The organism is Coprococcus sp. AF16-22 (assembly GCF_003461545.1).
Taxonomy (GTDB): Bacteria; Bacillota; Clostridia; order Lachnospirales; family Lachnospiraceae; genus Coprococcus; species Coprococcus aceti.
Genome location: NZ_QTXH01000010.1, coordinates 295 through 57,965 on the forward strand (window position 1 = coordinate 295; position 57,671 = coordinate 57,965).

General features: G+C 45.2%; 54 protein-coding genes, 2 tRNA genes and 1 other annotated feature (1 of these 57 running past the window's edge). Of the genes, 17 read left to right on the plus strand and 39 right to left on the minus strand.

Translation table 11 applies throughout. The features are described from left to right. Positions 1 to 124: 124 nt before the first annotated feature. From DWW60_RS10605 to DWW60_RS10615, 3 genes are read right to left on the minus strand one after another with little or no spacing between them, the layout of a single operon-like run. Positions 125 to 820 carry a CvpA family protein gene (locus DWW60_RS10605; protein WP_015533408.1) on the minus strand — a complete coding sequence of 232 codons (696 nt, stop codon included), beginning with the start codon at positions 818 to 820 and terminating at the stop codon, positions 125 to 127. A gap of 18 nt (positions 821 to 838) precedes the next feature. Beyond that, positions 839 to 2,128, minus strand: a complete 1,290-nt coding sequence (locus DWW60_RS10610) for a DUF5711 family protein (protein ID WP_055147984.1) — start codon at positions 2,126 to 2,128, stop codon at positions 839 to 841. 57 nt (positions 2,129 to 2,185) lie between these two features. Further along, on the minus strand, positions 2,186 to 3,484 hold the full coding sequence (locus tag DWW60_RS10615) for a LysM peptidoglycan-binding domain-containing protein (RefSeq protein ID WP_117875346.1): 1,299 nt from the start codon (positions 3,482 to 3,484) through the stop codon (positions 2,186 to 2,188). Positions 3,485 to 3,733: 249 nt separating this feature from the next. On the opposite strand from DWW60_RS10615, the gene yyaC reads away from it, so the two are divergent. Next, positions 3,734 to 4,285 carry a spore protease YyaC gene (gene yyaC / locus DWW60_RS10620; protein ID WP_015533411.1) on the plus strand — a complete coding sequence of 184 codons (552 nt, stop codon included), beginning with the start codon at positions 3,734 to 3,736 and terminating at the stop codon, positions 4,283 to 4,285. Here yyaC and DWW60_RS10625 read toward each other — a convergent pair whose 3' ends face one another. Further along, entirely contained in the window at positions 4,286 to 5,398 is a 1,113-nt protein-coding gene (locus DWW60_RS10625) for a hypothetical protein (RefSeq protein WP_117875347.1), read from the minus strand. Between the two features lie 295 nt (positions 5,399 to 5,693). Between DWW60_RS10625 and DWW60_RS10630 the strand changes: the two genes are divergently transcribed. Next, entirely contained in the window at positions 5,694 to 6,107 is a 414-nt protein-coding gene (locus tag DWW60_RS10630; protein WP_117875348.1) for a CBS domain-containing protein, read from the plus strand. A gap of 84 nt (positions 6,108 to 6,191) precedes the next feature. On the opposite strand, the gene DWW60_RS10635 is transcribed toward DWW60_RS10630, so the two are convergent. After that, the gene (locus DWW60_RS10635) at positions 6,192 to 7,856 is read right to left on the minus strand and encodes a 2-isopropylmalate synthase (protein WP_117875349.1); all 1,665 of its coding nucleotides are present in this window, start codon (positions 7,854 to 7,856) and stop codon (positions 6,192 to 6,194) included. A 49-nt stretch (positions 7,857 to 7,905) separates the two neighbouring features. After that, positions 7,906 to 8,176, minus strand: a binding site (T-box leader). 73 nt (positions 8,177 to 8,249) lie between these two features. Beyond that, positions 8,250 to 8,399, minus strand: coding sequence for a hypothetical protein (locus DWW60_RS13530; RefSeq protein WP_015533415.1), 150 nt, complete (start codon positions 8,397 to 8,399; stop codon positions 8,250 to 8,252). A gap of 175 nt (positions 8,400 to 8,574) precedes the next feature. On the opposite strand from DWW60_RS13530, the gene DWW60_RS10640 reads away from it, so the two are divergent. Together DWW60_RS10640 and DWW60_RS10645 are read left to right on the plus strand one after the other, a co-directional pair. Then, the gene (locus tag DWW60_RS10640) at positions 8,575 to 9,249 is read left to right on the plus strand and encodes a uracil-DNA glycosylase (RefSeq protein WP_015533416.1); all 675 of its coding nucleotides are present in this window, start codon (positions 8,575 to 8,577) and stop codon (positions 9,247 to 9,249) included. Between the two features lie 18 nt (positions 9,250 to 9,267). Continuing rightward, positions 9,268 to 9,876, plus strand: a complete 609-nt coding sequence (locus DWW60_RS10645) for a histidine phosphatase family protein (protein WP_022216737.1) — start codon at positions 9,268 to 9,270, stop codon at positions 9,874 to 9,876. Between the two features lie 54 nt (positions 9,877 to 9,930). Here the strand turns inward: DWW60_RS10645 and DWW60_RS10650 are convergent, their stop codons facing one another. Beyond that, a complete protein-coding gene (locus DWW60_RS10650; RefSeq protein ID WP_243002950.1) occupies positions 9,931 to 10,554 on the minus strand; it encodes an HD domain-containing protein in 624 nt (207 codons plus the stop codon). Positions 10,555 to 10,721: 167 nt separating this feature from the next. Here DWW60_RS10650 and DWW60_RS10655 point away from each other — a divergent pair, with 167 nt between their 5' ends. From DWW60_RS10655 to DWW60_RS10675, 5 genes are all read left to right on the plus strand, one after another. After that, positions 10,722 to 12,866, plus strand: a complete 2,145-nt coding sequence (locus DWW60_RS10655) for a Tex family protein (protein ID WP_117875350.1) — start codon at positions 10,722 to 10,724, stop codon at positions 12,864 to 12,866. A 79-nt stretch (positions 12,867 to 12,945) separates the two neighbouring features. Next, positions 12,946 to 13,215, plus strand: a complete 270-nt coding sequence (locus DWW60_RS10660; RefSeq protein WP_022216734.1) for a spore coat associated protein CotJA — start codon at positions 12,946 to 12,948, stop codon at positions 13,213 to 13,215. A gap of 2 nt (positions 13,216 to 13,217) precedes the next feature. After that, positions 13,218 to 13,481, plus strand: coding sequence for a spore coat protein CotJB (locus tag DWW60_RS10665; protein ID WP_022216733.1), 264 nt, complete (start codon positions 13,218 to 13,220; stop codon positions 13,479 to 13,481). Further along, positions 13,481 to 14,104: a manganese catalase family protein gene (locus tag DWW60_RS10670; protein WP_015533421.1), complete on the plus strand. Its 624-nt coding sequence runs from the start codon at positions 13,481 to 13,483 to the stop codon at positions 14,102 to 14,104. The genes DWW60_RS10665 and DWW60_RS10670 overlap by 1 nt, the downstream gene beginning before the upstream one ends. Positions 14,105 to 14,162: 58 nt before the next feature. Then, positions 14,163 to 15,110, plus strand: a complete 948-nt coding sequence (locus tag DWW60_RS10675) for a DMT family transporter (RefSeq protein WP_055224250.1) — start codon at positions 14,163 to 14,165, stop codon at positions 15,108 to 15,110. Here the strand turns inward: DWW60_RS10675 and DWW60_RS10680 are convergent. Then, positions 15,105 to 16,943, minus strand: a complete 1,839-nt coding sequence (locus tag DWW60_RS10680) for a metallophosphoesterase family protein (RefSeq protein ID WP_117875352.1) — start codon at positions 16,941 to 16,943, stop codon at positions 15,105 to 15,107. The two genes, DWW60_RS10675 and DWW60_RS10680, sit on opposite strands and share 6 nt — an antisense overlap. A gap of 353 nt (positions 16,944 to 17,296) precedes the next feature. Between DWW60_RS10680 and DWW60_RS10685 the strand changes: the two genes are divergently transcribed. Beyond that, on the plus strand, positions 17,297 to 18,913 hold the full coding sequence (locus tag DWW60_RS10685) for a CTP synthase (protein WP_015533424.1): 1,617 nt from the start codon (positions 17,297 to 17,299) through the stop codon (positions 18,911 to 18,913). A 92-nt stretch (positions 18,914 to 19,005) separates the two neighbouring features. On the opposite strand, the gene DWW60_RS10690 is transcribed toward DWW60_RS10685, so the two are convergent. Both DWW60_RS10690 and DWW60_RS10695 read right to left on the minus strand, forming a co-directional pair. After that, positions 19,006 to 19,632 carry an HAD family hydrolase gene (locus tag DWW60_RS10690; RefSeq protein WP_055147963.1) on the minus strand — a complete coding sequence of 209 codons (627 nt, stop codon included), beginning with the start codon at positions 19,630 to 19,632 and terminating at the stop codon, positions 19,006 to 19,008. Positions 19,633 to 19,651: 19 nt separating this feature from the next. Then, the gene (locus tag DWW60_RS10695; RefSeq protein WP_022216728.1) at positions 19,652 to 19,972 is read right to left on the minus strand and encodes an ArsR/SmtB family transcription factor; all 321 of its coding nucleotides are present in this window, start codon (positions 19,970 to 19,972) and stop codon (positions 19,652 to 19,654) included. Between the two features lie 191 nt (positions 19,973 to 20,163). Between DWW60_RS10695 and DWW60_RS10700 the strand changes: the two genes are divergently transcribed. Next, complete coding sequence (locus DWW60_RS10700) at positions 20,164 to 20,361, plus strand: DUF378 domain-containing protein (protein WP_015533427.1); 198 nt, start codon at positions 20,164 to 20,166, stop codon at positions 20,359 to 20,361. Positions 20,362 to 20,416: 55 nt separating this feature from the next. Here DWW60_RS10700 and DWW60_RS10705 read toward each other — a convergent pair whose 3' ends face one another. Genes DWW60_RS10705 through DWW60_RS10720 form a run of 4 tightly spaced genes read right to left on the minus strand, consistent with a single transcriptional unit; the run spans position 20,417 to position 23,599 of the window. Further along, positions 20,417 to 21,367 (minus strand): CPBP family intramembrane glutamic endopeptidase, encoded by a 951-nt coding sequence (locus tag DWW60_RS10705; RefSeq protein WP_015533428.1) that lies wholly within the window; start codon positions 21,365 to 21,367, stop codon positions 20,417 to 20,419. Between the two features lie 4 nt (positions 21,368 to 21,371). Further along, entirely contained in the window at positions 21,372 to 21,752 is a 381-nt protein-coding gene (locus DWW60_RS10710) for a RidA family protein (RefSeq protein ID WP_015533429.1), read from the minus strand. Between the two features lie 42 nt (positions 21,753 to 21,794). Then, positions 21,795 to 22,844 carry a CvfB family protein gene (locus tag DWW60_RS10715; RefSeq protein WP_308936789.1) on the minus strand — a complete coding sequence of 350 codons (1,050 nt, stop codon included), beginning with the start codon at positions 22,842 to 22,844 and terminating at the stop codon, positions 21,795 to 21,797. Positions 22,845 to 22,879: 35 nt separating this feature from the next. Next, complete coding sequence (locus DWW60_RS10720; protein ID WP_055280077.1) at positions 22,880 to 23,599, minus strand: acyl-[acyl-carrier-protein] thioesterase; 720 nt, start codon at positions 23,597 to 23,599, stop codon at positions 22,880 to 22,882. Positions 23,600 to 23,744: 145 nt separating this feature from the next. Between DWW60_RS10720 and DWW60_RS10725 the strand changes: the two genes are divergently transcribed. Beyond that, positions 23,745 to 23,817 (plus strand) — tRNA-Gln (locus tag DWW60_RS10725). A gap of 219 nt (positions 23,818 to 24,036) precedes the next feature. On the opposite strand, the gene DWW60_RS10730 is transcribed toward DWW60_RS10725, so the two are convergent. Continuing rightward, positions 24,037 to 24,888 (minus strand): amidohydrolase family protein, encoded by an 852-nt coding sequence (locus DWW60_RS10730; protein WP_015533432.1) that lies wholly within the window; start codon positions 24,886 to 24,888, stop codon positions 24,037 to 24,039. Positions 24,889 to 25,031: 143 nt separating this feature from the next. Here DWW60_RS10730 and DWW60_RS10735 point away from each other — a divergent pair, with 143 nt between their 5' ends. Beyond that, positions 25,032 to 25,772 carry an N-acetylmuramoyl-L-alanine amidase family protein gene (locus DWW60_RS10735; protein WP_117875353.1) on the plus strand — a complete coding sequence of 247 codons (741 nt, stop codon included), beginning with the start codon at positions 25,032 to 25,034 and terminating at the stop codon, positions 25,770 to 25,772. A gap of 74 nt (positions 25,773 to 25,846) precedes the next feature. Here the strand turns inward: DWW60_RS10735 and DWW60_RS10740 are convergent, their stop codons facing one another. From DWW60_RS10740 to DWW60_RS10770, 7 genes are all read right to left on the minus strand, one after another. Further along, positions 25,847 to 26,944 (minus strand): GGDEF domain-containing protein, encoded by a 1,098-nt coding sequence (locus tag DWW60_RS10740; RefSeq protein ID WP_117875354.1) that lies wholly within the window; start codon positions 26,942 to 26,944, stop codon positions 25,847 to 25,849. A 129-nt stretch (positions 26,945 to 27,073) separates the two neighbouring features. Continuing rightward, positions 27,074 to 27,646, minus strand: coding sequence for an indolepyruvate oxidoreductase subunit beta (locus tag DWW60_RS10745; protein ID WP_055274042.1), 573 nt, complete (start codon positions 27,644 to 27,646; stop codon positions 27,074 to 27,076). A gap of 2 nt (positions 27,647 to 27,648) precedes the next feature. Further along, entirely contained in the window at positions 27,649 to 29,391 is a 1,743-nt protein-coding gene (gene iorA / locus DWW60_RS10750; RefSeq protein ID WP_117875355.1) for an indolepyruvate ferredoxin oxidoreductase subunit alpha, read from the minus strand. 175 nt (positions 29,392 to 29,566) lie between these two features. After that, the gene (locus DWW60_RS10755) at positions 29,567 to 31,405 is read right to left on the minus strand and encodes a vWA domain-containing protein (protein WP_117875356.1); all 1,839 of its coding nucleotides are present in this window, start codon (positions 31,403 to 31,405) and stop codon (positions 29,567 to 29,569) included. Positions 31,406 to 31,523: 118 nt separating this feature from the next. Continuing rightward, positions 31,524 to 32,234, minus strand: coding sequence for a hypothetical protein (locus tag DWW60_RS10760; RefSeq protein ID WP_117875357.1), 711 nt, complete (start codon positions 32,232 to 32,234; stop codon positions 31,524 to 31,526). Continuing rightward, positions 32,231 to 32,749, minus strand: coding sequence for an RNA polymerase sigma factor (locus tag DWW60_RS10765; RefSeq protein ID WP_015533439.1), 519 nt, complete (start codon positions 32,747 to 32,749; stop codon positions 32,231 to 32,233). The genes DWW60_RS10760 and DWW60_RS10765 overlap by 4 nt, the downstream gene beginning before the upstream one ends. 89 nt (positions 32,750 to 32,838) lie before the next feature. Further along, on the minus strand, positions 32,839 to 33,780 hold the full coding sequence (locus DWW60_RS10770) for a hypothetical protein (protein WP_117875358.1): 942 nt from the start codon (positions 33,778 to 33,780) through the stop codon (positions 32,839 to 32,841). Positions 33,781 to 33,961: 181 nt separating this feature from the next. Here DWW60_RS10770 and DWW60_RS10775 point away from each other — a divergent pair, with 181 nt between their 5' ends. Beyond that, the gene (locus tag DWW60_RS10775) at positions 33,962 to 34,681 is read left to right on the plus strand and encodes a GTP pyrophosphokinase (protein WP_015533441.1); all 720 of its coding nucleotides are present in this window, start codon (positions 33,962 to 33,964) and stop codon (positions 34,679 to 34,681) included. A 124-nt stretch (positions 34,682 to 34,805) separates the two neighbouring features. Beyond that, positions 34,806 to 34,879 (plus strand) — tRNA-Arg (locus DWW60_RS10780). A gap of 124 nt (positions 34,880 to 35,003) precedes the next feature. On the opposite strand, the gene DWW60_RS10785 is transcribed toward DWW60_RS10780, so the two are convergent. The 3 genes from DWW60_RS10785 to DWW60_RS10795 all read right to left on the minus strand — a co-directional run bounded on the left by DWW60_RS10785 (position 35,004) and on the right by DWW60_RS10795 (position 37,358). Next, positions 35,004 to 35,432 (minus strand): hypothetical protein, encoded by a 429-nt coding sequence (locus tag DWW60_RS10785; RefSeq protein ID WP_004853714.1) that lies wholly within the window; start codon positions 35,430 to 35,432, stop codon positions 35,004 to 35,006. A 71-nt stretch (positions 35,433 to 35,503) separates the two neighbouring features. Then, complete coding sequence (locus tag DWW60_RS10790; protein WP_055147939.1) at positions 35,504 to 36,271, minus strand: hypothetical protein; 768 nt, start codon at positions 36,269 to 36,271, stop codon at positions 35,504 to 35,506. 139 nt (positions 36,272 to 36,410) lie between these two features. Beyond that, entirely contained in the window at positions 36,411 to 37,358 is a 948-nt protein-coding gene (locus DWW60_RS10795) for a hypothetical protein (RefSeq protein WP_243002951.1), read from the minus strand. Positions 37,359 to 37,588: 230 nt separating this feature from the next. On the opposite strand from DWW60_RS10795, the gene DWW60_RS10800 reads away from it, so the two are divergent. Further along, the gene (locus DWW60_RS10800) at positions 37,589 to 37,819 is read left to right on the plus strand and encodes a hypothetical protein (protein WP_117875359.1); all 231 of its coding nucleotides are present in this window, start codon (positions 37,589 to 37,591) and stop codon (positions 37,817 to 37,819) included. A 64-nt stretch (positions 37,820 to 37,883) separates the two neighbouring features. On the opposite strand, the gene sstT is transcribed toward DWW60_RS10800, so the two are convergent. The 13 genes from sstT to DWW60_RS10865 form a co-directional block, all read right to left on the minus strand. After that, complete coding sequence (sstT, locus tag DWW60_RS10805) at positions 37,884 to 39,134, minus strand: serine/threonine transporter SstT (protein ID WP_015533446.1); 1,251 nt, start codon at positions 39,132 to 39,134, stop codon at positions 37,884 to 37,886. A 246-nt stretch (positions 39,135 to 39,380) separates the two neighbouring features. Beyond that, a complete protein-coding gene (locus DWW60_RS10810) occupies positions 39,381 to 40,496 on the minus strand; it encodes a 5-methyltetrahydropteroyltriglutamate--homocysteine S-methyltransferase (RefSeq protein ID WP_117875360.1) in 1,116 nt (371 codons plus the stop codon). Positions 40,497 to 40,627: 131 nt separating this feature from the next. Next, positions 40,628 to 42,472 (minus strand): ABC transporter ATP-binding protein, encoded by a 1,845-nt coding sequence (locus DWW60_RS10815; RefSeq protein ID WP_117875361.1) that lies wholly within the window; start codon positions 42,470 to 42,472, stop codon positions 40,628 to 40,630. 3 nt (positions 42,473 to 42,475) lie between these two features. Next, positions 42,476 to 44,668, minus strand: a complete 2,193-nt coding sequence (locus DWW60_RS10820) for an ABC transporter ATP-binding protein (protein WP_117875362.1) — start codon at positions 44,666 to 44,668, stop codon at positions 42,476 to 42,478. 438 nt (positions 44,669 to 45,106) lie between these two features. Beyond that, entirely contained in the window at positions 45,107 to 45,313 is a 207-nt protein-coding gene (locus DWW60_RS10825) for a FeoA domain-containing protein (RefSeq protein WP_055147308.1), read from the minus strand. A gap of 280 nt (positions 45,314 to 45,593) precedes the next feature. Beyond that, positions 45,594 to 46,619: a branched-chain amino acid aminotransferase gene (locus tag DWW60_RS10830; protein ID WP_004853734.1), complete on the minus strand. Its 1,026-nt coding sequence runs from the start codon at positions 46,617 to 46,619 to the stop codon at positions 45,594 to 45,596. Between the two features lie 185 nt (positions 46,620 to 46,804). Further along, the gene (locus DWW60_RS10835; RefSeq protein ID WP_015533453.1) at positions 46,805 to 47,359 is read right to left on the minus strand and encodes a flavin reductase family protein; all 555 of its coding nucleotides are present in this window, start codon (positions 47,357 to 47,359) and stop codon (positions 46,805 to 46,807) included. A 78-nt stretch (positions 47,360 to 47,437) separates the two neighbouring features. After that, a complete protein-coding gene (locus tag DWW60_RS10840) occupies positions 47,438 to 48,577 on the minus strand; it encodes an SLC13 family permease (RefSeq protein WP_117875363.1) in 1,140 nt (379 codons plus the stop codon). Further along, positions 48,574 to 49,119: a hydrolase gene (locus tag DWW60_RS10845; protein ID WP_117875364.1), complete on the minus strand. Its 546-nt coding sequence runs from the start codon at positions 49,117 to 49,119 to the stop codon at positions 48,574 to 48,576. Before DWW60_RS10845 ends, DWW60_RS10840 begins: the two co-directional genes overlap by 4 nt. Positions 49,120 to 49,235: 116 nt before the next feature. Then, the gene (locus DWW60_RS10850; RefSeq protein WP_147341858.1) at positions 49,236 to 50,573 is read right to left on the minus strand and encodes a glycerate kinase; all 1,338 of its coding nucleotides are present in this window, start codon (positions 50,571 to 50,573) and stop codon (positions 49,236 to 49,238) included. Between the two features lie 178 nt (positions 50,574 to 50,751). Continuing rightward, entirely contained in the window at positions 50,752 to 52,653 is a 1,902-nt protein-coding gene (locus DWW60_RS10855) for a fibronectin type III domain-containing protein (protein ID WP_158565908.1), read from the minus strand. Positions 52,654 to 52,878: 225 nt separating this feature from the next. Continuing rightward, entirely contained in the window at positions 52,879 to 54,363 is a 1,485-nt protein-coding gene (locus DWW60_RS10860; protein ID WP_055224285.1) for a helix-turn-helix domain-containing protein, read from the minus strand. A 166-nt stretch (positions 54,364 to 54,529) separates the two neighbouring features. Further along, the gene (locus DWW60_RS10865; RefSeq protein ID WP_243002952.1) at positions 54,530 to 55,909 is read right to left on the minus strand and encodes an MATE family efflux transporter; all 1,380 of its coding nucleotides are present in this window, start codon (positions 55,907 to 55,909) and stop codon (positions 54,530 to 54,532) included. A gap of 492 nt (positions 55,910 to 56,401) precedes the next feature. Here DWW60_RS10865 and DWW60_RS10870 point away from each other — a divergent pair, with 492 nt between their 5' ends. After that, positions 56,402 to 57,256 carry an ROK family protein gene (locus tag DWW60_RS10870; protein WP_117875367.1) on the plus strand — a complete coding sequence of 285 codons (855 nt, stop codon included), beginning with the start codon at positions 56,402 to 56,404 and terminating at the stop codon, positions 57,254 to 57,256. 63 nt (positions 57,257 to 57,319) lie between these two features. Here DWW60_RS10870 and DWW60_RS10875 read toward each other — a convergent pair whose 3' ends face one another. Beyond that, positions 57,320 to 57,671 carry the 3' portion of a glycosyltransferase family 2 protein gene (locus DWW60_RS10875; protein WP_015533458.1) on the minus strand. Its footprint extends 629 nt past the window's final position, so only the last 352 of its 981 coding nucleotides appear in the window; its start codon lies beyond the right edge, outside the window — the gene reads right to left on this strand; its stop codon occupies positions 57,320 to 57,322.

The window sequence follows — 57,671 nt, forward strand, 5'->3', positions numbered from 1 at the left end:
ATATTACCACACCGAAGTGTGTATGTCAACAACTTTTTTCATTTTCTTTGTCATCATATTCCAGTGACAGAAGAAGAAAATCGATGTTAACTTGTGCCGGTCACAACCAGCAAGTGAAACTATACTAAATATCTCCCAATATGTCAATAACTATTTTCAAAAAAATGTTTTTATCGTACAGATATGTGAGAGCCTTGCTGTCGTGTACCATTTCCAGCATCTGCGAAGCCACTGAGAATGCTGACAAAAACGTTATGAGAACCATTGCGATCCATATACACAACACAGCCTGTGCAACGCCAAAAACAAGTCCTCCTGCTTTGTCCAGTCCACCGACCACGGGGATACCCGACAGAACATGCGATAACGCAAGAGCTATCAACACGAGCAGTAGCACCACAAATATGGTTAACAGATAAGACAGTCCGTTCATGACCATATCCGTGAGATAATCCACAACATATGCCACATAGTCTCCGATCGCCTTTCCATTTATCTTGTCTCCGCCGTTACTGCGTATGTAGTTCTTCACGATCTCCGGCAGTTCTGTATGTTCTAGATAATCTTCTTTCTCATAGACAGATACACTTTCACTGATATCTTCCACTCCTATGCTCTGCTCCACCTTCTGCCTCACGGTGTCTCTGAGTGGTGTATGCTGACAGAGGAACTGGTTTACATACGGATTCAGCACATTTGTCAGGATCACCGCTCCTACTATGCCCACTGCACTTACCGCACTTTTGATGAGACCTCTCCTGTATCCGATAAGGGCGCACAGAAGAATAACCGCCACAGACGCAAGCAACATCAGATTCATATGTGCTTCTCCTTTCTCTTACATGCCCTTGAGGGCAATAGTCTGCGTCTCATTTTCAAATATGACCACATACTCCTCCTCGTTTGAGTCCGGCACAACATTTACAAGATTCTTGGTGAATGAATAATTAAATTTCATACTTCCATTAAACCTGATTATACTGCAGTCCATATCTCCCGTGACTATTATCTCCTCTTCAGTTGCATATATTTTGTCAAATGCATTGTCGTAGTCCACTTCAGCCTTCAGCGCACCCTTGTTGTCATATATATATATTTTGTATTTCGCCTTTGAGGCAGAATCCGAGACAGCAATATAACCCACGCAGGAAGAATTATAGAATACGCCCTGCATCTCCCTGGATCTGAGATCTATAACAGCTCTCTCCTCCGGTTTCTCCGTCATAGTGTATGTTCTTATATCGTTATTACCAAAGCATGCAATATTGTCATTATCTGTAAATTTCACGATAGGATACAGTGCATCATCCACTGTATAGCTTCCCATCATACGATCAGCATTCTCATTCTGTCCAACCGAGCTAAAATTGTACATGGCTATCACAGACTGTACCTTTGTGCCCTGTATCTTCATATAACTTGTGACCAGCTTCTGTCCATCGTTCGATATGTCTATATCCATAGGGTATCCACTTTTATCTATCGTGGTCTTGAGCTCATAGATCGTGTTGCTGTCCTTATCGTATCCATTGATATAATTGCAGTCTTCTCCCACAAGTACAAGGGTGTACACTCCCTGCTCTGCAATATCAACATTTGAGATGTCGTAAGCGAGAGTCTGACGGCTGACTTCGCCATCAACATTAAACACATACACATCTTTACCGTTCATATCCGCAACTATCGCGTAGTTTCCGCACACCTCTGCGTGTGGCATCTTCATCGCATAGCTCACATCCCACTTTGTCACGCCTTTTTCATCTATGTAAGATGCACCGTCCTTGGTCACCTTCAGCACATTTCCCGCAAATACCGTGTAATCTGCTATATTGTCACCTGATGTTTCCGTCGCTGACACCACATCATACTGAGTGTATGTCTTTATCGCATTATATCTCAAAAGTGCAGTGACAAGTCCCAGCACAACCACAATTGCTGCGATAGCGAGGAGCATTTTGCCTTTTTTGCCCATGGTACGTTTTACTTCAATGACATTATCCCTGCCATTTGCAAGGCTTTCCTCGTCCATATCATCTTCTGTCTGATTCTGAACTTCCTGTTTTTCATCGTCTCTGCCCGCAGCAATTTCCTTATCCGCAGTTTTTTTATTTTTTGTTAAAAATTTCATATCCGTATTCCTTCTGTTCTTTATTCACTATAAAAAAACATGGTAATTATAGCATTTTTAATCTGTATAGGGAATAACCAATTTCTGGCCCTCATATATAGGTTCATCTATCTTCAGGCCATTTACCGCCGCTATACTCTCTGCGCCATCCTGCGTTCCGTACATCTTTATCGATATACTCACAAGAGTGTCCCCAGGTTCAACCACATAGATGCTCTCCGTATCCTCCGGCACAGAAGGTATCTCTGATGTTACAGCTTCATCTGAAACACTGTCCGAAGTGTATTCCGAGCCATACGAAGTTCCCTCCACCGAAGCACTTGTATTCTCCGCGCCTTGCGCCGCTGATATATCCTGCGATCCATTTGCTTTCTGTGCCGTCTCTGTATCCTGCACCCCTTCCGCATTCTGAGTTGCCTCCGTGTTCTGTGATCCCGGCGTATTTTTTTGTATATAGGCATCTCCGGATGCAGCTCCTCCCACTGTTTTCTCAGCACCGGCCATGGTGTCTGCACTGTTCATGAACACCTGAACCTCACCGGAGTGTTTTGCCTTTGTCAGCCTGTCCATTATCTGCCCCACTGTATCCGGGGATATGTACCACAATGCACCAAATGACACCGCACATACCGCAACAAAGCACGCCGCGGTTGTACCCCAGCTCCTCTTCTTCCGGTTCTCCGTCTGTTTCCCCCTCTCTCTGAAGTTTTCAACAACCGTCTTATCCTTTATTACCACACTGTCTGTCGCAGATTCCGCAGTCTCACGCTTTCTGCTGATTATGTAGTTCTGCATTTTCTCATTTCTCACATAATATATATAGTATCCCTTTTCCCTCATAAGGGTCCCGTGATCGTAATAATAAAATGCCTCCTCACACTCCAGTGCATCCATAAGGAACAGGATCTTTCCCTCACCCGGGAAATTATCGCGGTGCAGCCTTTTCATCTGATCGTTTATCTCTGCAGAGAAACCCATTCTGGACAGGAACCATCCCACGATCGATAGGTCATCGAAGTATTTGTTTATCTCCGCATATATCCCGCTCCACTCGCTGTCACCAAATTTTATCATGGATATGTCAAATTCAAGATTCTGTGCATCCACTGCGCCGCTGACAAATATCACCTTTGTGCCATTTTCATCATATACTTTTCCGAGAAGTATGGCTCCACGGCAGTTCATATTGCCCGGCGATGCAATTCTCCTCAGATATGTCATGACATAGTCTTCTACATATATCTTGTAATTTCCTGGGGCATTTCCCACCTGTCGTATATTCTTGGGCAGCTCATATTTCACCCTGTCGCTTGACCTCATCATCTCATTTGCTTCATCATATACTATCTCTATCATTCACCCGACCTCCTATACTCTTAAGCATCAGCCCTTACAGCTCCGCCAACGATGCATGAATAATACCATGTTGACAAGACGCTTTTTTAGGAAATCATGTCATTTGATGTGTGTAACTGCGCCCTATATTCCAGCCTATTACGACCTATATCTACAGGATCACGTAAATGAGCGCTTTATGAATCTATTGTGTAAACTTTGATAATCTTGGAAATACTCTATACTATAAAACACAGGCAGGGTATTGATATGATAAAAAAGAAGCAGCGACAAACAGAATATTTTAATCCAAATGACATTCTTGCCTGCCGTGCGCTTTCAACCAGAATATCGGATTTTCTGGCAGACAGTGGGCAGCCTTCTGACAGCACCGTGGTTTTATGCATAGGAACCGACCGCGCTACCGGTGATGCTCTCGGCCCTCTGACAGGCAGCTTTCTGACAGAGCACAACTGTCCTTTCAAAGTGTACGGAACGTTAAAAGCTCCGGTCCACGCCCTCAATCTGCGCGATACCATACACCATATATACGACCATTTTGTCTCCCCCGCCATCATCGCCGTCGACGCATCCCTTGGACGTCCTTCAGATGTAGGTATGATCACGCTCTCTAACGCCCCCCTGTACCCCGGAATCGGTGTAAATAAAAAACTCCCGGCGATAGGAGATATCTCCATCACCGGGATTGTAAATCTGTCTGGAAAGCCAGGTATGAGTCTTCTTCAGAGCACCAGGCTGTATACCGTCAGCAATATGGCACGCTTCATCTCTGACGCCATACTGTCATCATCGACACACTGACTAGCTCTCTCCCTTATAAACCTCTATGGCGCCTGACACTGTGCTTGCCGTGCCCTCCTCCATGATCGATATAAGATCAGAGAGTTTCTCTTCTGTGAGCAGATCTTTGCCAAGGAATGTGACATAGCTGTCAGTCAGATGGCTCTGCATATCAGCAAGCTGTGACTCCATGGCATTGATCTTTTCCTCGAGCTGCTTCAGATCCGCCTTAAGTGCGTCGATCTTCGGCTGCCGTCTTCCTGTTATCTCATCAGTTATAACCTGTTTTGTATCATTCTCAAATACTTTTATCGCCTCAAGCTTGCGATTGCTTATATCCTCGCGCTCCGCCTCAAGCTCGCTGAGCTTTTCATCATATTTGCCAAGATTATATACACTCTCATCCTTGTCTCTTGTTATCGAGTTTCTGATGATCCTTATCTGCTTGTTGTTGGCGCGGACCTTGTTTCTTATCCGCCTGCCCTCATTGACGATTTCAAGATTCTTTACCTTGGCAAGATTGAACACTATGAAATATATGATAAATTCTGCTATGACGATCGCCTGACTGATCACCACATACGTCAAAGTGTGAACTCCAGTCTGGTATATGGTGTATGAAAGCGCCACGCATACAATCGCAGGTATACATCCGCAGAACAGAAGTATAAGCAGTATAAGCTTAAACACGTCGCCTGCTCCGCACGGAGCGAACATACAGTAGAAGAAGCCCGTATTGCAGAAGCCCGATACATTGTTCTGCTTAAACAGCTCCTTTGCCTTGAGTCTGAGCTGTCTGTTGCTCTCGTTGAGGGAAGCCGTCTCGCTCTCTATTCGGTTGCCCATACGCTCCGTCTTCTTCTTATCCTTTTTTGACTGAAGCTGCCTTATCTTGGCTCCGTTCGCCGAAAGCTGCTGGTCGTATCCACCCTCTATCTCATTCTTTCTGTTTTTCAAGGTTGAACTGATCTCATCAGAAAGGCCCTTTTCCTCCTGTGAGATACTCCTGCTGGTCTTTCTCTGTGCCGTTCTCGCCTGTTCAAGGTTGTCCTGCACATCATCGATAGCCACCACCAGCTCCCTTGCCTTTATAAGATATTCCTGATTCTCCTGGAAAACATTCTCCGATCCCATACAGTCCTCCTTATGTCTCTTATAATAGTGCATATCAAGTTTATAATATCAAATCGCCTACTAATTAACAACATAATTTTGCAATTTCTGACATATCTGACACATTTCGGATTATATTCTGAAAATACTTTCTTATCATGCACCCGGTCACTATTATTTCACAGTAATTTAATTGAACTCATACTGATTATATTTTATAATTATTACATATGGGCGATAAGCAATATTCATGGTATTTATCATTTACAGAATGGGGCTGTAAAATTACAAATTATATATGACAAGGAGAAGCGGCATGAACATTTTATTTTTTCTTACACCTAAGAGCGATGTAGCATATATTGAGGACAGTTTTTCACTCAGACAGATACTTGAGAAGATGGAGATACACAGATATTCTGCAATACCGATACTATCCAACACCGGTGAATATGTCGGCACCATAACGGAGGGCGACATTCTCTGGTACTGCAAGCGCAATTCGATGAACGCGCTCAAAACCTCAGAGAGCATCTTCCTCAATGATATTCCAAAGAAATTCGAGTACGCCTCCGTATCCATCAGTTCCAACATGGAGGATCTCATAGCCAGAGCCATGGTCCAGAATTTTGTTCCGGTGGTTGACGATCAGAACAAGTTCATCGGCATAGTTACACGAAAGGATATCATCGGTTACTGCTATAAGAAACTTAAGACCAGCGAATCATAAAAAACACCCGGATATGTAAGCATTTCGCCTGCACATCCGGGTATTTTAATGTAATTCAATATATCTTAATCCCTAATTTAATATCTAATTGAGATCTCCCGTTCTGTTGACGGCGCTCACGAGTGCATGTACAGATGCGTCTATGATATCGTTCTTTATTCCTGCACCCCATGTAACCTTACCATCGACAGTCTCGACTCCGACATAGGCAACTGCCTGTGAGTTTGAGCCAGTCTGGAGTGAATGCTCCTCGTAGCATACGACCTTGAACTGTATGTTAAAGTGCTTCTTTATAGCGTTGCTCACGGCATCCAAACGTCCATTTCCCTTGCCGTGGTAAACCTTCTTCACACCGTTCTTCAGAATAGTTATCTCTGTGGATATTCCATCTCCCTGTACGAAGTGATTCTCAAGCATCTTGATAGGGCCATCTATATTGACATATGTATTCTGGAATATATCCAATACTTCCTTTGGACTGAGCTCCTTGTGCTCCTTATCTGACACATCCTTTACTGTGTAGCCCAGATCCTCTCTGAACTTTGCAGGAAGGTCAAAGCCGTACTTTGTCTGGAGGATGAATCCAATTCCACCCTTTCCTGACTGGCTGTTTATTCTAATAACATCGCCATCATACTTTCTTCCGATATCCTCAGGGTTAAGCGGCAGATATGGACAGGTCCACATTCCGTCACCTTGCTCTTTTCTGAACTTCATTCCCTTGGCAATGGCATCCTGATGTGAGCCTGAGAATGCGGCAAATACAAGCTTTCCTGTATATGGTGAACGCTCGTAAACCTTCATTCCTGTAACTCTCTCATACATCTCTGTGAGTGATGGTATATCGCTGAGATCTATCTCAGGGTCAACTCCATGGGTGAACATGTTCATGCAGAGTGTGATCACGTCCACATTTCCTGTTCTCTCACCATTTCCAAATAATGTTCCCTCTATTCTGTCTGCGCCGGCAAGGATACCAAGCTCTGCATCTGCCACTCCACAGCCTCTGTCATTGTGAGGATGAAGTGACAGGATAATATTCTCCCTGTCGTGGAGGTTCTTGCTCATATACTCTATCTGGCTTGCGTAAACATGTGGAAGTGACATCTCGACTGTTGCAGGGAGGTTGATTATAACCTTTCTGTCCGGTGTCGGCTTCCATACATCGATAACTGCGTTGCAGACCTCAAGTGCATAGTCAACCTCTGTTCCGGTGAAGCTCTCCGGTGAATACTCAAAACGATATGGAACGCCGTACTCATCAGCCATCTTGTTGAGCAGCTCTGCTCCATCCACTGCTATCTTAAGTATCTCTTCCTTTGACTTTCTGAACACCTGCTGTCTCTGGGCAAATGATGTTGAATTGTACAGATGTACGATCACGTTCTTTGCACCCTCTATAGCCTTAAATGTCTTCTCTATAATATGTGGTCTTGCCTGTGTAAGTACCTGTATCGTGACATCATCAGGTATGAGATCCTGCTCTATAAGTGTTCGGCAGAACTCGTACTCAGTCTCGGACGCTGCAGGAAATCCGATCTCTATCTCCTTGAAACCGATCCTGACAAGCTCCTTGAAAAATTCCAGCTTCTCATCAAGGCTCATAGGTACGATCAGGGCCTGATTACCGTCTCTCAGATCCACGCTGCACCAGATAGGTGCTTTGTCAATATACTCCTTGTTTACCCAGTCTGTGCACTGTACCGGCGGCATGTAATAGCCACGCTTGTAATTCTGATAATTCTTCATTGATATAACCTCCTACTTAAGCAAAAAAAAACTCACATCTCCTAATCACTATAGAGACGTAAGTTACGCGGTACCACTCTATTTCATACAATAATGTATGCTCTCATCGCAGATACAGATGAACGATATACTTACCGCCGTCTTATACCCTCCTGCTGTAACGGTCAGGCTCCGTCCCTTCCTACTTCACACGATCATCTGACGTGCCATTCAGCGGGCTGCTCCAAGGCGAGTTCAAACCCTATCGATCACCGCCTCACACCAACCGGCGGTTCTCTGAACATCTCCAGAATTCTACTGCTCCTCTTCATCGCATTATCTAGGCTGACTCTAACACATACAAGTGTCAGATGTCAACCCCTTTTCGCTATAATCCTATATATATTAACAGTTCTACCAGACAATAAATCTCTTGTTCTTGAGAGATCTTCCGCCTGCTGTAAGCATCAGTATACCCACTACAAGACCAGTAACTATCGTTATAACCCCAAGTGCTATGTTGAGTGCTCCAACCTGCTTCATAGTCTTATATGCTTTCTCCATACTCATATGCTCCTTTCTATAAGCCTTTATCAATTCTCAGATATGGTAAGTATATCATGTGATATTGCTTCTTACAACTTAAAACTTGAATTAGTTTATTTTACTTTGCACCCCGCCCGTGATAAAATAACTGTGTTTCGGATCATTATATTTGTATACAAAAAGGAGTATCAATATGCCAGCAATAACAAATGACTGGGCTGAATATCTTAAGCCTGAATATAAGAAACCTTACTATAAAAAGCTGTTTGATTTTGTGGGGCAGGCATACGCAACGGAAACTGTCTACCCACCAGCCGATGATATATTCAACGCATTTCACACAACGCCGTTATCCCATGTAAAATGTGTGATAATCGGTCAGGATCCATATCATGAGCCGGGGCAGGCACACGGTCTGAGTTTCAGTGTGAAACCAGGTGTCACCATACCACCATCGCTCGTCAACATATATCAGGAGCTTCACGATGATCTGGGATGTAAGATCCCCAATAACGGATATCTTGAGAAGTGGGCCGACCAGGGAGTCCTCATGCTCAATGCCGTGCTGACCGTTCAGGCTCACAGAGCCGGTTCCCATCAGGGAAAGGGCTGGGAACATTTTACCGATGCAGCGATCAGGATCCTGAACGAGCAAGACAGACCTATCGTGTTCATCCTGTGGGGTGCATACGCCCAGAAGAAGGCCGCATTCCTGAACAACCCACACCACCTGATCCTGAAGTCCGCACACCCAAGTCCACTGTCTGTATACAGGGGCTTCTGGGGAAGCAAGCCGTTCAGCAAGACCAACGATTTCCTGGTTGCAAACGGAGTCGAGCCTATCGACTGGCAGATCGAGGACATTTGATTTTGGAGGACTATACACATGGAGATTTATATTGTAAGACACGGTGAGACCGTATGGAATAAAAAGAAGTTGCTTCAGGGCCGGACTGACATTGAGCTCAGCGACAAAGGACGAGAGCTCGCCAGGATCACAGGAGAAAATCTGAGAGACACACACTTTGATATGGTGTTTTCCAGTCCGCTTAAGAGGGCTTACGAGACAGCCAGCCTCATTGTCGGCGGCAGGGACATTCCAATTGTGAAGAATGACCTCATAAAGGAAATGTGCTTTGGTGACTGGGAAGGGCAGAATATGTCAGAACTTCTGGCAGACGGAGGTCAGGATTTTCAGTATTTCTTCAAGCATCCTGAGCTCTATCACCCGGTTGGAAACGGTGAATCATTTGAGGAACTCTGCCAGCGGGCGGCCAGATTCATGACTGAGTATGTGGAGCCACTCTCCTCAAAATATTCAAGGATCATGATCGTTGCCCACGGTGCGATAAACAAAGCAATGATGATGCATGTGAAAAAGCATCCGCTCGAGGAGTTCTGGTCAGGCGGGCTGCAGCAGAACTGCAACGTGATAATGCTTGACTACTCAGACAACGTATATACGATCATCGACGAGACAAAAATTTTCTATTAGACAGTATAATAAAAACAAAGAGCGCTGTCCCGGCTTCATCCATGATACAACCTATCATGAATGTTTCAGGTTCAGTGCTCTCTGCACTTCCAGTATCTGCTCTTCTATCTTATCTGCGAGCATATATATCTGTTCATTATATCTTCCGTCTATTCTCCGCATAGCCTCGGGAAGGGGATTGAGAATGTCTGTATACGACTGCTTTATCTTCTTCTGTATCCACCTCACATCAGGCATATAAACTATCGTTCTGAGATTGTGAAGCCTGTCCGCCAGCTTCACGATCACCGTCTGGTACGAACCCTGGGAAAATAACCTCCTGGCATATACGGAAAACGGTTCCCCCTGTATCCTAGTCAGAAGTCTCACCTGTTCGCGTATGTCCGTACCAAATGCACTCTCTATATCGTCAAGTGTACATTCTGTATCTTCAACCGTGTCGTGAAGGAGTGCAGTTATGAGGATATCCTCGTCGGTTATCCCGCACTCTTCTCTCAGGATATTGTATACGCCAAGTATATGCTCATCATAATAAGGCTTCATACCGCCATTTCCCCGGCGCATCTGCCCTTCATGAAATGCTTTTGCCATATCCATAGCCTGCTGTATGCGTTCTGAAACCTGTACATCCGGTCCAACCATATCATCAACGCCTTTTCCCAGTGTCATGTCAGCCATCTTCTTATCCCTTTCAGTACATCCCAAACTACACAAAGTATAACATAGCAGCCTTGAATAATCTATCCATTTTTTATATACTTAACAAATGTGCTTCTATTAAATTTTACATTTACAATGAAATATTTTTTACTTTGCACATCACACTTTACAAAAGGAGTATATACATGGACATAATCAAGAAAATTGCTCAGGAGATAGGCTGTCGTGACAGCCAGGTTGAAGCAGCGGTAAAACTCATCGACGAGGGCAACACAATTCCATTCATCGCCAGATATAGAAAGGAAGCCACCGGCTCCCTCAACGACGAACAGCTTCGTCTTCTTCACGAAAGACTTGTATACCTTAGAAATCTCGAGGACAAAAAGGCTCAGGTCATCGCAAGTATAGAGGAGCAGGGAAAACTTACAGATCAGCTCAGGGCGGACATTGAGAAGGCCGAGACCATGGTTCTGGTCGACGATCTCTACAGACCATACAGGCCTAAGCGAAAGACAAGGGCAACCATCGCCAAGGACAAAGGGCTGGAGGGGCTTGCAAACATCATCATGCTGCAGATGACAAGAACTCCGATAGTCAAGGAAGCTGAAGCTTATGTGTCTGAGGAGAAGGGCGTTGCAGACACCAGCGAAGCCATCGCAGGCGCAATGGACATAATCGCTGAAAATATATCTGACACCGCCGATTACAGGACTCACATAAGAGACCTCACCACCAGACACGGTGTGCTGAGAACAACAGCAAAGGACCCGGAGGCTGAATCCGTATACGAGATGTACTACGACTTCTCCACCCCTGTATCCAAGATGACCGGATACAGAACCCTCGCCGTTAACCGCGGTGAAAAGGAAAAGTTCATCACAGTAAAGATCGAGGCACCGGTCAACGACATAATATCATATCTGAAAAAACAGATCATCGTCAGAGACAATCCTGAGACCGAACAGATACTTTCAGACGCGATCGCAGACAGCTACGACAGGCTCATAGCCCCTGCCATCGAGAGGGAGATCAGAAACGCCCTCACAGAGACCGCTGAGGACGGTGCCATCAAGGTATTTGCATCGAATCTGCAGCAGCTCCTCATGCAGCCTCCTATCGCAGGACAGACCGTGCTCGGCTGGGATCCGGCGTTCAGAACCGGCTGTAAGCTCGCAGTTGTGGATCCGACCGGAAAGGTTCTCGACACCGTTGTCATATTCCCAACGGCACCTCAGAAGAAGGTTGCAGAGGCTAAAAATACTGTGAATGCTCTTATAAAGAAGTACGGCATAACTCTCATATCCGTGGGAAATGGTACGGCATCCAGAGAGTCAGAGATGGTGATCGCCGAGCTCATCAGTGAACTTGACACACCTGTACAGTACGTGATAACCAACGAGGCAGGAGCTTCTGTCTACTCCGCCAGCAAGCTTGCAACCGAGGAATTCCCTCATTTTGATGTTGGTCAGAGAAGTGCGGCTTCCATCGCCAGAAGAGTACAGGATCCTCTGGCAGAGCTGGTCAAGATCGATCCAAAAGCTATCGGAGTCGGTCAGTATCAGCACGATATGAACCAGAAGAAGCTGACAGAAGCCTTGGACGCAGTTGTTGAGGATTCTGTAAATAAAGTCGGCGTCGACCTCAATACCGCTTCTGCCCCACTCATGGAGCACATTTCCGGAATAAACAAGACGCTGGCCAAGAATATCGTGGATTACAGAGAGGCAAATGGACGCTTCAAAACCAGAAAGGAACTCCTCAAGGTTGCCAAGCTCGGACCTAAGGCATTTGAACAGTGCGCAGGTTTCATGAGGATAAGCGGCGGCTCAAATCCTCTGGATGCCACATCTGTACATCCTGAGAGTTACGATATAGCCACTGCCCTGCTGAGCCACATCGGCTACACAACCGATGACATTGCATCCGGCAGGCTCAAGGATCTTTCAAAAGCCGCCGGCAACATCAAAAAGCTAGCTGAGGAGCTGGGAACAGGAACGATAACTCTCAACGACATCATAAAGGAGCTTGAAAAGCCTGCCCGTGATCCCCGTGACGAGATGCCAAAGCCGATCCTCAGAGGAGATGTCCTTGAGATGAAGGATCTGACAGAGGGAATGATACTCAAGGGAACCGTCAGAAACGTGATCGACTTCGGTGCATTTGTGGATATAGGTGTTCATCAGGACGGACTTGTCCACATCTCAGAGATGTCCGACAAATTCATAAAGCACCCTCTTGACGTGGTGAGCGTCGGCGACATTGTCCAGGTAAAGGTCATCGGCATAGACCTCGCCAAGAAACGCATACAGCTCTCCATGAAGGGTATTTAACACACGACAAAATACAGTAACATATTTAAGCCTCCAGCATAGTTTATACAGAGAAAACTTATGTATGGAGGCTTTTATAGTGGAACAAAACAGAAACTGCTGCCGTAACGGCCAGAATCGATGCTACTATAACCAGGGAACCTCTGTTAAATACACCGCCTCATCCGGCTCCAAGCCACGCTCCTGCGACTCCGGCACTGCCACTTCAGTGAGAACCGACAGGCCGCTCGGAATGGCTTATATCCCTGAACAGCTCTTTGAAAATCTGTACGATGCAAAATGCGGACTGATGGAGGGCACCATGTTCAAGGATCTCAATCTGATATTCTGCGGGGTAAGGGGGAAATAGCCATGAATAAAATGAACAAAAAACAGCTTCTGCGCTTTATCACAGAGGTCTCTTTTGCACTTGACGATATTGCGCTCTATCTCGACCTTCATCCCGACTGCACCAAGGCACTTTCGAGCTATGACAACTATCAGAGCATGCGCACCCAGGCTATAAATGATTACGTGAACATGTATGGGCCGCTGAACAAATATCAGGTCACTGACAACAACTATTTCAACTGGGTCAATGACCCTTGGCCATGGGAAGGAGAGTGTAACTGCTAATGTGGGTTTATGAGAAAAGATTACAATTTCCTATAAATATAAAGGAAACCAACGCAAAGCTGGCTCAGGACATAATCAGTCAATACGGCGGTCCGGACGGTGAAATGAGTGCCTCGATGAGATACCTGTCGCAGAGATATTCCATGCCTGACAAGAAGGTCAAGGCGGCTCTGACCGACATCGGAACCGAGGAACTTGCCCATCTCGAGATGGTTGCGACCATCATTTACCAGCTCACAAGGGATCTGAGCATCGAGGAGATCAAGGCATCGGGCTTTGACAAATATTATATCGACCACACCATCGGCATCTGGCCCCAGGCGGCAGGAGGAATTCCATTTAACGCCTGCGAATTCCAGTGCAAGGGCGACGCGATAACAGATCTTTTTGAGGATATGGCCGCTGAGCAGAAAGCCAGGTCGACCTACGACAACATTCTCAGACTGTGCAAGGATCACCCGGACGTATATGAGCCTATCAAATTCCTGCGCGAGAGGGAGGTCGTGCACTTCCAGAGATTTGGCGAATGCCTTGAGGCTGTAAAAGATACCCTCGATCACAAGAATTTCTATGCATTCAACCCTTCATTTGACACCAAGGCACCTTGTTTAAAGAATAATTGAAAATTAGAAATATCGGTGGTAAAATGATGTCACTTTTAACAAGAGAAGAGGCGGTGTTATGTCAGAAAAACAGATCAACCACTCACAGAGATTCGGAATCATACTGGTTCTGTCATGCGGAATCATGTGGGGCATAAGCGGAGTCCTTGGACAATACGTGTTCCAGTCGTCAGATGTAAATGCCACACAGCTTTCCATAATCAGACAGTTTATATCCGGTGTCGTACTGCTTGTCATCGCCGCCGTAAAGGGAGATAAAAGGGCTTTGACCATATGGTCAAAGCCTAAAAGTGTCATATCTATGCTGTTCTTTGCACTCTCAGGTGTCATGGGCGTGCAGTTCACATACTTCGCTTCCATCGAACATTCCAACGCCGCAACCGGCACAGTGATCCAGTTCACATACATAATCATGCTGCTGTTGTACACAACAATATTCATGCACAAGAGACCTCATATATATGAAGCCGCCTCAGTCGTATGTGCATTTGCAGGTATCTTTCTGATCGCCACACACGGCAGCCTGAATTCCCTTGCCATATCCAGGCCGGCGCTCATATGGGGACTCACCTCAGCGGTATGTTTCACTATATACTGCCTTTATCCTCAGAAGCTCTACAATGAATATGGTCTGGTAAATATCATAGGCTGGTCATCACTCATAGCCTCCATTTTCCTTGCGCTGGTCACGAAAACATTCTCACTGCCTCACATGGATGGAAGGATAATTGCAGCCTCACTTGCGGTAGCCATTGTGGGCTCCCTCATCCCATTTACAATATACGGTCTCGGCATCAGCATCCTCGGAAGCGTGAAGGCGAGTCTTTTTGTCACAGTCGAGCCCGTGTCAAGTGCCCTGCTGACGTGGATCTTTCTGGGAACCCAGTTCACCCGTATGGATCTGATCGGTTTTCTCCTGATTCTTGGATCCATACAGGTTGTTGCCATAATGACATTTCACAATGAAAAACACATAGTAAAAGCTGAACAGACCCATCTGTCATGATGAAAGTCCATCCAGTTCATCTATCGCACATCTCATAACCCGGATCTCCTGAAGCTTTTCATCAAGAAGCTTCTCCCGGTGTGTGAGTTTTTCGTATATATCTCTTCTTCGTCCGTCAAGGCTTTGCAGCCCGGTTCTGCGGCTGTGTATCTCATCCCGCTGTGCACAGAGCTTATCAAGTTCCGCCCTGCTTTCCTCAAGCTCCGCTGTCAATCTCTTTCTTCCACTCTTCTTCCTGAGTCCCCAGTATTTTGACAACGCATATCCAATATAGTATGCAAGTCCCGCAGCTCCGACAGCAAAGAGCATCGCATACACAAGTCGTCCGTCCGGGAGAATATTATCACCCCGTGCGACCAATGCATACATTATAACTATCGACAATATTCCAAGTACCATGAGCGGTACAAGTGCTGTTCTTACTCCAGTCCTTATCCAGCTTCGTCTGTACTCCTTAGGAAGCTCCTCCAGATGACGTCTGAGCGTCGTAATCTCAAGTTCGCTTTTCCGCTCCTGTGCCCATACCGAGTTAAGCTCACCCAGAACATCAGAGCTGACCTCGTAGTCATTTTGCAGGCTCATATATTCCCTGACCGCAGCGTCCGCCTCGTATGTCTGACATTTCATCCTGAGTATCTGTCTGACCTGTCTCAGTGTATCGTGATAAAGCTCCCTGCCCATTTTTCTGCCCGATCTTGCATACAGCCCCGACACCTCTATCATCATGTCGACCGCAAGTTTTATTCCGTCTCTGCTTTCAAGATCGGCAACATTCAGTTTATCGAGCAATCGGCCAAATTCTGTATTTTTGTTGGCTCTGGCGTATTCACTGTAGTCGGATCGTTCAAATCTCTCACCTTCCACCGCCAGGATTCTGTAATCCTTCAGCATGGATGATATATCGAAGTTCTTCTCACAGCCCGCCATACGGTTCAGGCATATGGAATATATATTGTCACGTCCCTCAAGCTCCAGGATACCCAGAATGGCCTCCGTCAGAGCACCGTCCCTTGTATCGTTATCCACCGGATAATCAATTCTTTTATATTCTCTGACCGCAGCAGGCACAAACTTAGTCGAAACCACTCCGTCAGACATTTCCCCATAGATATATCCATGTGCGCCTGTTGACTCTCTCGACACAGCCTCCGGACTTCCAGAATAATAAGCCTTGCCCGGAATCTTCATCTGATACTTCTGGCGGCCGCCAAACGCAATGTAATTAAATCCACTGGCACGCAGCCTGTTCCAGTCAACCGGCATCCGTCTCCGGTCACCCCCACATGCGATCAGCACATTACATACCGCTTCATCCTGCGGTTCTGCATCATCCACCACCCTGGCATCCATCTTCCTGTCAAAATAGCTCACGCCGTATATATCAACGTCCTTGTCCGGAAAATGAATATGATCCAGTGCCATGGTCGCCTGCTCATCCCTGACCGCTGTGTACCCCATATCTCCAGTCTGTTTGTCTCCAATCTGTCTTATTCCAGGGCTTCCGATCACACACACACGGGATTTGAAACCATAGTCAAGAAGCGGCGCATCACTTCCCAGATTATCCTGAAATCCAGCAGCATATATGACCACTGTATGCTTTAAGCTTCCAAATATCTCATCAAGCCATACAAGCTCTTCCTCAGATGGCTGATGGTCAAACAGATTGCCTGCAACCAGAAGAAAATCCACGTCAAGCTCCCCGGCACGTGCCACCACAGCCTCAAATGTCATGTATATTTCGTTTTTCCTCTCGCCGCTCCATACACACTCCCTGTCAGGCAGCGCGCCGAGCAGCACATCGGATATATGTATAAACGTTATCTTTTTCATCAATCTGTATATTCCAATCCCAAGCATGAAAATGCATTATAATCCGTATTTGTTATGTGTGAGCATGACGCACGCCCCACATTTACATACTCTTTTATAATTATATTAGTATATGTCGATACACGCAAGTGCAACGACATAATGTATGTCGTGCACAGGTGCGACAGCCTTCACGCATCAGTGTGCTTCATTATTTCATGTCATCTGACCCTAAAACGTTCATTTCAACAGCCAGAGCATTATTTTGCCAAGTTTAATTTGTTTTTAGCTTGTTTTTCTCAATTGACTTTTAGATATGGCTTGCTTATAATATGTTAATGTAGTTTTTTGAAGTATTAATGGAGGATATAATTATGGCAGTCAAGTATGTGTTTGTCACTGGTGGTGTTGTATCTGGACTCGGTAAGGGTATTACTGCTGCTTCTCTTGGACGTCTTCTCAAGATGAGAGGATATAAAGTCACAAGCCAGAAGTTCGACCCTTATATCAATATTGATCCGGGAACAATGAACCCTATCCAGCACGGCGAAGTTTTTGTCACTGACGACGGCGCCGAAACAGATCTGGATCTCGGTCACTATGAGCGTTTTATAGACGAAAGTCTCAACAAGAATTCTAATGTAACAACCGGAAAGGTATACTGGAGCATCCTTCAGAAGGAGCGCCATGGTGATTTCGGAGGACACACAGTACAGGTAGTGCCACATATCACCAATGAGATAAAAGACAGATTCTACAGAAATCCCGATGCAAAGGATACTGAGGTAGCGATAATCGAGATCGGCGGAACCGTTGGAGATATCGAAAGCCAGCCATTCCTTGAGGCTATCAGACAGTTCCAGCATGAGGTCGGTCCTAAGAACTGCATCATGATCCATGTAACTCTTATCCCTTATCTGAAGGCTTCAGGTGAGATCAAGACCAAGCCTACCCAGGCGAGCGTTAAGAATCTTCAGGGAATGGGTATTCAGCCCGATATCCTCGTATGTCGTTCCGATCTTCCTCTTGATCAGGGCATCAAGGATAAGATCGCACTGTTCTGTAACGTGCCGAGCAGAAACGTTATACAGAATCTTGACGTGGATGTTCTGTATGAGGTTCCACTTGCCATGGAGAAGGAGCACCTTGCCGATGTAGTATGTGAGTGCCTGGATATGGAATGTCCTCCACCTGCAGAACAGGCATGGCTCGAGTGGACAAGCATGATAGATGCATGGAAGCATCCTGAGAAGAATGTAAGAGTTGCTCTGGTCGGAAAGTACGTATCACTTCACGATGCCTATATCTCAGTAGTTGAGGCATTGAAGCATGCCGGCGTTGCCAACAAGGCAGAGGTTGAGATCAAGTGGGTCGACTCCGAGCTTGTAACAGAGGAGAATGTCGCTGAGATCCTCGGCGATATAGACGGAATCCTTGTTCCGGGCGGCTTTGGCGACAGAGGTATAGAGGGAATGATCACTTCTATCAATTACGCCAGAACACACAAGGTTCCTTACCTTGGACTGTGTCTCGGAATGCAGCTCACGATAGTTGAATTTGCAAGAAATGTACTTGGATATTCAGACGCCCACAGCTCTGAGTTCAATCCAAACTCATTCCACCAGGTAATCCACATCATGCCAAACCAGCACGATGTAACCGATCTTGGCGGTACCCTCAGACTTGGTTCATATCCTTGTGTGCTTGCAAAGGATTCAAAGTCATACCAGTTATACGGTACAGAATATATCCACGAGCGTCACAGACACAGATACGAGGTCAACAATGACTATCGTCAGGCTCTGACTGACAACGGAATGGAGCTTGTCGGACTGTCACCTGACGGACATATCGTCGAGATGATCGAGATTCCTGAGCATCCTTGGTTCATCGGAACACAGGCACATCCGGAATTCAAATCAAGACCAAACAAGCCACATCCTCTTTTCAAAGGATTTGTAGCAGCTGCACTTGAGCATATGGATAAATAATATATAGAGACAGGGAGTATATCAACTGCTGATATACTCCCTGTTTTTCTGTTTATTATGTTTTATAGCAGGTCTGTAAATGACCTTCCGGATCACTCCACCACGTCAAGAAGTTCCGCAAATGTATGGATCTCCGCATCCTTATCCTTCACACTGCCAAACCCGTATGCCGCGTGAATGAACTTTATCCCGGCAAATCTGGCACTGTCGCAGTCGCCCTGGATGTCGCCGACATATGCAGCATCCTCTATTCCATTCTTCTCCATGAGTATCTTTATACTCTCGCCCTTTGATACCTTTGTATCTCCCCAGCAGAGTATATCCTTAAAATACTTTCCAAACCCGTAATAATCAAGAAATGCCTCTATATATCCACTCTGGCAGTTGCTGACTATAAACAGCCTGTGTGATCCCGAAAGCTTCGCAATGGTATCCTCTACACCATCGTACAGAACGCCACCATGTTCACGGAGATACTCGTTCTCATAGTCTCCGCAGGCATCTATAAGCTGAGTCATTCTGTCCTCCGAATACGCTCCGAACAGCTTGTCGGCAATGGCATCCATAGGCATACCCATAACAGATTTGATATCGGCCTCTGTCACCTTCATGTCCACATCAGCCTGTCTTTCGAGGACTTCACTCCAGGACGCAGCCACATTTGCCGCGCTGTCCCACAGAGTTCCATCCATGTCAAATATAAGTGATTCTACCTTCATATTCTACCTCTCGTATATTCTATTCAAGTATATGGTCAACACCCTGTTTGATGATGGTCACAACGTGCTCATCGGCCAGGGAATATATTATATTCTTGCCCTCTCTTCTGCTTTTTATCAATTTGGCCTGCTTCAGCACCCTGAGCTGGTGTGAAATAGCCGATGCATTCATCTCCAGACGCTCTGCGATGTCTCCGACACTCAGTTCCTGCTTAAGCAGGGCGAACATGATGGATATACGTGTCGCATCGCCAAACACCTTGAACAGGTCTGCCAGATCTGCGAGATCCGACTGTTCCAGTTCATAACTGTCAAAAAAAATATTTTTATCTTCTGCCATATCTATGGTCCTTTCTGCTCCCAAACAAGCAACTCACGTGTTCCATTTGAACAAGTATTCATATGTAAATTTACTACACTTACTTTTTTGTGTCAAGTCACCTGAATCTCATGAATATTTCAAATGATAACTGCACACAATTACATCATACTGAAACGCCGCATTTGGCGCGATCATATTGGAGGTCAAAAATGAAAACATTAAATTGCATATGTCTCACACTGACCATAATCGGTGCTATCGTATGGGGCATTATAGGACTGTTCAGCTACAACATAGTGGACGGCATCTTCGGTGCCGGAACTGCATTTTCCAGAATAATCTATACTCTGGTGGGCGTTGCCGGACTGTATGCCATCTCCTTCTACTGGTTACTCAACAGGGATTAACGGCATTAATATGCAAATGCCCGCACCTATAAAAGTGCAGGCATTGTATTACATATCATAAAACAAATTCTGTTATTATCATAAATCCTATGCATACGCACAGTGCCAGAACAAGCGGCACAGATATGATCCTCGGTCTCTTGACCTCAGCGTTCCTGTTTCTTCTGAACATCGCCAGCATATCCATATGCCTTCCATTCAGGTACGCCAACAACACTATCATCGCCGCAGCCGCACACAATCCCATAAATGCAAATGGAATATATATCAATATCGTCTGCTTGAGCTGATCTGCTGCTATTCCCTCAGAAGCCTGTTTCTCCACCATCTGCTTGAGCACGCTGACATGTGATGCTATATAGCTGATGATGACGGATATCTCATTAAAGCAGAAATGGGCATACATGGTCGTAAATATACTTCCTGTCGCCTCGGCAAGAAATCCCAGCATCATTCCCAGAACCATCGCATATGCCATCTGATTGAAATTCATGTGCATGGCTCCGAACATTATTCCTCCTATGATTATAGCCGCCAGTCTGCTGCCATATCTGTAGCTTCCCATTATGACGCCTCTGTAGGCAAGCTCCTCCACGATTCCCGGAGTGACCGCCATGAGAAGTGTTGACACCCACAGCTTATGATTCGACACAAGACCTGTTGCAAGCTCGGTAGTGGCACTCTCCACCCACAGAAGACTTATGGCATTTATGAGTGTCATAAGAGGCTCAAGAGCCACGACGAATGCCGGAACGATGATTATCGCCAGCCAGTGCGTCTTTTTCAGTCTGAGCGTTTCGCGCAGATCACATTTGCTTATAAGAATATATATGATCGTCGGCACGAATATCATGCTCTGGCTCAGGATCAGATTCTGAACCATGGTTATATGTGAGCCGATATTCGTCTTCCACAGTATCATAACAACACACAGATACACACATATCAGCGACAGGAAAAACCATGACGCTCCGTGTACCTTTCTCTGAACATTGTCCTGTCTCATACGCTTACTCTACTGTAGCGATGGCTTCTATCTCTATAAGCACATCCTTAGGGAGTCTTGCAACCTCCACGCATGAACGTGCAGGGAAATCGCTTGTGAAGAAGTCCTTGTAAATATCATTTATCTTGCCAAAATCATTCATATCCTTGATAAATACTGTTGTCTTCACTACCTTATCCATAGATGAGCCTGATGCCTCTATGAGATTCTTGAGATTGCCGATCGCCTGTCTTGCCTGTACAGTGACATCTCCCTCAACCAGTGTATTTGTCTCAGGATCGATAGGTATAACTCCTGATGTAAAAAGCATTCCATTCACGAGAACCGCCTGTGAATATGGTCCTATTGCCGCTGGTGCCTTTGGTGTACTTATTATTGTCTTCATGTTTTGTTCCTCCTGTTTTTTACTATTATATATGATGAACTATTACTCCTCATCCATCTCGCTCAGCTCCGCCATGAGAGCCTTTCTGTTGTTGCGCCTTCCGCCATTGCTTCTGGTGAATTTCACAGTGCCTTTTCTGTCTGGCACGGGCTCCGGTGACCGTCTGGATACCGGCTTCTTCGTCTCAGGCTTTGCACGCTTCACAACATCGGCTTTGGTTGTTCCTTTTTTCGCAAGCTCTGCCCGCTCTTCCTCGGACAGTATCTCAATGTTCTTCTCTGTGATCCTTATCTTACCGTCCTTGAGGAGCTTGCCAACCGCCGTCTTAAATGCTCTCTTGCTTATTCCAAATTCCTTCTCTATCACCTTTGAATCTGCCTTGTCATTGAACGGGAGCACTCCATTATATGAATCGATGATATTCAATATCATCTCTGCATTCTCCCTGATCTGCATCTTTATCGGCTTCTGCATGGTGAGGTTCAGCTTGCCGTCTTCCCTGACTGACGCAACCCTGCCCTCAACGTGGTCGCCGGCATATATGGCACTGTGTATCTCCTTCTTCGGGATAAGTGCTGAATATTTGTTGTCCACAGCGACAAATGCACCATACTCGGAGCTGTACTCTATAACTATTCCCGATATAGCATCTCCCTGCTTATATGGGGAATTGCTGCTCAGATACTCATAAACCTTCATGGACACACACAGTCTGTCCGATTTGTCAGTGTACATTCTGACCAGATATTCATGGTTCTCTCTCACCGGGCCAACCTGCTCCTTAAACGGAAGCAGAATATCCTTTTCAAGTCCCCAGTCCATGAATGCACCGATCTTGGTAGTTCCCACACACCTGAGAACAGCCATCTTACCCATAGTTATATATGGAACATTCACAGTTGCAATGAGTCTGTCGTCAGAATCCCTGTATATGAACACGTTGATGTGCTCGCCTGTCTTTATGCCATTCGGAACCTGCTTTCTCGGAAGAAGCACCTCACTGTCAGAATCCGCACATCCAAGATACACACCAAATTCCTTTTCTCTCTTTACTATAAGATCATTCCATTCGCCTATCTTTATCATCGTCATACCGTCCTCTTAATTTTTTCTGTCGACACAGTATATCATATATCCTTACTGCTCCGTTCAAACTGGACAACACACCTTGTCCTGTCCTCTTCATCTGCCAGGATTATCTGAACATATCTGTCGTCAATAAACCTCTTTACTACTATAACATCATCTTTCACATATTGCATCTTATATTCCGCTCTGACTGCAATAATATCCGCAACATCATCCACGTATTCCTGGGCAAGAGCAATATACGCTTCATTATTCATATGATTGTTGGAGTCTATCTGATAAGACATGACCTTTCTGGTATCTATAGTCTCCGCATCGCCCAGCAGTTTTACCTTGCGCGGCGCATACTCCATGTCTATGGCAGGCTCCATCGGATATGCGTCTGACACCTCTTTGTCTATCTTGACAGGTCTCAGCCTCTCGGTGTCCATATAGCTCCAAATGGATGCCGCCTTAACTATGCGTTCTCCATTCTCGTCCAGTATATCTATATTTCTGAATCCCAGAGATGCCTTGAAATCATATGCCCACGTCCTGACCTTGATCTTCTCTCCCATCGCAGGATATCTGACCACCTCTATCTGCCAGGAAACCAGGAACCATGCTCTGTGGTGTCCTGCCAGATAATCCAGCCCTATGCCGACCTCCTCCGACTGCAGTATAGCACAGTCCTGGAAATAGTTCGCTATGGTCGCCATGTTGGATATCTTATTTCCACCAGTCTCACTATACCTGACTATCGCTTCATATGAATACATTACGCCACCTCCATGATGCTCATTTTACTATAATTTTATACCCTATTTAGAGGGCTATCGCAAGCTGAAAAATTTTTTGAAATTTTTTTAAAAAAGTGCTTGCATTATTCTGAGCTTTAGTATATACTACCATTTGTTGAGGCAATGGGCTATCGCCAAATGGTAAGGCACTGGACTCTGACTCCAGCATTTTCAAGGTTCGAATCCTTGTAGCCCAGCTATTAAGACTTGAGATTTATCTCAAGTCTTTTTTATTTCATAAACCGCTTCATATAATGATACTTACAGTGGGCAGTCCGCTTCACAGCACATAAAAAAGACATGTCGTTAGGCTCCGACATGTCTTTCGTGTATTACTATCTGTGAAAAATTTCATTGGCGTAACAAAAATGTAACACATTTTTAAAACATTATCAATAGGTTTTCGCGTATTTTTTCTAAAAATTCAATTTCAATCCAAGCAATTTTCGCGCATTATTCTCAAATATATTGTTTTTGTCCACATCTTCCAGATCAAGGGCCTCTATGTCCGCACATGACTGTTCCTGATCAGACCATGGGCTGTCCGTTCCGAACAGGATCTTGTCAGACCCGTGAGCTGCCACTATCTTCTTAAACATGTCACCATCAAGAAGCTGCCATCTGTGCGATGCCCCCTCCCGCCAGTCTATCTGTCCATAGGAAAATGCCGTGTCAAAATACACATCTCTTCCGCAAAGTCTGTTCAGCACGTCATCCCACATCTGCCATCCACCCATATGGGCAAGCACAAGCTTGTCAGGCCCAACCTCATCCAGCACCTCCTCCGCCATTGCAGGAGTGCAGTGAGTCACATCAGGAAGTCCTATGTCTGTTCCCGCATGTGTCACCACGATAAGCCCAAGCTCTGTGGCATAGCTGATTATCCTTTTATATCTTATATCGTTGAAAAAAGCCCCCTGGTAGTCAGGATGGATCTTTATCCCCTTCAGACCTTTGTCGCATATATCCCTGAGTATCTCTTTGTAATTGTCATTGTCGGGATGTATCCCTCCAAACGACCACACATGTGTCTCTGAAAAGCGCTCATTCTCCTCAACTGCGAATTCATTTATATGCTTATATTGTTTCGGAGACGTTGCCACCGGAAGTACCACAGACACATCCACATGTCTGCTCCTCATGTCATTCTCCAGTCCGTCAAGTGTGCCATCCGAATGTGCCCTTGTACCGGATCTGCTCTCCAGAAGCCCTACCGTCTTGGCTGCTATCCTGTCGGGATACGTGTGTGTGTGAAAATCTATTATCATAAATATTCCTCCTGTACATTTATACTGCGTAAGCGCAGAACACCTCTGCTGCGGCCATGCTGTTCACGTTCTCCATATCCACAGTTGAAAAACATCGGATTTTGAGGTATCTTTATCAAAGATATTTCCACGAAGGAGAAAACATGAGCAAACGAAAAAAGAAAATGACGCTGAAACAGATGCGTTCCCTCGTCGTCTTTTTGGTCGCCATAAACATCATACTATTATTGTGCATACTTGTCATGGGATTTTTTCTGGCAAAGGCACAGATCACCAAGGGGAAAGGACAGACTGTCATGCTCCAGAAGGCCAACGACACATACACGGTGTGTGTGGATGCTGGTCATGGAGGAAGCGATGTAGGCGCTGTGGGACTTGACGGAAGCTACGAGAAGGACGACAATCTCCGTCTTGCGCAGGAGGTTGCCAAAGCCCTGAAAAAGAGCGGCGTCAACGTCATAATGACCAGATCCGACGACAGCGACACACAGCTCGGCTCCCGTTCAAAGATAGCAAACAAGGCCAAGGCTGATATCTTCGTTTCGCTACACCGCAATTCAACAGCCAACCCAAACACCACAAAGGGCATTGAGATATGGATACACAGCTCAGGATCTGAGCGCAGTTATGCGGCCGCAGATGACATTCTGAGCAATCTCGAGGAAGTTGGTATAACCGCCAACCGAGGGGTGCGAATCGGAACCCAGGGAGACAGCGATGATGACTATGCGGTCATCAGAGACACCGATATGACAAGCATGATCGTTGAGATGGGCTTCATGACCAACCAGGACGATCTGGACTATTTCAATGAAAATCTTGAGAACTACGCCAAGGCAATATCCAACGGTGTGGTTCAGTGGCTGAACGATTATGTCCAGTAACGCCGGACATATCATAACATTTGAATAATTCCATAAAAAAATAACACATTGAGCACAGCCCAATGTGTTATTTTTTATTCACTTATAACTGTTCTGTTTCTTCCTGATTCCTTCGCCTTATAGAGTGCTGAATCCGCTCTGTTGAACCATGCCTTGGAACTCTCTCCCTTGGTGTACTCAGCGACACCACAGCTACAGGTTATTCCATCCTTGTTCATAAAGTGGAAATAGTAGCATCTGAACTCTGTTCTTATGTCCTCAACAACATTCATGACCTTGGACAGTTCCACATCATGGAACAGTATCACGAACTCCTCACCGCCGTATCTGAAGGCAAGTCCCATATCCTTCGACTTCTCCTTCATCATCTTACACAGCGCCTTGATAACTATATCTCCATTGCTGTGGCCATATGTATCGTTGACTTCCTTGAAATGATCTATATCAAATATGGTGACATAGGACTTCGCCCCAGTCTGCTCCACATTCTCGATCTCCTTATCAAGGCTCTCCTCAAATGATCTTCTGTTGTACAGACCTGTCATCGGATCAACCATAAGCTCACTCATCAGTGTTACCTGTCTGTTGTAGCTTCCGGCAATCGATTCCATAAGTGCCTTCGTGTGCTTGTTGACGACCATAACCATCGCACACATAACAGATACTACCAGTATGTATATGAGCAGTGCTCCAACCCAGTTCATCTGTGTGGCAAGCTCACCGACATTCAAATGTAATCTCACAACATTGATGACCATGAGTGCAAGCACCGCAACTCCCGACCATACCGTCAGCTCCTGATCTGCAAATAACGCCGTGGCAATTATGGTGACACACGGAATAAGTATAAGCGGGTATATGGTGCAATATGTAAATGCTATAACACCGACACATACATATATCATACCTGTCACGACATAATTCTTGTGCTTTATGTCCGCCTCATCGTGCTTCATATAAAAATAGCAAATTGTGATCGCTATAGCCTGTACTATCATCGGCAGCACGATATACTTTACTATATATGCGCCTGCTCCTATGCTCTTATCTACTCTGTATACTCCAAATAATATCCATGAAATAACAAAAGAAATACTGCATATAACTATCATCATACGCCATACCAGCATATGCCATCTTGCGTCAATCTCATCCTTGTTAATATCATTCATGTGTACGCACCCCGCAAACCATCATATGTGTTGATTTTACCATATGAGGGTCCTTTTTTCCACCATTAATCAACAAAAGACGGACTTTTTTTATGCCAAAATCCGTCTTTTGTACTAAAAATCGTCAAATTACTTAAGGTTGTAGCCAACCTCAAATGCCTCAAGATTCTTCTCCACTGTCTTAGGTGGAACTGTGTTCTTGATAACCTCAACCCATGCATCATGTGAGAAATCCATGTGCTGTGCTGCGATTCCTATGATGACTGTGTTGAATACCTTGTTGTTGCCAAGCTTCTTGGCCTCGTCCATGGCATCAACTGAGATAACCTTGTACTTGCCGCTGAGCTCCTCGATGATTCCATCAGGATACTGTGCTACGCCTGTAACTACAGTGATAGGATCTATTCTCTGGTCATTTACGATGATAACTCCATCCTTCTTCAGGAAGTGTGCATATCTGAGTGCCTCAAGTCTCTCAAATGCTATGAGGACATCTGCACATCCCTCTTCCACGATAGGCTCATTTACCTTCTCACCATATCTTACATATGTAACAACACTTCCACCTCTCTGGCTCATTCCGTGAACCTCTGAGAGCTTTACATCATAACCTGCTGCCGTGGTGATTCCACCGAGTATACGGCTTGTGAGAAGTGTTCCCTGTCCGCCTACGCCGACGATCATAATATTCTTTGTCTCCATGATTAGAACTCCTCCCTTTCTATAGCATCGAACTTACAACGCTTCATGCACAGTCCACAGCCTGTACAGAGTGTGTCATCTATACGGATGGTTCCATCCTCCTGCCTGATAACTGCAGGGCATCCAGGCTTTAAGCACATACCGCACTTCTTGCACTTCTCAGGTATTGCCTTGCATCTTCCTGTTATCTTAGTCGTCTTCAAGAGTACACAAGGTGACTTTGTGATGATGACTGATACCTCATCCTTTGCTGTCTCCTCCTTGATGAGCTTCTTAAGACCTTCTATATCAAATGCATTTATCTCATGGACGTTCTGGATTCCCAGTGCCTTGCAGAGATTGTAAATATCAATGGCATATGTAGGATCTCCCATCAGTGTCTTACCTGTTGCGGCGTGATCCTGATGTCCTGTCATACCTGTTGTCGAGTTGTCAAGTATGATGACTGTTCCTGTGCTCTGGTTGTATACCATGTTCATGAGTGAGTTCACACCTGTGTGAAGGAATGTTGAATCACCTATGACCGCTACCCAGTTCTTGATATAATCCTTGCCCTTTGCCTTCTCCATTCCATGAAGGGTAGAGATGGATGAACCCATGCAGACTGTTGTGTCAATAACACTGAGCGGTGCGACAGCTCCGAGTGTGTAACATCCGATATCTCCTGCAGCGTGGATCTTCAGCTCTGAGAGGACTGAGAATACGCTTCTGTGTGGACATCCTGGACAGAGGATAGGTGGTCTAGCTGGAACCTGAGCAGCCTCGACTGTCTCTACCTTCTCGCCGAGAAGCTTCTCTCTGAGCATATTTGCGCTGTACTCACCCTGAACTGTAAGCAGCTCCTTGCCGACTGCATCTATTCCCCATGATCTGACCTGAGTCTCGATATGTGGCTCAAGCTCCTCGATGACATACACCTTGTCTACCTGTGCACAGAAGTCCTCGATCATCTTTCTTGGGAGTGGATTTACCATGCCAAGCTTTAAGACTGATGCGTTTGGCATAGCCTCTCTGACATACTGGTAAGGGATACCGCTGGTGATGACACCCACACTCTTGTCTCTCATCTCAACTCTGTTGATCGGCATGTCAGCTCCGTCTGCTGCCATGTCCTTGAGTCTCTGCTCTACAAATACATGACGTGGTATAGCGTTACCAGGCATCATGACATATTTCTTTATATTTCTCTCATATGGCTTGTCAGGAATCTCCTGTCTGTCACAGAGCTCTACAACGCCCTGTGAGTGTGAGAGTCTTGTGGTTGTACGGAGCATTACAGGAGTATCATACTTCTCACTCAGCTCAAATGCATACTTTGTGAAATCCTTTGCCTCCTGGCTGTCTGATGGCTCAACAACTGGGATCATGGCTGTTCTTGCTACAAGTCTTGAATCCTGCTCATTCTGTGATGAGTACATTCCAGGATCATCTGCTGCAACAAGTACCATACCTCCGTTCACACCTGTGTATGCTGCGGTGAACAGCGGATCTGATGCCACGTTCACACCTACATGTTTCATCGACACTATTGATCTCACTCCCGCAAATGATGCACCGATCGCTACCTCTGTGGCTACCTTCTCATTTGGTGACCACTCTGAGTAGATATCTCCTTTGTACTGCACCATGTTCTCACTGATCTCTGTACTTGGTGTTCCAGGATATGCCGCTGATACCTTGACACCCGCTTCATAACAGCCTCTGGCGATGGCTGCGTTACCAAGCATAATCTTTTTTTCGCCCATGAATCTTACCCTTCCTGTCTATATTGATATTCTTGTTTTTATTTTTTCGTCTTAATTGACACTCTAATTTGTTATTATACAAGAATTATCAATAAAATAAAAGAGTTTTATACAATGTGATTACAAAGTGTGATTACAAAGCCATATCGAACAGCTCCTCTTATCGACATTTTTCCTAGTCAGTTATATTCTGCGTCTGACGTACCATGTCTGCAAAGCCCTGCCACTGCATATCGATAATATCGCCACTGCCGGCTGAACTGTCCACCTTACCGCCAACAAGAGCCATAACCATATCAAAATCTGCAGAACCCACATACTCACTGTTTTTGAGGATCATACCATAGGCCGCCACGGCACTTGCCGCACTCATGTCAACGGACATTTCGCTGCTGTAGCTGTCAGTCTTCACCACACGGCTCACAAGACTGCTCTTATCCCCATCCGGCTCCTTGTATCTTACGTTCACTGTCGCAAGCTCACCGGTATAGTCCTCTGCGCTATCAGACTTATCCTTAACGTCTTGTGATGCAGTCTCCGATGTATTTGCCTGATTGGAATCCTGTCCGTATTTGTGCTCGGCTGCAGGCACATCGAAGTCTGATCCCGCAGGCACTATCTCATAGAGCACCGTCACCATATGTCCTGCGCCTATCTCGCCGCCGTCCACAGCGTCATTTGCAAAGTCCGCATCCGCAAGGGCGCAGTTCTCATAACCTATCTGCCTGTAACCCTTGACATTTGCCGGATTGACCTCTATCTGAAACTTCACATCCTTGGCAACGGTGTTCAGAGTTCCGCCCATCTCGTCCACCAGCACCTTCTTTGCCTCATACGCAGAATCTATAAACGCATAGCTTCCATCACCATTATCAGCAAGAGCCTCAAGCTTGTTGTCCTTCAAATTGTCCGTTCCAAACCCAAGCACGCTGAGAAAAATGTTGTTTTCCTTCTTCTCCTCGGTTATCAGATCCACAAGGTCGCTCTCACTGGTAAGCCCCACGTTCAGATCCCCGTCCGTTGCAAGTATGACACGGTTGTTGCCTCCCTCTATAAAGTTCTTCTCCGCCAGCTCGTAAGCTGTGATGATGGCATCTCCGCCGTTGGTACAGCCCTCGGCTGTCATACTTGAAAGCGCCTCATTTATCGTGTACTGCTCTGAGCCGGATGTGCCCGAGAGCACCACCGTATCCTCACCCGCATATGTGACTATGCTCACCTTGTCGTTCTCATCCAGATTCTCCGCCAGCATGGCAAATGACTGCTGCACGAGTGGGAGTTTGTTATCTTCATACATGGATCCCGAGGTGTCGATCAGGAACACCAGATTTGAAGGCTTCTTGTCTCCAAAATCTATTTCATCCGTGTTGATTCCAACCATCATGAGCTTTGTGGCCTTATTCCACGGGCAGTCCGAATATTCTGTGTATATGGAGAACTTCTCTCCATCCTCAGGCTTCCTTCTGTAGTCATAGGTAAAATAGTTCAGCATCTCTTCTATTCTCACCGCTCCGTCCGGTGGGAGACAGCCTGACTCTATATACGACCTGACGTTGCTGTATGATGCCGTATCCCTGTCCGCCGCAAATGTGGAGAGAGGTCTGTCCGATGTGGATACAAATCCATTCTCCGCCACGCTGTCATACTCTCTCGTATCGTAGGCGATCTCTGTATACATAGAATTTGAAGTATCTGTCACCATCGCTGTATCTCCATCGACTGTTGCCACATCACAAGCTTCCTCCGCATACATAACATCATTCGACGTACTGTTGAATATTCCACTCAAGCCATTGTCCTGCAACGACTTCTTTTTTTGCTTACTTTCTTTTTCCCTGTACTTTTCTGCGATCCCTGTTATCTCTGTCTTATCCCCATTTTGTTTTTCAAGGCGCATTCCCCTGCCATCTACTGCATCATCGTTACCACAGCCCGTAAGACCTCCTACCATCATAACCCCTACCATAACTGCGCATATGGATCTTGCAAATATTTTTGAATTATATTTCATCATAAAAAATCCCTCCGTAATATGAATTTCAAGCTACCGGTCAAGCTTTATATTCTATATACGAAGGGATTATTATTTTTTATGGTAATTTCTGTATTTTTTAATTTTTGATTTGTTTGTGCTATTCTGCCCTCTCAAATCTGTACCAGTTGCCCTCAACCTTCACTACAAGGCTGCCATCATCACACACAATGTAGGCTGAGTTTCTGGATGGGTTCATGTCAAAGTTGACCTCGCCGTCATTTGCCGGCACGCCATCGGTGTAGCTCTCAGCGTAGGCCGCTTTGCTCTCATCCACGCTGTCAGCATCGACCATGTCGTATGTGTCCCTGTAGAGCACACCATCCAACATGATCATGGGGATATAGTCAGCACTATTCACAGAATTCTGAGCATCAGTATTTCTCTGTACATCATAACTCGCCGTGGCGTTTTCTGCCATTTCAGCAGCATCGCTTTGAATATCGTCTGCCGCAGCCGCGTCACTTTCTTGTGCATAATAACTTTCATTCGAAGTCACCTTCACACTGTTGTCCTGCGCTGTCTTATCGCTTGCCCTCTTACGGCTGTTCCTTAACGGTCCGGCTACGATCAGCACACACACCACTGCCGCTGCCACAAGACCGGAAACGATCTGGATGGTTCTTCTGTTCCTGTCTTTACGGTCTTTCTTGACTCCAAACTTCTTATCTCCAGATTTCTTATCCTGCACCCGATGCGCATCCACCGCATCAAGTCCTGCCTCTATTTTTCCCCAGAGATCAGGTGCATCCATATTCTCTATATATTTGTCAGCTATTTCCTTTTCCAGTTCATCTTCATGTCTGTTCATAGTCTGCACCTCCTAAGTCTCTTAATCGCACTGTTGTAAAGCCACGTGACTGTTCCCATCGGCTTGCCAACTATCTCTGATATCTCTCTGAAGGTAAATCCTCCAGCCACCTTCATATCAACTATCTCCCGCTCATCAGGCTTAAGCGACTCCATGGCCACCTTCAGTGACACGCTGTTCACAACCTGTTCCTCCATGCTGCCACTCTGCCCAGTCTCCGGTATCTCATCCACCAGAGCCTCACGGTCTATCTTCCTGATCCTGTCCACCGCCATATTCCGGGCGATCGTGACCAACCATTTCTTATGTCCATTTCCCGGCTTATAGCTTCCCGCAATGCTATACAGCTTGATGAAGAATTCCGATGTCACATCCTCAGCCTCCTCGCGCTGTCCTATGGTGTCGTACACCACAGCATATATGAGCTTCAGATACGCATCATATATGTGCCGCAGGCTATCCCTGTCGCCCGCCGCCATCGCAGACATGCACTGTTCAAATTCTCTGTCTGTCATAGCTCCCTCCTCATGATAATATACGTTATATCAACTGATTTTTATGGAATGTCATTTAACTTTTTAATCTTTTCCGCCTATTTACAACATCATATCTTCCGCATGGCGGCAAATCCCATCACGTAATTTTTCCTGCCACCGGCCGTGTCAAATGGCCATACCATATGGCGGCTGTCAACCAGCTCCACGTCGTAGTTCATATGAAGCGACATATCCTTCATGAGCTGTGCCACACCTTCTATGTGCTCCACCGACTTCATCGTCTCCACATCCCGCCTGTCAAATGCATTTGCAAGCTTCTCTGCGCATGTCTGATCCTCACATGCAGCGACCTCATATCCATATATGAGGACATCCTTTGTCATATGGTACATGTAGTCATTGAGTCTCTCCACCGCCGCCTCGTTCAGCCCCGAGATGGCACTGCTTATGAGTCTAAGATCCTCGTCATGATAATTGTCCCTGTAGTGGTAAAGCAATGCCGCAAATCTGGAATTGAGCTGGCTGTGAAGCCCGACCGCCACACTGTAATCAAATATATCAAGATACCTGTCGGTGTCATTTACTATATCCCCAGGTTCCGTTCTGCCAATATATTTACCGGAATTGGCAGTCGCTATGCCTGTCAGGAACTCAAGTATATGCTCGGTGTCCTCACAGTCCTCAAGCATCGCCTCATACAAGCGGTACTGGTCATCGTCTACATGCCAGAATGGAATATCCGCTATTATATAATCCTGTTCCTTCAGCCCATATTCCCTGACTGCCGAAAGCACAGCTTCCCTGTCTCTGTCTATGAGCACCAGCCTGTAATTATCTGCCAATCTTCCTATATCTATATCGCCGGCCGGCCCTATTCCCCACAGTGCAAGCACAGGCTTTGAATTCGCTGCATCTGCATCCTGCCCGGATTCTTTTTTTACCCGGCAGTTATTTTCTATATATTCCGTCACCTCACGTCTGTACTGTTCCCATCCCACATAGGAATCCGGTATACGCTCCATGGCGATCATCTCATCAAAATAGCTCATTGTCTTCTCCTGACTCTGTGAACTGACAAACAAAGCAAAAGGATTATGCCTGTCAGTATTTATTGATCATTCACAGGTATTTTATAAAATTTTATTTTTAAGCACAAGTGGAATGTAGTATAATACACATAGTTGTGCAACAGGACACACCATTCCAGTTTTTTTACATTTTGGAGGAGTTATGGAATCAATACAGACAAACGCTCTGAACAGCAAATACATCAATTCACTCCTGCGCCCGGAGGAAAATCCTTTCATGCAGGAGATGCAGAGTTTTGAGGAGATCATGATGATGTATTCATGTGCCATCAGAGAGGTGAAGACAAAATTTGAAGTGCTGAACGATGATTTCAGCGTAAGATATAAGAGAAATCCTATAGAATTCATACAGTCAAGGATCAAAAAGCCTGTCAGCATTGCCAAAAAGCTTGCAAGCAAGGGCTGTCCGGTTACATGTGCAAGTATACTGAACAATCTGGATGACGTCGCCGGAATAAGAGTCATCTGCCCATTCATCGATGACATATACATGGTGGCAGAAAAGCTCATAAGTCAGGACGACATCACCCTGATCGAGGCAAAAGACTACATATCGCATCCAAAGCCAAATGGCTACCGCAGTCTGCATGTCATAGTCGAGATTCCTGTGTTCTTCGCAGACCACACAAGGAATATGCGTGTGGAGGTACAGATCAGAACAATCGCGATGGACTTCTGGGCGAGCCTAGATCACCAGCTCAGATATAAGAAGGATATCCCGAACGTAGACATGATATCCGCAAGACTTAAGAAATGCGCAGATGTGATATCCGCAACAGACCTTGAGATGCAGTCCATCAAGAACAGCATATATGGTCAGAGGTATATTCCTGAACTTAAGAGAGAATCACCTGAAGAATAACTACAGTTATTTATTACTGATATTTTTCAACCTCAGGTTGAATGAAAAAATTGAAATATTTGCAACTTTTTATTTGACATTTGCTCAAACCTGTTGTAATATAACTGATGTTGTTAATCAACATGTGTGCATAGCTCAGCTGGATAGAGCACTTGGCTACGGACCAAGGTGTCGGGGGTTCGAATCCTCTTGCGCACGTGACAGAAGCTGTCTGAATTATTTCAGACAGCTTTTTTGTTTCATCAAAACTACTTTATAACAGCCAAATATTATTCATAAAAAAAGCCAGGGGTGCGGCTATAAGCTTTATTTACATAAAGTGCTACTCCCTGCTCCCCAGATATTCTTCCACCTTCTCCGGCGTATCCAGTCTCAGCCGTACAATAGTCATCATGATCATGTATCGCAGGACTTCCTTTAATATCTCTTCGTCAAACTGCGACTTCATATTTTCCGGATACGCATGTACGAGAAAATGCACATTGTAGGCATCGCCCTGTCTTGAGATAAATGCACTCACATAGAGGCCATTCATGACCGCTGTTATGATGTCGTCATCCGTGATCTGTATATTTATCTTATACATCTTTGATATAAACTTTACCGTCTTGTCTTCTTTTACGAGAAAACGCCTGTCTGTAATCTCTCCTATGGAAAAGTTCTGTTTATGGAGTGTTATCGCCTGCAGGAATTCTGATTCCCTGTCATTCTCAATTATATAATCATATATATCATTCGGTGTGTATGCCATATTGTTCAAGTTATCCTTTCATCTATTTGTCTATATGCTAAGCGCTTTTGTCTATCACTCGTCCGGAGTCGTCACGTCACACTGCCCATCGTAAGTCCGATCACAAATACCACAAATGCACCAATCGTAAGCACATACCACTCGATAACACGGACTGTAAGTTCCCAGTCAGACGGCTCAACATCATACAGGTTTCTCACCCTGGGCCACATGGCCAATCTGAAAAGTTCATCTGGAAACAGCATACTTACGACCGCAATGATGCATATAATGATTCCGAATATATATAATACTATATTTCCTCTGTTTGTAGTCTGCGGACCAGTAATAAACTTCACTATTTCATAAATATCCGGCGGATTTGCATAATAATCTCCTAAAACCACATCAAACTCGTTGGTCATCGTGCCGTCCGCATTGTATACCATGTATCCATCTTTTGAGACAGCGCCTCTAAAAAACACCTTATCACCCGCCATGATCTTTACTCCGATATAATCATCAGATGATAACATGCCGTTCTCCGTCCCTGCCGGTATGGCAGAATAATCCTCCATCCAGCTATATGGTCCATATGTTACGTCTCTATACCCATCTCCTGTAAATCGATGATAACACTTAAATTCTATGCTCTGGTCATCATATACTATGATACTTGTATGTCCATCTGTATATGTCACATTTCCCTGTTCTTCTTTTCGGGTCAGAAAGTCACCCCTGAATTCTATTCCCTTTATGGACATTATAATCGGATAAATTATGGAAAATGCTATGATCATTGCCACTATAATGCTCATCAGAACCTTTTGCGTCCTGGATAAATTCTTTATTCTCTCCATATACATTTCCCCCTTCGATCAGGAATTTTCTGTTATCTCCACGAGCTACGAAACATACTCTGCAGATTTCAAATACATATCGACTGCCTATATTATCCTCCCATGCTATCCGCAGCCCCTGACTACTGCCCGCGCGCGCCTAGAACAGATCCAGCGTATTGTCAAGATATATCTCTTCTCTTACCCTCAGCTGGTACTCTGGCTTTGTCATATAGTATAGCAGAAATTCCAGCACTATGGCACTTCCAAGACCTCTTCCCTCTATCTTGAAATTGGAAAATCCCATCGGCAGGCAAATGTTCCTTATATCATCTATACCTATAAATCCCGGATTCTCCATCGCTTTTGAGAAACGATAGCCACCTGCTGCGTTCGGCGATGTACAGCGGTGAATTGATTTCTCACCGAGAGCCATACGGCTCACATCCTCATAGCAGGCTTTCCTGTCCTGACAGGAGAACCAACAGCATTCGTTGCACAGGAATTCCACCTTGTCTTTCTGCTTTTGCGTAAGCGCCCCCAGCCTGTCAAATGATTTGTTCAGCCGGAAATCCGGCACAACATATCGGAATTCATCCCGGTCAAGCTCTGCCGAAAACTGGTCAAAGTCCGTAATGACCTTTGTTGTAGATGAAACCATATACAGCCCCGGATAATTCTCCCGAAGATAGTCGAGCAACAGATCCGAATGGACTATGACACCGTTTTGAATATCCCCCTTCTCAAACGCTCTGCACAAATCATTACACCGTTTATCCGCAAGATTTTCCGGTCTTAACAATGAGTTGCTGAAGGTCAGCCTCGCCGATATTCCATACTCACTCATAAGCTCCAGCACATCTCTGGCACCGCTGTCACCATATCCCACTCTGCCACCGCCCCAGAGGCAGTCACCCGGTGCGCCATACACCGAGCCGATATCACACCAGTCGTAAAAATATTCCCTGTGCTCACGGTATAGTGGCAGGAATACCTTGTACAGCTCGTAGAATTCAAAAAGTCCGGGCAGATGGTAATGTGCCTTGTATTCTGTTTTGTTATTACCTGTCTCTGGCTTTGATCTGCCAGACAATGGCTCATTCCCCATAGTGTTCATTTTCCTGTTTTTCTTTCAGTTCTCATATGTTATCTTAATTTCCGCATACTGTCTACAATTATATAAAAGTTCTTCATCTGTTGCAAACCATGTTTAGGATATTGTATATTTGAAAGAGTCATCGACCACCCAAAGATCAAAAAGAGGAAGAATGTCGATGCGGAGCTGGATAAGTTTCTGTAGGCAATACAAACAAACTGCAACGGAGGTTATTATTTATTATGGGGAATACATTCAGGGAAGTTAAGTGTTTCAAATGCGGACACATTTTTATGTGGCAGAAAGATGGTATAGAATATCAGTCTGAATATCGTCTGGAAAGCACCAGCGAACTGCTGGGAATTGCGGCATGTCCTAAATGCGGAACGGATATGTTGGTAATTCCGCATGTTCTTGAGGGAATCTCTAAAGATTCAAATGGAATTGTGGAATCAGGGATACGGGGAATATAAAGACAAAAACAACCGGGTATGTTTCTTCCTGAACATGCCCGGTTATTTTTTATATGGGAATATCCTACTCATCTGGATTCACGATGGCGCCTATCTTAAACTCTCTGCCGTCCTTTTGCCACTGTCTGTACTCCGCTGTAGCGGCAAAGAGTACATCTCCCGATGAGTTGATTGCCGTCTCAAGTGAATCCTGGACCACTCCGATGATCATTCCGACAGCAACAGCCTGCATGGATATATCCTGTGGGATTCCAAACAGCGAGCACGCCATAGGAATGAGCAACAGCGAACCTCCCGCAACACCTGAGGCACCGCACGCGCCAAGGGTTGCCATAAGACTGAGCATGAGTGCTGTCGGAACGTCAACCGACACTCCCATGGTATTTGCAACGGAAAGCGCCATTATAGTTATAGTGATGGCGGCACCATCCATATTGATGGTCGCGCCAAGCGGTATGGATACCGAATACACATCCGGGTCAAGTCCAAGTCTTTTGCAAAGTGACATGTTCACTGGGATATTTGCCGCAGAACTTCTGGTGAAGAACGCCGTCACACCTGACTCTCTGAGGCATCTCCACGCAAGTGGATATGCATTTCTCCTTAAGACGATAGTCGCAAGGAGCGGATCTACGATCAATGCAACCATAAGCATGGCGCCCACAAGCACAAGCAACAATCTGCCATATTCCTTGAATATCGACAATCCACTCTCCGATACTGTCGTGAACACAAGTCCCATGATTCCAAATGGTGCGCACCCGATGATCCACCTCACGACGGTTGATACCGCATCCGATATGGATACAAGTGCAGATTTTATAGACTTGCTTGTCCGTCGCATGGCAAGTCCAAACAAAAGTGCCCATGCAAGTATGCAGAGATAATTTGCGTTGAGTATCGCATTTACGGGATTATCGGTGATGTTGAGCAAAAGATTCTGGAGGACCTCCATGATTCCCGATGGGACGACATCCGCCTGATATGATTCAAGGTCCAGTGTCATGGTTACAGGAAAAATAAAACTTGCGCTCACCGCCACTATCGCTGCGCACAGCGTGCTGAGCATATACATGATCGTCACCATACGGAACTGCTGGCCATTTCCCTTTCCTGCATTTGCAATTGAGCTGATGACAAGGGCAAACACCAGTATCGGCGCAATTGCCTTGAGCGCCCTGACGAACATGGTTCCGATCAGGCCTATTCCCGTTGCCCCCGGCACCAGAAGTCCCAGCACCGCACCGATCACTATTCCAACCAATATCTTCGCGATCAGCGACACCCTATTCCACATCTCTACAATCTTTTTCATGAATCTAACTCCTAACTATATCTATATTTCTGCTTTTTAACATACATTTTCTTTAGCATTCTTCTTTCTCAGAAGAAGTATCCTCACGAGCAAAAGCACTGGGAATATAACTCCCGCAAGGATTCCGCGTTTCTTAATAGTATCATATATCGATCAGGCTTGTATATAACAGATTTCATAACACAAAAAGCGGCGAACAGATTCTTGCTTCTGTTCGCCGCCACTTCACTTTTATAATACTCTATTTTATGACCATACTTCCTCTGCTATCTCCTTAACGAGCTTGAGCTTTGCCCACTGCTCTTCCTCTGTCAGCTTGTTTCCGATCTCACAAGATGCAAATCCACACTGAGGGCTCAGGCATAATCTGTCAAGTGGTACATACTTTGCAGCCTCATGGATCCTTGCAATGACCTTCTCCTTATCCTCAAGAACCGGAGATTTCGTTGTGATAAGTCCGAGCACGACCTTCTTGTTCTCTGAAACCTTTGCAAGAGGTGCAAATCCGCCCGATCTCTCATCGTCATACTCAAGGAACAGCGCATCTACATTCTCATTTGCAAATACATAATCTGCAACTGTGTCATAAGGACCGCTTGTGAAGAATGTTGAGTGGTAATTTCCTCTGCAGATATGTGAAGTGATGACCATATCCTCCGGCTTTCCTTCAAGGGCAAGATTGTTCACTGCAAGCAGCTCCTTCTTGACATCCTCAAGTGATATTCCAAGCGACCTATATCTCTGCTTTGCTGCATCCCCCACTATGGCTCCCCATGTACAATCGTCAAGCTGCAGGTTTCGGCATCCAGCATCATAGAACTGCTTAATAACATCCTGATAAGCCTTTCCGATATCCTGGATAAGCTCCTCATTTGTAGGATAGAACTTCCTTGTGTTTGCAATATTGTCAGGTACTATCATCTGCTGGAATGTCTGTGCAGGAGCCGGTATCGTATACTTTGCAACTGTATTCTCATCCTCGAACTGCTTTAAGAACTTGAAATATTCAACAAATGGATGAGCCTTTGCCTTTATCTTACCTACAAGATACGTATCATCAAGAACCGCAAGCTCTGCATCGAATTTCACACCATTTCCAGTGTTCTCATGGGCAACTCCATCAAGTCCCCACATAAAGTCAAGATGCCAGAATGTTCTTCTGAACTCGCCATCTGTGATCGCATGGAATCCAAGTTCCTTCTGCTTTGCAACGACCTTGGTAATCTCCTCATTAACAACTTTGTCGAACTCCTCCTTGGTGATCTTTCCGTCCCTGTATGCTGCCTTCGCATCCTTGAGTGCCTGTGGTCTCAGAAAGCTTCCTACAAAATCGTATCTGAAAGGTGTCTGTAATTTGCTCATATGTCTTTATCCTCCGTAGTGTTTTCTCGTTTTCTTAACTTGAGGATATTCTAGCAGGATAGGCTGTCCATGGAAAATACTATTATTTTGAGACTCGTCATAGTTTTAAGCTATGGGTATCTATAAATCCTTTAACTCCACTGCGAGTTATACAGATCCGCATAGAATCCATTCTGCGCCATGAGCTCGTCATGGTTACCTTGCTCTATGATGTCACCGTCCTTCATAACAAGGATTATGTCTGCATTCTTGATGGTTGACAGTCTGTGGGCTATGACAAAGCTTGTCCTGCCCTTCATCAGATTGTCCATGGCTCTCTGAATCCTGTGTTCTGTTCTCGTATCGACTGACGATGTAGCCTCATCAAGGATCAGAACCGGATTGTCAGCAAGAATTGCCCTTGCGATAGTTAAGAGCTGTTTCTGTCCCTGGGAGATATTTGTTATCTCCTCGTTGAGCTCCATGTTGTATCCACCCGGAAGTGCCGAGATAAATCTATGTGCATGAGCTGCCTTTGCCGCTGCGATAACTTCCTCATCCGTAGCGTCCAGTCTTCCGTATCTGATATTCTCCATGATAGTACCCTTGAACAGCCATGTATCCTGAAGCACCATGCCAAATACATCCCTGAGCTCACGTCTGTTGAAGTCCTTAATATTGTGTCCGTCCAGAAGTATAGCACCGCCATTCACGTCGTAGAATCTCATGAGCAGCTTGACCATGGTGGTCTTGCCCGCTCCGGTAGGTCCGACTATAGCTACCTGCTGTCCCGGTTTTACATAGGCTGAGAAATCCTTGATGATGATCTGATCCGGATTGTAGCCAAACTTTACATGTTCAAATGTAACTTCACCCTTGATTCCCTCTGTGGATACAGGATTCTCTACTATCTGCTCCTCTTCTTTCTCTTCAAGAAGTTCAAATACTCGCTCAGCGGCTGCTGCCATCTGCTGCATCATATTTGTGACCTGGGCAACCTGCTGAACAGGCTGTGTGAGGTTCTTCACGTACTGTATAAATGCCTGGATATCACCTATCTGGATAGTTCCTCTGATCGCCAGAGCCGCACCTGATATGGCAACTGCCACATAACCCAGATTGCCGACAAACATCATGATAGGCTGCATCAGTCCTGATAAGAACTGTGACTTCCATGCTGACTTGTACAAAGTCTCATTTGTCTCATGGAACTCTCTTCTAACGTCGTTCTCCTTATTGAACGCTTTTATGACATTGTGTCCGCCATACACCTCTTCAACCTGACCGTTTATGTGTCCCACGTATTCCTGCTGCTGCTTGAAGAATCTCTGGGATTTCTTGATGACAAACATCATGAGCATGATACTTATCGGAAGTATCAGCACTGATATAAGTGTCATAAGCGGGCTGATCGTGAGCATCATCACGATTACACCGATGACCGTACTAACCGATGTAATGAGCTGTGTGATACTCTGGTTCAGACCATTTCCCATGGTGTCTATATCATTTGTGATTCTTGAAAGTACCTCGCCATAGGTTCTGCTCTCAAAGTAGCTCATCGGCATCCTGTTGATCTTCTCGGACACCTCACGTCTCATCCTGTAGCACACCTTCTGTGTGATACCGGTCATGATGAAGCCCTGTACAAAGCTAAATGCCACACTCAGCACATACAGACCAAGACAGAACAGCAATATCTTACCGATATACGTGAAATCAATTCCGCCGTTGCCTGTTATCTTGTTCATGATCCCCTCGGACAGGGCTGTTGTCGCCTTGCCGAGTACCTTCGGACATACTACGTTGAATACCGTACTTCCAATTGCAAATATAGCAACGACAACAACCGCTGCCTTGTACTTGCCTATGTATCTAAATAACTTTCCTATCGTTCCCTTGAAGTCCTTGGCTTTCTCGCCGCCCATCATAGGACCGTGGCCTCTTCTAGGGCCTCTGAAACTTCTCTGATTATTTGTCTGATTCTGTTCTGCCATGTCCTACACCTGCCTTTCTGAGTCAGTTCCAAGACTGGCTGCTATCTCCGATGGGGAAAGCTGCGACTCGGCTATCTGCCTGTACTCCTCACAGGTCTGCATGAGTTCCTTGTGTGTTCCCTTGCCGACTATCGTACCCTCGTCAAGCACAAGTATCTGATCTGCTGAGAGTATAGTGCTTACACGCTGTGCAACGATAAATACCGTGCTGTCATTTACGTGCTCACCAAGTGCCTTTCTGACTGCCACATCCGTCTTGAAATCAAGCGCTGAAAAGCTGTCGTCAAATATCAGGATCTTCGGCTTTCTCGCTATGGCTCTGGCTATAGCAAGACGCTGTTTCTGACCACCGGACACATTTCCACCGCCCTGGGCAACCGCACTGTCGTAACCGTGCTCCTTCTCCTCTATGAAGTCAGATGCCTGGGCAATCTCAGCTGCAAGCTTGACATCTTCATCAGATGCATCCGGTGCACCGAATCTTATATTGGACGCAATCGTTCCCGAGAACAGAATTCCCTTCTGCGGAACAAAACCGATATTCTGTCTCACGCTCTCCATGGTGAGGTCTCTTATATCCTGTCCGTCTATCGTTATCGAGCCCTCCGTAACATCATAGAATCTCGGGAGGAGCTGAACCAGTGTACTCTTACCACAACCGGTACTTCCTATGATCGCCGTAGTCTGTCCAGGCTTGGCCTCAAATGAGATATTCTCAAGTACATTCTCATCTGCGCCCGGATATGCAAATGCGACATTGTCATACTTTACGACACCCCTTGGTGCTTCAAGCTTCTTTGCTCCGGCTGCATCCTGAACTGTCACATCCGTATCTATGATCTCCTGTATTCTGTCTGCTGCCACGCTGGCACGAGGGAGCATGACTGACATCATGCTGAGCATAAGGAATGACATAATGATAAGCATTGTATATGTAATAAATGCAGTCATTGATCCTACCTGAAGGACACCCGCATCGATCTTGTGGGCTGCCACCCACTCTATAAGTATGCTTATTGCATACATGATGAACATGAGTATAGGCATTGCAAATGTCATGACTCTATTAACGAACAATGTGTTCTTCGTCAGATCTTTATTTGCCTCATCGAATCTCTCTTCCTCGCGTTCCTCCCTGCCAAATGCCCTGATAACCGGGATACCTGTAAGTATCTCTCTTGACACAAGGTTTACTCTGTCCACCAGTGTCTGCATAACTTTAAACTTTGGCATGGCGATGACCATAAGCGTTCCCATGAGAATCACAACTGCTGCTATGCCAATGAATATTACCCAGCCCATTCCAGCTCCATTCTCAACAACCTTGACGATGCCTCCAATAGAAAGTATCGGTGCATATAGAACCATTCTGAGCATCATAACAGTGACCATCTGTATCTGCTGGACATCATTTGTAGATCTCGTTATAAGGGATGCTGTTGAGAACTTGTTGATCTCAGCATCCGAAAATGCGATAACCTTGTTGAACACCTTCTCTCTGAGTCCGCAGGCAACGCTTGCTGCAACCCTCGACGCCACAAGTCCTATGAGAACCGCAGCTGCAGCCATGAGAAGTGACATCCCAAGCATCTTCACCGCTGCCCACTTCAGATATGACATCTGTCCTGCCTTATAATCGTAGCCAAAGCTGTCATAGCATATCCTTGTACATGCTATGGCTGTGGATTCCATATAGTCTTCACCCATGCTGTCGAGCATGCCGTCAACCGTAGGTTTCATCTGTTCACCGATCTGCGCCCACATCTCCTCCGGCATATCGTCAAGGGTGATTCCCATCTTATCGAGTCCTGCCTTAATTGCATTGTCCTCATCAGAGTTCACCATCTGATATGGATAGTAATACATCATAAGCCCCTTCATACAGGCACCATCCACTTCTTCTATGTGTTCCTCTCCGTCTTCTGTCAGATAATAATAACCATCAGAACCGTCTTTATAATATTTCTCCCATACGGCTTTCTCATCGTCATCCATAAATCCGTCTATCACGTTGTAGGCTTTCTCCGGGATCTGTTTTGGGCTACAGTTCTCTATACCGTAGTTCTGTATACCGGTATCTATGAGCTTTGAAGTGTAGTCCGGAAGTGACAGATCACAGTATGCCTGCAGAACGAGAAGAAGGGCTATGATAATGACCGACTTCCAATATGGCTTCAGATTTCTGAATATCTGCATGTCATTTCCTCCTTGAACAATTATTGATCAGATGAATGTATCCCCCTCTAGTCTTTCTATGTGCACAACATAACATCACCTGTACCGGATCGCTCCCGCTCATTTCGGCCTACAGCGGTACTAAGGACCGGTGGCCTCAAATGTCCTGTACAGGTGATGTTATGTTGTACACGTTAATATACATTATGCAGGGATACATTCATCTGATATCTACGCTTTCTTCTGACGGAGAAAATGCCATGCTTTAGCTGACGTTGTTTTCCCCTTTACATTTCCAAGCGTATTCTTTCTTTAATTAAATATCTTTGAAAGTTTATCATTGCATATATTCTCAGTCAATTAAATATCTATAAAGATTTAATAATTTTTATGACAAAAAAACGGCAGCCGCTGTTCTCCAGCAACTACCGTTTTTTCCCGTTTCTTCTGACTTTCAATCTAAGCCAGCTTTATCCGCTCCGCCGCATCTCTTGTTATAGCAAGTCTTTTTCCCTTTGCCTTGATTATCACATTGCCAAAGTAAGACGATACGACTTGCACCTGATCTCCGGTCTCAAGCTGACATGCGCCGAACAGGGATCTGTCCGCGCAGTTCCAAGCTATCTCACCTGAGAAACCGTTTACTGCATCTGATAATGACATCATAGTAACCACCCCTTCAAAATAATAGATTTCATGAATCATCTTATGTATCAACGCACTATCCGATATACAATTTATCTTTCGTTTCTTCTATTGTCTATACAATTATAACTCTTCAGTGTCGGTGCAAGTCAATTCTAATTGTTAGTATATGGGGCTAATCTTTCTTACACCGAACTAACTTGGATACACAAAAACCCCACCGACATCCGACTTACCATCAGACATCAGTGGGGTTATAATGTTCTCAATATTTATTATCTTACACCGAATTACTCGATCATTACTCGATTACCTTAAGCCATCCCTCTGGACCTTCGATTCTGCCCATCTGGATTCCTGTAAGAGTATCATACAGCTTCTGGATAACTGGTCCCATCTTCTCCATACCGCTTGGGAAGCAGATCTCCTTGCCGTGGTCGTTGATCTTACCTACAGGTGAGATAACCGCTGCTGTACCGCACAGACCGCACTCTGCAAAATCCTTAACCTCATCGAAGTATACTTCTCTCTCCTCAGCCTCAAGTCCAAGGATATCCTTTGCAACTACCATCAGTGAACGTCTTGTGATCGATGGGAGGATACTGTTTGACTTAGGTGTAACTACCTTGCCGTCCTTTGTAACGAAGATGAAGTTTGCTCCACCTGTCTCCTCTACCTTTGTTCTTGTAGCTGCATCGAGGTACATGTTCTCATCGAATCCCTCTTTGTGTGCTGTAACTATTGCATGAAGGCTCATTGCATAGTTAAGACCAGCCTTGATGTGTCCTGTTCCGTGAGGTGCTGCTCTATCGAAATCTGAAACCTTGATTGTGATAGGCTTTGCACCGCCCTTGAAGTAAGGACCAACTGGTGTTGTGAGGATTCTGAACTGATACTCGTCTGCCGGCTTAACACCTATAACTGGATTTGAACCGAACATATATGGTCTGATATATAATGTAGCACCTGATCCGTAAGGTGGTACATAATCAATATTTGCCTTTACTGTATCTACTATTGCCTGTACAAATCTATCCTCTGGGAAAGGTGGCATCTCAAGTCTTCTTGCTGAGTCTGCCATTCTGCTTGCGTTGAGGTCAGGACGGAAACATACAACACGTCCATCCTCTGTTCTGTAAGCCTTCATTCCCTCGAAAACTGTCTGAGCGTACTGAAGAACACCTGCGCACTCGTTTAATACTACGTTAGGATCCTCTGTGAGTGTACCCTCATCCCATGCTCCATCCTTATAATTTGCTACAAATCTCTTATCTGTCTGAACATAGCCAAATCCAAGGTTTGCCCAATCGATATTCTTCTTATCCATATCTACATCTTCCTTTCACTTTAGCTTGTGCTTTTTTGTATGTGTCTGTTATATCACATTATTTCGCCTTTTTCCATATGTATATTGAACATTTGCTTGAAAAATTAAGGTTTTTCTTCCAAAAATGGCTAATTTTTTCATGTTACAATGTACAATTTGATGATTTTCCCAAGTTACAAGCTTGTCTACTTCAACTTATTACCCTCTGAGAAAGCATCGCCAACCCTGTCGCCGAGTGCAAAATATCCATGTCCGATGGTGTCAAACACGATCGGATGGAACTCTTCATATGTGATCTCGCCGTCATCGCCCAGGATACGGTCGTCTGCAACAACATTTACAATCTCGCCGAGGAACTTGTCCCCGTCTATGATCTCCTTGAGCTTGCACTCCATTGTCAGTGAAAGCTCGTTGATGACTGGAGCATTTACAAACTCGCTCTTTCTGGTTGTAAAACCAGCCTTCTTCATCTTGTCTGGCTCGTCATTTGCCGACACGATTCCCACATAGTCACAGGCTGCCACATGCTCTGCATCAGCAATGGCAACTGTGAACGCTTTGTTCAGCTTTATATTCTCGGTAGTCTTATGACTTCCAAGGTCAAATATGATCTCATTTGCTCCGACTATTCCGCCCCATGCCGCATTCATGACATTTGCATTGCCATCGGCATCGTATGTTCCGATCATCATGACCGGTTGTGGCACCAGCATAGGTTTTGCACCAAGATTCTTACTCATATTATCTACCTCCTTAATTTGAAGAAACTTACCTTTCTATTTTATGACTACTGCCATCTAAGGGCAATAATTTTCTGGCTAAAATATTATTTTCCACATGCATATAAGCACCACCAGGAACAGCACATTTGCAAATGTGAAGTATGCCAGATATCTTCCTCTGGCGCCCTTGTCCTGTCTCGCCACGTATTTGAATGAGATCAGACTTGCCATGGATGCAATCAAAGTTCCGAGTCCTCCGAGATTGGTACCGACTATCAGATCTGTGTATTTATCTGTAAATCCCGACAATAACACCGCCGCTGGCACATTACTTATGACCTGACTTGCAAGTACTGATGTGATCATCTCATGCCCGCCAAGAACACTCTCCACAAATGTCCTAAATTCTTCTATTCTTCCCATGTTTCCGATAAACACGAAGAATCCCACAAATGTGAATATCAGCGAATAGTCTACCTTCAGCAGCAATCTTCTCTGGCATATAAGGACTACCACAAGCACTACCGCAAATGTCACCCAGTATGGGACGATCCGCGCCACGGTGAGCAATGACAACACAAAAAGTATGCTATATATACCCACCAGCTTCCTGTTCACCTGTATATCACTGCCTGAGAGTCTGATCTCAAGCTGCCTGTTTTTTCCTTTCATGCATACTATGACACATATTACAAGAAGCGCTGCCGATGCCACTGTATATGGCAGCATGAGCAATACAAACCTGCCTGCGCTGATCCCTGCAAGTCCGTACAGATACAGGTTCTGCGGATTGCCTATAGGTGTCAGCATGCTTCCAAGATTCGCGGCTATGGTCTGGAGCGTTATCACAGGAACCATCCATCTGGCGAGGACTTCCTCCCCGGCCATTCCCAGAACAGTAAGCGTCATCGGCACAAATGTTATGAGCGACACATCATTTGTGATAAACATGCTGAAAAAGAAGCACATAAATGTAAGCACAAATGTCACCGCCCGGAGCGAACCCATACGATTTATCATGCTTTTCGCTATGATGCCAAACATTCCCTGCTGTGAAAATCCCGCAACCACTGTCATAAGACAGAACAGTATCGCAAGTGTCCTGAAATCTATGTAGTCCACATACGCGCTGTCCGGAGGCACGATAAATGCCGATATCACCGCCAGCAGAAGTGCCACGGTGAGCACTGTCTCTTTGCGGACAAATTCTCCGATTTTCTTTATACCCCCGATCATGGTCTGAATGTCCTGAGTGCCTCTATAGTCTTGGTGATCAATTCATCAAGTGACCAACCAAGCATATCTGCACCTCTTTCGATGACCTCCCTGGAGCATCCCGCAGCAAATCCCTTGCTCTTGTATTTCTTCTTAACTGACTTGAGTTCCAGATCTTGAACACTCTTTGATGGTCTCATGAGTGTAACCGCTCCGATAAGTCCTGTAAGCTCGTCCACAGCATAGAGAACCTTCTCCATCTCATGTTCTGGTTTTATGTCAACCGTGATACCATAGCCATGGCTTGCCGTCGCATGAATGATCCTCTCGTCAACACCGTGCTCTCTCATGATCTCCTGGGACTTGATGCAGTGCTGCTCAGGATACTGTTCAAAGTCCAGATCGTGAAGCAGTCCGACTATTCCCCAGAACTCTTCCTCATCGCCATAACCAAGCTCCCTTGCAAAATATTTCATGGTTCCCTCTACGATCTGTGCATGCTCCAGATGGAACTCATCCTTGTTGTACTCTGTGAGTAATTCCCACGCTTCTTCTCTTGTCATCTTTGTCTCCTCCTCGTATTATATAGTAGTAAATTTATTTTCTTGCATATCTCTTCATTTTTTGCAGAAAAAATTCACACGCCTCTGATTCTGTTTCAAACAATTTAATACCATATCTATCTAAGCCGTGCAGGTCTGCACACACGTGCCGACATCTGTTCCTTAAGTTCTGTGATCTTTGCGGCACACGTCGTCAAATTCGCCGCAGCATTTTCAGGCTTCATCGCCGTTCTCACCTGCTCCGAATCACTGTCATCTATACCAAGCACATTGTTCACTGCGTAACACTCATTGAACAATCCTTCTTTGACGCAGTTCTCCGCACCATCCCCAAGACATCCTCCTATAGCGATCACATATTTACCATGTTCCTTTGCAAGCCTTGCAACTCCCGCCGGTGTCTTTCCCATCATGGTCTGGGCATCTATCCTGCCCTCACCTGTTATGACTGTATCCGCCCATTCTACATCTGCCTCAAGCCCTGTCTCAGACAAAACTATATCAATCCCCGACATAAGTTTCCCTCCGAGAAACATACGAAAAGCATATCCGATACCTCCCGCCGCGCCAGCACCCGGAGTGTTTCTGTCAGACTTTCCCTCAGCAGATCTTTCCACAACATCAGCATAGTGTTTCATGTACCCATCCATGAGCTCAACCGTCTCCGCATCCGCACCCTTCTGCGGTGCAAATACACGGCTGCAACCAAGCTCACCCACAAGGGGATTTGTCACATCACAGGCAATACTGAATGTGCAGTGCAATAATCTGGATGCAAAGTCATCATCATCATCTACACATGACTCATCAACAGCACCTGCACCAGATATCGCAGCAGTGCCTACAATTGGCGTATCGACAGGATCTGCTACAGCCAGCTCTGATGAATTCTTACGGACAAGCATCTTCCCCGGAATAACAATCCTTTCAAGAACTCCAAGCCCCTCTGCCCCATATGGCACCTCATGACCATCCGCGTCAAGGCAGGAAAATCCAAGCGCCTGAAGCATTCCGATGCCGCCGTCATTTGTCGCACTTCCTCCGATTCCGACAATGAAACGCTCACATCCCTTTAAGATAGCGTCCCTTATCATCTCGCCAACACCATAGGTAGTAGTGTGCATCGGATCTCTCTGATCCTCAGGGACAAGAGGAAGTCCCGCAGCAGCGGCCATCTCCATAACAGCAGTTCTTCCATCCGCAGCATCGTATATCGTATACTCCGCAGTGATCTTTTTCCCCAGCGGCCCTGTCACAACACAGCTCCCCCTGCTGACATTATTCTTTCCATATATAATGGCCTCCGTCGTGCCCTCACCGCCATCCGCCACCGGACGAACCCTTATCTCTGCATCCGGCAATATGGACTTTATTCCTTTTTCTATGGCATTCCCCGCTCCAAGACTAGTCATGCTTCCCTTGAACGAGTCAACCGCCACAAGTATTTTATTCATAATAACTCCTGTCTGTATACTGAAGCACCAGTCATCCTTCTTTGTACATGGCTGAAGCTTCACATCGCCTTTGTATATTATAATACCATCTGCAATTTTTGCACACAAAAAGTGGGGCGTATACAAAACTGTTGTTATGTTCTGTATACGCCCCGTTGTTCAAAAGGATGTTATTAAGCTATTTTACTTTAACTGATTTCGCCTTGCTCCACGCAGAGTAAAATGTCACTGACTTTCCATTTATCTTTACTGTCTTGTAGGTTCTCACACGTACATAATATGTCTTTCCACTCGCAAGCTTCCTGACACTTGTTCTGATCGTCTTGTTCTTGCTTACAGTCTTTACCTTTGTGCCTCTTCTGAAATTCTTATTTGCACAATACTGTAACTGGTAACCCGTTGTCTGTGTCATCCGCTTGTTCCATCTGACTGTCATGCTGCCCTTGCCGGACGCAGTCGCAGCAATGGTGGTTCCCTTCGGATTGATGGTGAAATACATTGTCTTCGAATCCTTATATTTATTTCCGCACAATGTGACCTTGACCGAATATTTTCCTACATTTTTTCTCCCCGCACTGTAGGTGGCCTTGTAATCCTTATTCTTTGTCAGAATATTCCCAGCGGCATCTTTTACTGTAACCGCCGGTGTTCTGACCTTTCCATTATATACATACGAAGCCGTATTAAGCTTAATTGTAGACACCTTGGATATTCTGGATGTCGAAAGCTTTTTGCCGCATGACTTACACGTTGTGGTGATGACGCCAGCCTTCGACATTGTTGCTTTTGTTGTCACAGTGTTCACCTTTGTGGCGTGCTTACATACGGTCGTCTTTGCTGTGAGGACGCCAGACGCGGCATTACTATACACCACGTAAGTGTTCTGTATATATTCAAGCTCACCGGATACCTTGTAACCCTGTGACAACATATACTCATTGCTGTAATACTGGTCTCTTGTAAATGAAACATTGTCTTCTGACTTCTCCACCATACAATATGATGACACATTTCCATACTTGTCTGTCACATCGCCAAGTACACCTGCTATGTCATATTTGAAATATGCATAATCTTTGTAGTTATTATCTATTGAATTATATAAAAATACACACTTATCGCCCGTCTTCTCCTCAATGTACACATATGCAGGTGAAGAGGATCTGAAAGAATATCCGGCAACAGATTCTTGTGTATCGGTGTATCCACACTCCTCAGCGTTGAATGTACCCTCTGTAGTCTTCAGCTCATGCATATAATACTTTCCATCGTTTCCTGGTATAGGCATGAGCTCATACTCTGTATATATACGCACATTCTCTGCCTTTATCGTTCCATCTGGATTATACTCGGTACGCACCCCCTCCGTCACAGTATACAATTTCTTATCATCAGCTTTTTTGTACACCTGACAAATGTCACCTTCACCGCTCAGATCAATCTCTATGCTCTGTATCTGCTCATAGTTCATTCTGGTTGCCTGTGTCTTCTGAAGACCTGTCAAACCATTTACAGCAAAACAATCTGCAACCGTTGTGTTCATGGCCAGAACAAGGTTGCCATCCGTCTTTCCCGCAAATGCGTGTACCTCAGCATTTCCGCTTATCTTGAAGTATGATCTTGTTCCCTCCGGCTGTAAAACTATTGCGTCAGTTGACTTCTGCTTCTCGTTGACATACAATTTACCGTCACCAACGATTTCCACAGAACCGCCATATCCATCTCCCCATGCATACAATGCACTTACATGACTCGTTCCCACGAGCTTGATCTTAAAATCATCGCCCATCATATTGGTAACGACCCTGTAATCCGGCAAATTACAATTGGTGAGTGTCAAAGTGTTCGTACTCTTGTCATACACCGCACCTTTGGCACTGGTAGTTGTTCCTGCCTGCGGAGTCCTGAAGCTGTACACATATATCGCTTCGTTATTATCCGGATTGTAGAACTCAACATATGCAAAGCTCCACTCCTCATCCTCACACGGGCCATTGTTTGCGGCCATCGCCGCGACACCGCCTACCGTCAGAATAAAAATAAACGACAGCAGAAATGTCAATCTCCTGAAATGCTTCATAGTCATTCCCCCTTCTATGATATTCTTCGTCTACAGGTAAGTAACTCACCTGTTGTTTTATGTCATAGATTATAGTCATCTGCTGTCGTTTTCATAACGTTACATATGTCTCAATATGTGCTATATATTCAATTTTACATTCATTCATCACTTTTATCTAATCCATATGTGTATTTTCAATCTGGCACACTTATACTTCCATAGCAATCAACTCTCACGCAATCATCATTCCTCATGCCATCCATAATAATACTGAATAAGGCCTACTCTGGTCTTCGTTCCAGTCTTCTCATTCATGGAAGATATATGCCTATATAGGGATGCCCTTGATATGTACAGCTCATCCGCTATATCCTGTACACTGCCATCAGATACAAGCAACTTCTGCAACACCTCCCGCTCACGTCCAGTGAGGTGATGAGCATCTGCAAAGCATTCAAAATCAACCTCAACTCTTGCGTTAGAATTCTCCGCCGATTTCGTCACTTTTTCTTCATCATATCGTCTATATTGTTCCTTCTGTAGATTTTCAAGCACAAATACCGCAATGCTTATAAGTACGAGCAACAATATGACCACTACACTCATAACCATGATTCCGGGGGAATCTATCAGCATATATGATATTATTCCCACAATACCCGCACCAATGTTGTTGACTGCCCTTCCGGCACCAGACCAAAGCGCTGACCAACGCATTCCATAGGATACATTTATGAATCCTGTCGTGAAATACACTACGAAGAATCCGGCTGCAAGATAGAATACAATCAGACCTATGATAAATGCCCCTCCAAACTCTATGATAAGCATGGCTATAACGGACAACACTGTAACGCAGTACATCATCTGATTCATAAAGCGCTGATCTTTTATATCAAACAAGAAGCCTGCTGCAACTCCGCTTAATGCGAGAAACAACCTTGGCCATTGCCCCACATCTGCCCCGCCCTCAGCGTGGACAACGGTCACAACATTATCCAGTGCGGAAAATATAAACGTCATAAGAAGAACAACCATCACAAGCGCCACAGCCACCGATCCGCTATCAGGAGTTGTTTCGTCACATTTTTCTTTGCAATCCGTTTTGTTCCGCTCATCTACCATGTATGTGTCCGCTTCTGCGTATTCATCTCTGGCCAGAAAAAGTATCACTGCAAGTGCCACTATGGCCAGCGAGAACATAACCATACGCAGGATCACATTGTCTATAAGATTATAATTGATATACTGCAGAAGCAGTCCAAGTGCATATGAAATTCCCACAATTACCGTAAGATGCTTTCTATCCGTATAATCGCGGCTCACATCGTGATACACGCGTCCTCCCATAACACCACACACAATAAAGAATATAATTCCATATAACAGTATCAATTTGCCGGAACACAGTATTATCGCTGCGAGCGCGGCAACCTCCACTATATTCAAAGTAATAATTATTATCTGTTTGATTTTGCTGCCGACATATCTCTCAATCAGTGCATATATGAATAGTCCCACCGCACTGGCCAGCAGTATCACGCTCTGATACAACAGAACACTTCTGGCATCCACAAACTCCGCAGCCCTGCTGTCGAAGAAGAATTCCATACCCAGAAATACAAAGCTGAACAGAGCCAGCGAGATCACACTTCTGATATGCGCCGGTTCAAAGCCTTTTTCATTATTATTTATTTTTTCAACATCCACTGATCTTTCCCCTGACATATATGGTCATCTCCTGTTTATTCTGTATTAAAGATAATATAGCGCTGAATTTTTGTCAAAATATAAAGTATGCTAATTCATAACACCTATATCCCTTGGAATATCAATGTGATTGAATCGAAGAAGGACGCCCCCCAAAAGGCGTCCTTGCTATATTAATTATTATCTATGCATTTTCCGTACCGTCATCTTCTCTCTGACACTTTCTTATATACACAGAAAATCTCACAGATGCGGTGAGTGCTATCACAATCCATGTAAATATATTCGTATACCACACTCCCCAGAATCCCATCTTTAACACATACATCAGTATCAGCGCAAATACTATCCTTCCTCCCACCTCAAGAGCACCATTCAGCATGGAGAACACCACATCCCCCATTCCATTTAATGCGCCTCTCATGGTATATATCGTTCCAAGTGCAATATACATACTTCCGGATATCACAAGTCCCTTCGCGCCAAGCCTTATGACATTCTCCTCCGTCACGAAAAATCCCACAACATTTTCCCTGAAAACTGCTACCAGACAGAACATTGCTGCGCCAAGAGCCAGCGTGATGAGCTCTGTCTGCCATACCGCTCTGCGCACCCTTTCGTACTTGCGTGCGCCACAGTTCTGTCCTGCAAATGTAGACAATGCAAGTCCCAGAGAACTAAACGGCTGGAATATGATTCCCTCAACCTTTCCTGTTGCAGTATATGCAGCCATGACCTCCGGACCATATCCATTTATAAGGGTCTGCAGTATTGAGCAGGATATTGATATCATGGAAGTCTGAACCGCCATTGGTATACCGATACTGAAATCTTCCTTCATTATATCTCTGTCAAACTTGAAATGGCCTCTCTTCAGTCTGAAATAGGGATTGGTTTTCACCGCATAACATATAGAGCCAACGCTAGACAGGATCTGACTGAGAACCGTTGCATATGCGGCACCGGCAACGCCCATATCCATGTATATGACAAACACTATATCAAGCACAACATTTATGGCAGAAGCAATCATGAGAAATATAAGTGGGGTCTTTGAATCCCCAAGTGCCCTTAGCACAGCAGAAATTCCGTTATAAATAGCCACCGCTATCGTAAATCCACAGGTGATCCTCATGTATGTATATGCGTAGTCAAATGTCTCTGCAGGGGTCTTCATGAGCCTTATAATAGGCCCCGCAAAACAATATCCCAGTATACTCATGAGTGCACCAACCGCCAATATGACAAACAATGCATTTGCTATGGCTTTTTTTACCTGCTCTTCTTTCTTCGCTCCAAAATATCTTGATATGACAACACCTATTCCAGATGCCATTCCATTGCACAAAGAAAAAAACAGGAAACTGATCATTCCAACTGATCCCACACCGCCAAGCGCATTTGCCCCTAGATGACGACCAACCACTATCGAATCAACCAGGCTGTATACCTGCTGAAATAGATTGCCTATAAGTAGCGGAACTGAGAACTTCATGATCAGTTTCATACTGCTTCCCTCTGTCATATCCATAACATATTCTTTTTTGTTCAATACCTTTTCCACTATGTTTGCTCCTTGTATATATTTAGATTATCCATGATATACAAACTCATGAATCACCTTGCAGATTTTCATAGCAGCACCATCCGTATTGTAATCCCTGTGTATTAACCCATATGCCTCATCATAACATAAGTTATGCTAAGGTCAAGAAGCTAAATGGCTAATCTTCTATATACTCAACATAATCTCTTTCATCAGCGAAAAGCTGGTACTCTCCGTCCACATATCCCATATACCCTTCCGAAACAAAATATCCTTTTATCATGATCACGCCTCCTGTACACTTTATCTTCCAAGCTTCAAGCCTCTATCAAGCTCCTTAATATGGCTCTATCTTATCTTGTCAAGTGTCCAAAAAAGCGTACACCAATTCTCTTTTATATTCCACAAGTACCGACGCAAATCCGGGCTTGAAGATAAGTGACACGGCATATATAATGTATATAATTTTGAAAAATTTCTGCCATATAAACATGGCACCAAGGAGGAAATATGTACTACGGCGCACTTGAAGCCGGTGGCACCAAGATGGTTTGTGCCATAGGCGATGCAGACAAGAATATAATAGACAGAATATCCATACCGACGGGCACACCTGACCAGTCCGTGCCTGCCATGATAGATTACTTTAAGAAATATGACATATCCGCTCTCGGAATCGGTACATTTGGCCCGGCCGATATCAATCCTAATTCCCCTACCTACGGCTCCATCATGAGGAGTCCCAAGAAAGATTGGGAGGGATTCAGCCTTTACAAAGCATTTACGGATGCGCTTGGCTGCCTGGTTGTGGTGGACACAGACGTAAACGCAGCAGCCTGGGGTGAATACCTGTATGGAGCACTGAAAGGACTCAACTCGGGAATGTACCTCACTGTTGGAACCGGCATCGGCGGCGGTATAATATCCGATGGCAGACTCATTCACGGCATGGAACACCCGGAGACAGGCCACATCCTCATCCCTAGACGAACCGGCGATGATATACCATGTACCTGCCGATTCCACCAGAGCTGTGTAGAGGGTCTTGCATCCGGCCCTATGCTTGAGCGCAGAACCGGAATGAAAGGCAAAGACATCCCAGCCGACTCACCGGTATGGGATCTTGAAGCATTTTATATAGCTGAGGCACTGGTCAACTACACCATGTGCTACTCAGTTGAGAGGATCGTCCTTGGCGGCGGAGTCATGGACAACAAATTCCTGTTCCCTATGATCCGCAATTACTACACTGAACTGCTGTCGGGTTACATCGACATGCCACAGGTCAAGGACACCGACACATACATTGTTCCCGCAGGGCTCGAGGGAAATCAGGGCATCATAGGTGCTATGAACCTGTTCTGATACACACATTTGTCCACAAAAAAACAGTTTCACCGATCGACTGGTGAAACTGTTTTTTCTTTTCTATGCTGTTGCCTTCTCATACTCCTCAAAGGTCTTATCCATGATAACCTTGTACTTGCCATACTCGGTCTTGTTGTAGAAGCACTCCTCTGAAAGACTCTTGATACCAAACTCCTCGAACCACTCTTCCTTAAGTTTGTTGAACAGAACCTCCTTCTTTGGTCCTGTGATGGTCTCCAGATGCCACAGACTGAAATGCAGTGCATAGTTGATGTAATCCTGCTCATACTCCCAGAAATTGCCGTGGGCTTCAAGCGCCGCCTTGAGTGCCACAAGAGCCTCGTGGAAGCACTGCCATGACTTCTCTCTGGTGTTGGACAATGACTTTGGATTGTTTCTTCTCTGGTGTGCA

What these genes read in the sequence shown, in the direction of transcription:
- DWW60_RS10605 (WP_015533408.1), bottom strand. Translation starts at nt 820, where the DNA reads ATGAATCTGATGTTGCTTGCGTCTGTGGCGGTTATTCTTCTGTGCGCC.
- DWW60_RS10610 (WP_055147984.1), bottom strand. Translation starts at nt 2,128, where the DNA reads ATGAAATTTTTAACAAAAAATAAAAAAACTGCGGATAAGGAAATTGCT.
- DWW60_RS10615 (WP_117875346.1), bottom strand. Translation starts at nt 3,484, where the DNA reads ATGATAGAGATAGTATATGATGAAGCAAATGAGATGATGAGGTCAAGC.
- yyaC (WP_015533411.1), top strand. Translation starts at nt 3,734, where the DNA reads ATGATAAAAAAGAAGCAGCGACAAACAGAATATTTTAATCCAAATGAC.
- DWW60_RS10625 (WP_117875347.1), bottom strand. Translation starts at nt 5,398, where the DNA reads ATGGGATCGGAGAATGTTTTCCAGGAGAATCAGGAATATCTTATAAAG.
- DWW60_RS10630 (WP_117875348.1), top strand. Translation starts at nt 5,694, where the DNA reads ATGAACATTTTATTTTTTCTTACACCTAAGAGCGATGTAGCATATATT.
- DWW60_RS10635 (WP_117875349.1), bottom strand. Translation starts at nt 7,856, where the DNA reads ATGAAGAATTATCAGAATTACAAGCGTGGCTATTACATGCCGCCGGTA.
- DWW60_RS13530 (WP_015533415.1), bottom strand. Translation starts at nt 8,399, where the DNA reads ATGGAGAAAGCATATAAGACTATGAAGCAGGTTGGAGCACTCAACATA.
- DWW60_RS10640 (WP_015533416.1), top strand. Translation starts at nt 8,575, where the DNA reads ATGCCAGCAATAACAAATGACTGGGCTGAATATCTTAAGCCTGAATAT.
- DWW60_RS10645 (WP_022216737.1), top strand. Translation starts at nt 9,268, where the DNA reads ATGGAGATTTATATTGTAAGACACGGTGAGACCGTATGGAATAAAAAG.
- DWW60_RS10650 (WP_243002950.1), bottom strand. Translation starts at nt 10,554, where the DNA reads ATGGCTGACATGACACTGGGAAAAGGCGTTGATGATATGGTTGGACCG.
- DWW60_RS10655 (WP_117875350.1), top strand. Translation starts at nt 10,722, where the DNA reads ATGGACATAATCAAGAAAATTGCTCAGGAGATAGGCTGTCGTGACAGC.
- DWW60_RS10665 (WP_022216733.1), top strand. Translation starts at nt 13,218, where the DNA reads ATGAATAAAATGAACAAAAAACAGCTTCTGCGCTTTATCACAGAGGTC.
- DWW60_RS10670 (WP_015533421.1), top strand. Translation starts at nt 13,481, where the DNA reads ATGTGGGTTTATGAGAAAAGATTACAATTTCCTATAAATATAAAGGAA.
- DWW60_RS10675 (WP_055224250.1), top strand. Translation starts at nt 14,163, where the DNA reads ATGTCAGAAAAACAGATCAACCACTCACAGAGATTCGGAATCATACTG.
- DWW60_RS10680 (WP_117875352.1), bottom strand. Translation starts at nt 16,943, where the DNA reads ATGAAAAAGATAACGTTTATACATATATCCGATGTGCTGCTCGGCGCG.
- DWW60_RS10685 (WP_015533424.1), top strand. Translation starts at nt 17,297, where the DNA reads ATGGCAGTCAAGTATGTGTTTGTCACTGGTGGTGTTGTATCTGGACTC.
- DWW60_RS10690 (WP_055147963.1), bottom strand. Translation starts at nt 19,632, where the DNA reads ATGAAGGTAGAATCACTTATATTTGACATGGATGGAACTCTGTGGGAC.
- DWW60_RS10695 (WP_022216728.1), bottom strand. Translation starts at nt 19,972, where the DNA reads ATGGCAGAAGATAAAAATATTTTTTTTGACAGTTATGAACTGGAACAG.
- DWW60_RS10700 (WP_015533427.1), top strand. Translation starts at nt 20,164, where the DNA reads ATGAAAACATTAAATTGCATATGTCTCACACTGACCATAATCGGTGCT.
- DWW60_RS10705 (WP_015533428.1), bottom strand. Translation starts at nt 21,367, where the DNA reads ATGAGACAGGACAATGTTCAGAGAAAGGTACACGGAGCGTCATGGTTT.
- DWW60_RS10710 (WP_015533429.1), bottom strand. Translation starts at nt 21,752, where the DNA reads ATGAAGACAATAATAAGTACACCAAAGGCACCAGCGGCAATAGGACCA.
- DWW60_RS10715 (WP_308936789.1), bottom strand. Translation starts at nt 22,844, where the DNA reads ATGACGATGATAAAGATAGGCGAATGGAATGATCTTATAGTAAAGAGA.
- DWW60_RS10720 (WP_055280077.1), bottom strand. Translation starts at nt 23,599, where the DNA reads ATGTATTCATATGAAGCGATAGTCAGGTATAGTGAGACTGGTGGAAAT.
- DWW60_RS10730 (WP_015533432.1), bottom strand. Translation starts at nt 24,888, where the DNA reads ATGATAATAGATTTTCACACACACACGTATCCCGACAGGATAGCAGCC.
- DWW60_RS10735 (WP_117875353.1), top strand. Translation starts at nt 25,032, where the DNA reads ATGAGCAAACGAAAAAAGAAAATGACGCTGAAACAGATGCGTTCCCTC.
- DWW60_RS10740 (WP_117875354.1), bottom strand. Translation starts at nt 26,944, where the DNA reads ATGAATGATATTAACAAGGATGAGATTGACGCAAGATGGCATATGCTG.
- DWW60_RS10745 (WP_055274042.1), bottom strand. Translation starts at nt 27,646, where the DNA reads ATGGAGACAAAGAATATTATGATCGTCGGCGTAGGCGGACAGGGAACA.
- iorA (WP_117875355.1), bottom strand. Translation starts at nt 29,391, where the DNA reads ATGGGCGAAAAAAAGATTATGCTTGGTAACGCAGCCATCGCCAGAGGC.
- DWW60_RS10755 (WP_117875356.1), bottom strand. Translation starts at nt 31,405, where the DNA reads ATGATGAAATATAATTCAAAAATATTTGCAAGATCCATATGCGCAGTT.
- DWW60_RS10760 (WP_117875357.1), bottom strand. Translation starts at nt 32,234, where the DNA reads ATGAACAGACATGAAGATGAACTGGAAAAGGAAATAGCTGACAAATAT.
- DWW60_RS10765 (WP_015533439.1), bottom strand. Translation starts at nt 32,749, where the DNA reads ATGACAGACAGAGAATTTGAACAGTGCATGTCTGCGATGGCGGCGGGC.
- DWW60_RS10770 (WP_117875358.1), bottom strand. Translation starts at nt 33,780, where the DNA reads ATGAGCTATTTTGATGAGATGATCGCCATGGAGCGTATACCGGATTCC.
- DWW60_RS10775 (WP_015533441.1), top strand. Translation starts at nt 33,962, where the DNA reads ATGGAATCAATACAGACAAACGCTCTGAACAGCAAATACATCAATTCA.
- DWW60_RS10785 (WP_004853714.1), bottom strand. Translation starts at nt 35,432, where the DNA reads ATGGCATACACACCGAATGATATATATGATTATATAATTGAGAATGAC.
- DWW60_RS10790 (WP_055147939.1), bottom strand. Translation starts at nt 36,271, where the DNA reads ATGGAGAGAATAAAGAATTTATCCAGGACGCAAAAGGTTCTGATGAGC.
- DWW60_RS10795 (WP_243002951.1), bottom strand. Translation starts at nt 37,358, where the DNA reads ATGGGGAATGAGCCATTGTCTGGCAGATCAAAGCCAGAGACAGGTAAT.
- DWW60_RS10800 (WP_117875359.1), top strand. Translation starts at nt 37,589, where the DNA reads ATGGGGAATACATTCAGGGAAGTTAAGTGTTTCAAATGCGGACACATT.
- sstT (WP_015533446.1), bottom strand. Translation starts at nt 39,134, where the DNA reads ATGAAAAAGATTGTAGAGATGTGGAATAGGGTGTCGCTGATCGCGAAG.
- DWW60_RS10810 (WP_117875360.1), bottom strand. Translation starts at nt 40,496, where the DNA reads ATGAGCAAATTACAGACACCTTTCAGATACGATTTTGTAGGAAGCTTT.
- DWW60_RS10815 (WP_117875361.1), bottom strand. Translation starts at nt 42,472, where the DNA reads ATGGCAGAACAGAATCAGACAAATAATCAGAGAAGTTTCAGAGGCCCT.
- DWW60_RS10820 (WP_117875362.1), bottom strand. Translation starts at nt 44,668, where the DNA reads ATGCAGATATTCAGAAATCTGAAGCCATATTGGAAGTCGGTCATTATC.
- DWW60_RS10825 (WP_055147308.1), bottom strand. Translation starts at nt 45,313, where the DNA reads ATGATGTCATTATCAGATGCAGTAAACGGTTTCTCAGGTGAGATAGCT.
- DWW60_RS10830 (WP_004853734.1), bottom strand. Translation starts at nt 46,619, where the DNA reads ATGGATAAGAAGAATATCGATTGGGCAAACCTTGGATTTGGCTATGTT.
- DWW60_RS10835 (WP_015533453.1), bottom strand. Translation starts at nt 47,359, where the DNA reads ATGAGTAAGAATCTTGGTGCAAAACCTATGCTGGTGCCACAACCGGTC.
- DWW60_RS10840 (WP_117875363.1), bottom strand. Translation starts at nt 48,577, where the DNA reads ATGATCGGGGGTATAAAGAAAATCGGAGAATTTGTCCGCAAAGAGACA.
- DWW60_RS10845 (WP_117875364.1), bottom strand. Translation starts at nt 49,119, where the DNA reads ATGACAAGAGAAGAAGCGTGGGAATTACTCACAGAGTACAACAAGGAT.
- DWW60_RS10850 (WP_147341858.1), bottom strand. Translation starts at nt 50,573, where the DNA reads ATGAATAAAATACTTGTGGCGGTTGACTCGTTCAAGGGAAGCATGACT.
- DWW60_RS10855 (WP_158565908.1), bottom strand. Translation starts at nt 52,653, where the DNA reads ATGAAGCATTTCAGGAGATTGACATTTCTGCTGTCGTTTATTTTTATT.
- DWW60_RS10860 (WP_055224285.1), bottom strand. Translation starts at nt 54,363, where the DNA reads ATGTCAGGGGAAAGATCAGTGGATGTTGAAAAAATAAATAATAATGAA.
- DWW60_RS10870 (WP_117875367.1), top strand. Translation starts at nt 56,402, where the DNA reads ATGTACTACGGCGCACTTGAAGCCGGTGGCACCAAGATGGTTTGTGCC.